Below are 57,671 nucleotides of genomic sequence, written 5' to 3' on the forward strand. Positions count from 1 at the left end.
TAGGATAGTTGGGACGCTATGAAGCGTGGTCGCCAGGCCATGTGGAGCGGTCGTTGAAATACCAACCTTCGTTTGTTTAGAGTCTAATCCCCACAAGGGAAACAGTGCATGGTGGGTAGTTTGACTGGGGTGGTCGCCTCCTAAAAAGTAACGGAGGCTTGCAAAGGTTCCCTCAGTACGGTTGGTAATCGTACGTAGAGCGCATCAGTATAAGGGAGCTTGACTGTGAGACAGACAAGTCGAGCAGGGGCGAAAGCCGGCTGAAGTGATCCGGTGGTTCTGTATGGAAGGGCCATCGCTCAAAGGATAAAAGGTACTCCGGGGATAACAGGCTGATCTCCCCCAAGAGCTCATATCGACGGGGAGGTTTGGCACCTCGATGTCGGTTCGTCACATCCTGGGGCTGGAGAAGGTCCCAAGGGTTCGGCTGTTCGCCGATTAAAGTGGCACGTGAACTGGGTTCAGAACGTCGCAAGACAGTTCGGTCCCTATCTGTGGTGGGCGCAAGTAAATTGAGAGGACATGACCTTAGTACGAGAGGACCGGGTCGTACGTACCGCTGGTGTATCAGTTGTGCCGCCAGGTGCAGTGCTGAGTAGCTATGTACGGACAGGATAAACGCTGAAAGCATCTAAGCGTGAAACCTTCCTCAAGATGAGTTTACTTTTAAGAGCCGTCAAAGACGATGACGTTGATAGGCTACAGGTGTAAAGCTGGCGACAGCAAAGCCGAGTAGTACTAATTGCTCGTACGCTTTAATTTTTATTTTATAGTACTCCGGCTACCAACTTTTTTTCCAATATGTTACCTTATTGTCTCGAAACAGACTGACCTTTTTATGGTGGTTTTGCCGAGGGTGTTCACCTCTTCCCATACCGAACAGAGAAGTTAAGCCCCTCATGGCCGATGGTACTGCACCACAATGCGGGAGAGTAGGTAGCTGCCATATTTCTTTTAAAAGCCTTCGTGCCTCCGCACGGAGGCTTTTTTCGTTTACCCCCCCTTCCCCCCGACTGCCAAAGGGGCTTTTCCCCCCGCAGCGCGCCGGAGACGTTACTTCCCCCAAAATCCCCTACCTTGCCGGCATGGTTTTCATTCACGAATTGGTAAACAGCCTGGAGGGCGTGGTATGGCAAGTAATTTCCTTCATCAGTATGCCTGATCTCGGTAGGTCTAACGATTTGTTTTATCGAAGGTTAAAGGAAAATATTTCCAAACACTTACTTAGGCGACAATGCCTGTTGCAACTCAGCTAGCGGTGATTCTTCCAATATAATACGCTCCATCTTTTCATCTTTCATCTTCCATTCAATTAACCGTAGCACACCTTCTGAAATCTCAAGTCCAGTAATACCGCCATCATCAAAACAGCAGCAACCGCTGTTGAAATAACAAGGTTGCATCTTCAGGTAATCATCTGAAATCGAATTATAAGAAAACTTGCGATCGGCAATCTCTTTTTCCAATGTAGTAGCCATGCTTTTATCCTCTTGCTTGCGGGCAAAGAGCAGTTGGCGGTATAGGCGCTCTATATGTGTAAGCGATTCAAAAACCGGTTGGTGTGTGTGACCAGTGATCAGTAGTAAATCACCTTGTTGTGCAGACCATTCATACATCATGGTATTATGCGCTGTTTTCAGTGTGGCATCATACGCTGGTGTGTTGGGATTGATGCGTAAAAAGGCCTGTAGGGGCGCCCATATTTTAGCAATAAAGAATTTACTAAACCAGTTACCATCACTCACCTTGTCGCCCTGGTGACCGTGAGTACAAAAAATACGCATGCGTTTATTGCCAACAGTAGTTTCTAATACCACCCCTTCATAAATAGGTACATCTATCCCATAGATTTCTTTTAGTTGAAAAGGAGCTAAGGGGTCATTGGCCCAGTTTAAGTCGTGATTGCCAAAGATCTTAATAAAGGCATTACGAGAAATGAACTGCTTTTCTTTTTCAAATGTGAGCCGGTGTTGCTTTTTAATTGATGCTAATGAGTTCTCCCATAACTCCTCACAATCGCCCAAAGCAATATAATGATACCCGTTTTGGTTGTAATAATCTAAAGCCATTAAATAATCTGGCTCACAAAGGGCAAAGTCGTCAGCCCCATTTCGGTTGCCTTTGTGTTGATCAGAGAAGATGATAAACTTGCCGGTATTAATATTAAATGGTACAATTAGTCCCTTCTTCTTTTCGCCATTTAAGATGCGCGATAGCAAGTCAGATAAAGCCGCAAACACACGTCCCCGGTCCGGCCGGGAGGAGAACCGGTTGCTCAGCCATAAAACGGGACGCTTTAATAACCGCGTTAATAGTTTGCGCATGGGCTTATCCGTTATTCCACTATTGATCCGTACTGTTGTAGTAATGCAAGCAGCACGCCATTGGTCCAGCCAAAGCCATCCTGGTTAGGATATTCACCTCCACCTGCTTCCAGTGTGGTGTCAACAACGTTGTACTTTTCAAATAGTCGGCCAGTTCTTTTATAGACAGCCGTATTCAGATCAATCCAGCTTGTGGCGGCTGTCTTAGCCAGGTTGTCAAAGCCATACTTCTTTAATGAATGATGGGCTATCCATTGCAGAGGTGCCCATCCATTGGGGGCGTCCCACTGCTGAACAGTAGTGGCTAATGTGGTTAGTAATCCGCCTTTTTGCAAGAAAGAAGCTTCTATTTTTTGTGCCACACTTTGTGCTTGTTCTTTTTTGGCGTAAGAAAAGAACAATGGAAACAGACCTGCTAGTGATAAGCGATCGGTTGGTTGTTTATCTGTGAAATGATAATCGGTGAAGAAGTTAAGATCGGGGTGCCAGAAATATTTTTCTAAAGCAGCCAATCGCTTGCTGGCATTTTCTGTAACAGCCTGGCGTAATATGTCATTACTGGTATATTTACCAATCATGTTTTCATAATACAGCAGTAAACAGTTTAAGTCGATAGGAATAATGTCTGTTGTTTCAATAGAAGTCAGGTTACAACCATCTTTAAACCAGCGACTACTAAAATCCCAACCGCTGGCGGCAGCGGCCCGCAGATCAGCATAGGCTTTCTGGCATCGTTGGATAGTGGCATGCTCTTGCTCAGTTATTGATGAAAAGGTATGAGCTGTCAGAAAATTTTCTACAATAGCTTCAGCCGTTACCACATCTTCACGATAGCTTTCTTGCCGCGGAGTTGTTCCTGTATCCCAATAGCGATTCAGCAAGGTGCCGTCTTCCATCCGCACCACGCGCTTGGTGGCTACACCTGGTTTTAAAAGAAAAGCATCCTCCATCCAGTATAGATATTCTTTTTCCAGAGCCTGATAATAAGGAGTAAGGTCTTTACCTTGTTCGTTCAACAGCTCTAACATCAATCCAAAGAAGGGAGGCTGGGAGCGGCTGGTATAATAGGTGCGATTTCCATTGGGAATGTGGCCATAGGTAGTAATTAAGTGCGCAAAGTTTTTTACCATACTTTCAATCATCTCGTATTGGCCGCTAGCCTTTAAACCTAACATGGTAAAGTAGGAGTCCCAATAATACACTTCACGGAAACGACCCCCAGGTACTATATACGGAAAGGGTAAAGGCAATAAGGAACTTCCCGTTTGTGGTGTGTCTGCTTTACGCTCCAACACGCTCCATAGCTTTTGGATATGAGTAACGATGTCGTAAGCAGTATTAGACTGGTATACTATTTCTTCTTCTTGGGGCACTGTAAAATGAGCTGCAACAAAGAAGGCCAGATTGAATGCTGCATCATCTTTAGTAGCTATATAGGCATCTACAATAGCTGCAGGATCTTTAAAGGGAATACAGTCTACAAAAGTTTTACTATCAGCAAACAGACCTTCAGATTGAATAGCTGTAAAGAGCTCGCCATAGAGTAGATCTGGTGTAGCTGATGGCTTTTGGACTGCCAGTTCAATAGGTGTATCAGTTAGCAATGGAAATAATTTAGATAGGGTAGAACAGGTACATGCCATTAAAGCATCTACCTGTAAGGTGTTGTTCTATTATTTTACAGCGATCATGCTGATTTCGACGTTCACAAATTTGGGTAGTGCAGATACTTGAACCGTTTCGCGGGCAGGGAAATTACCTTCAAAGTATTTTCCATACACTTCATTGATCTCGCTAAACTGGTTCATATCCGTAATGAAGATGGTGGTCTTTACTACATTGTTAAAGCTCAAACCAGCTTCAGTCAGAATGCTTTTCAGGTTTTGCATTACCTGATGCGTTTCATCCTGAATGTCTTTGTTTTTCAAATTGCCGGTGGCTGGATCAATACAGACCTGTCCTGAAATAAAAACTAGGTTGCCTGCTATTACAGCCTGGTTATAAGGACCGATAGGGGCAGGGGCATTGGTAGTATTAATGATTTCTTTCGTCATAAGTACAATTGTAAACAGCGAATTTATTGGTAACCCTTTTCTTTGCAAAAAATAGAATATGCATCTGGTTGTATTAAGTAACGCAGATTTAAGAAAAGAATTGTTGGCACAGGCCCCTGATTCAGCTTTGGAGATCACATGGGCTACTGATGTACAACAACTTATGCATCAGGCAGGTGCCGATGCATACCTGGATCTGTTATTTGAAAACACGCCAGAAAGAATTCAGCAGCTGAGGAGTTTAGGTACTCCGGTTATTATTAATAGCGTAATGGACACGCTTGCTGAAACAGACGCTGCCTTTATCCGTATCAATGGGTGGTTGGGCTTTTTACATACACCGATAGTAGAGGCTAGTGGTACTAATGAAGCTGCCAAGGCGGTTGCGGCACAAATCTTCCAGCAACTGGGTAAAACTATTTGCTGGGTACCCGACCAAGCGGGCTTTGTTACACCACGCGTGGTGAGTGCCATTATTAATGAGGCTTACTTTGCTTTAGAAGAAGGTGTTTCTACAAAAGAGGAGATCAATACAGCCATGAAGCTCGGTACTAACTATCCCTATGGACCGTTGGAGTGGGCGGCGAAAGCTGGCCTTCGCAATGTTTACCAGTTACTTCAAAAGTTACAGAAAGAGCACAGCCGCTATGTGCCCAGTGAGTGGTTATGGAAGGAGGCTGGTTTGTAATTGAGGAGAGCCATGACTAACTCTATGGTTCAACTTTTATAGCTGTATGGCATTATAAATAAAGCATGCAGTAGGCATTTTTAAAATGTTTAAGACTGCTGTGCCATCTATTCGAAAATTAAACTGTTCGTGGTTTAGTAGTTGAAGGAACGAAAGCTTTGGCTCCTATTAGCCCTTAATATGTCTCTATTAGTTGTATAATTAGGTACAGCTACGTATTTACTAGTCTGTGACTTCGGAGATATTTGCAGGAATTACCAATCCTAATGAAAACGTCTGTTTTAAAAACTTTTCAGACAGGGCATTTATTAACGCACTGTTACAAATACTCCTTACTGACCGTTTTAATTCTTTTTAGTTGTGCAAGCCGGGCGCAGACCTGGCAGGAAATGTTATCAAGAAAAGATGCCAATTTGTTTAAAGTACAGGACGCTTTTAACAAAGCCGCTCAAAGTTTGCGTGTGGACCCTTCTAAAGTAAAAGGGTATAAGCAATTTCGCCGCTGGGAACGGTTTTGGAAAAGTCGGGTAGATGCCAATGGTAACTTACCAGATATCAATAAGCAAGTGCAGGTAGCACGTGCGTATAGAAGTGTTTCTTCTAAAGCAAAAATGTTAACAGAAAGTGACTGGCAGCTGGTTGGTCCAGCTACTTCAGATGGCGGTAGTGGCGGTATCGGCCGCATTCTTACCTTAGGATTTCATCCTGCTGATGCGGATGTTTTTTATGTAGGAACAGCTGCCGGTGGTGTTTGGAAAACAGTAGATGCAGGGAAAAGATATGTTCCGCTTATGGATGCAATCGGCCCCTTTTCTGCGTCGAGTATTGCTGTAAGCAAAAGTAACCCTAGCCTGGTTTTAGCTGGTGGCTCTGGGCCTGATAATTTGTATAAAAGCACCGATGGTGGTCAAACTTGGCAGCCTGTTAAAGGGCTACCCGCTGTAACCAGCATTTTTATTCATCCATCAAATCCCGACATTATTGTAGTTAGTACCTATAAAGGCATTTACCGTTCTGTCAACCAAGGGATTAGTTTTTCAGTTGTCCTGAATGTAGAGGTGACGAAAATTATTCAGAAGCCCGATAATCCCAATACATTGTACACTTGTCGAACAGATGGTAGCACGGGCACGCTGGAGTTTTACCGGTCACTGGATGCGGGTGTCAGTTGGGTGAAAACCCAAAGCATAGCTAACGGCGGCAGCAATCCGAAAATGGCAGTGGCTAAAGCCAGCCCTGATTTAGTGGAAGTGGCTACCGTAAATGGCTCGGCGCTAAAGGGAATCTATCGATCACTAGATGCGGGTCAGTCCTATACGCAATATTTTATAGCTACAAATACGACTAACTTTTTAAGCTATTCTTTTACGCCAAATGACAATGGGGGAATGGGGAGTTTTGCTTTTGCTTTTACTGTAAACCCAAACAATCCTGCTCATAAGTATATAGGTAGCGTCAATACTTGGCGTACGCTGGATAATGGATCTAACTGGAGCCTTGCCAACAGATGGTGCTGTTCGGTAAAAGAGAATACGGTACATGCCGATAAACATTTCTTAGGCTTTAGCCCCGTAGTACCTAACCGGCTGTATGAGACGAACGATGGAGGGATTTATGTTACTGAAGATGGCAACAATTGGACGGATATCACTAATACCATGGCCATAAGCCAAGTGTATCATGTGTCGCCGCCACCACCTACTCATAAAAATGTTCTTTCAACTTATTTTCTTTTGGGTTTACAGGATAATGGCAGTAAGAAAAATCTGCAACCCAGTAACCTGTGGAGTGATGTAGAAGGGGGCGATGGCTTTATGTCTGCGATCGATTATGGAGACCCTAATACCTTTTATACTTCATTACAAGGGGGTATTATTAATCGTCGCTCAACGACTGTGGGCGATGCTGCAATTTCCGCCAAAATACCAGGACGCCCGGCTACTATTTTCGATACGCGCTTTTGCATCAACCCGCGGAACTCCAAGAGCTTGATTGCCTGTTATAATGATTTATACCGCACCTATGACCAAGGCAACTCTTGGCAAAAGATTACCAATAACTTGTTTTTCGGATTAGAAGTTGAAAAAGTAGAAATCGCAACAGCCGATACCAATGTCAATGTGGCCATGCATTCAGGAATCAATCTGATGCGTAGTACCGATGGCGGTCTTACATGGAAAGGGTTGGTAAATAATATCGGGGGTTGGATTGGGGCGCAGGGACTCGTTGACGTAGCTATTCATCCTAGAGATGCTAATAAAATGTATGTAATACTAAAGCAGGCTGTAGCTGGGAAGGCGGTTTGGAAAACAACAGACGGCGGTAGCACTTGGAGTAATATTACCTCTAATCTTCCCCTTTTAAATTATACCTCTATCGCAGTAGTAGATGGAACAGATGACGATCTCTACTTGGCTGCTGACTTTGGTGTTTTCTATCGGAATAATTCCATGAGTCAATGGGAATCGTTTAGCCAGGGGCTGCCCGTTACTTTTTTAAATGAACTAAAGGTTAACTATACTAAAAATGAGTTGCTTGTAGCAACATATGGGCGAGGCCTTTGGAAAACGCCTTTAAAAGTAATACCTAATGAATATAAGTCGGGAAGTGTGCAGCTGCTCAATGGTGCTTCCTTTGCACCTGGTGCAGAAGTGCAGGTAAAGTTTAAGTTTAACCGGCTTTATTTTAATTATGATAATCAATTCGCACTAGAGATTAGCGATGCAGCGGGTGATTTTTCTAAGTCTACGGTTATTGGAACAATAGCCTCCTTTAATAATGAAGGGTTCTTTAAAGTTTCCCTACCTGCTAATATTGGTTGTGGATCTTCTTTTCGAATGCGTGTAGTAGCTAGCGCAGTAAGGATACAACAGGCGCGTCGGGTAGTGTTGCCGTAACAACCGATCTTACTGTCCCTACGATTACGGCGAATGGCAGTACTATTTTTTGTGCTGGCGGTACAGTTTGGTTGCAATCGTCAGCCGCAACAGACAACCAGTGGTATAAGAACGGCATTCTACTAACAGGCGCTACTGCACACGAGTATCAAGCCTCAGAACCAGGAAGCTACGTCGTAAATCTAACCAGGAATGGTTGCTCCGTTCGTTCCACTCCCAAGGTACTGACTGTTCAATCAGCAACAGCTATTACCATGCAGCCTAGTTCACAGTCTGTATGTGCAGGCACACCTGTTACATTCACAGTAGGTGCTACAGGTACTGGTTTACAATACCAATGGCGTAAAAATGGAATAAATATCGTTGGTGCTACCACCGCTTCATATAATATTAGCAGCGTTTCAGCATCAGATGCCGCCGATTATGATGTCATGGTAACAGGGGAATGCGGTATACAAACATCTTCAACGGCGACACTTTCCTTAAACGGTGTCTTACTTATAACAGAACATCCTGCATCGAAAACGGTGTGTGCGGGCAGTGCCGTTACTTTCAGTGTGGCTGTTTCCGCAAGCGGCCTTACTTACCAGTGGCGGAAAGAAGGTATAGCCATTGCAGGAGCAACTGCTTCTGCATATACAATCAAAGGGGCTACAGTTGCACACCAAGGGAATTATGATGTTGTGGTAACGTCTACCTGTTCACCAATAGCCACTTCTAATAATGCTGTTTTAACAATAAAGCCTCCGGTTGAAATAACGGATCAGCCAATTGAAAAGGTAGTATGTGCTGGTGACCAGGTAACACTTAGTGTAACAACTACAAACGGAAGTAATCCATCATATCAGTGGCGTAAGGATGGGGCTATAATTAATGGAGCTATCGGGACTACTTTTACTATTCCTTCGGCGTCAACTATGGATGCTGGAAATTATGATGTAGTAATTACCACTACTTGTAATACAGTTACATCTTCTATTGCTCCTGTTACAGTAAAGGCAGTCCCTGCTACGCCCATAATTACAGCCACAACGCCTACTGTGTTTTGTGATGGCAATAAGGTGGAGTTACACTCATCTACTGCCAATGGTAATCAGTGGTTTAAAAATGGTGTTGGTATTGAGGGCGCCACAGAGCCTATTTTAACAGTAAAAGCTGCAGGAGATTATACAGTTATTGCTAAGCAGGAGGGATGTACATCTCTTGCTGCTGCAATACAAAGAGTGGAGGTTCGATCAATTCCCTTAAAGCCTGTTATCATATTTAATGCTGATCAACTTTTTTCTTCAGCGACCGCAGGCAATCAATGGTATTTCAACGGTACGGCTATTGCCGGAGCTATTGCAAATACATTCAAGCCTTTATTGTCAGGTGTATACAGTGTTAAGGTCAATGTAGATGGTTGTGAAAGTGAGATGTCAGATGTTTTTAATTATGTATCCACAGCAGTCAACTCTCCTGAATTGGAGCCATACCTTATAATAGCGCCGAACCCAGTGAAAGAGACACTTCTGATTAAATATCAAGGTGCGCCTGCAAAGCTTACTGCTACTTTATTAGATATTTCTGGTAGAAAGATGTCCGCAACTTCTATTTTTACCAATAAGTACAACTTATCAATGATGCATTTGGCCAAAGGCATTTATATAGTTGTGATCACCAATGAAAGAACTGGCTACCGAACGCAAAAAAGTATTATTAAACAATAGCAGTCTCATTAACAATGAATAGGGGTTTGGGGGATGCCTTATATGTTGAAAAAGTTACTGCGTGAGGTTATATGTATGTAAATTGTACAGTCTCTTGATGAGATAATAAGTGAATGAAATAAAAGGTAACAGACATGAACTCGCCTTTTATTTCATTCACTCTTTTATTGGTTATTTAACTTCACATAATTCCTCCCAGCGCATGGTATAACGAGGAGAGAGTTGCTGCTGGCGCATTTTCCAGTTGCGCGTTACGCCGCTGGCGGCAAACTTTACCACATCGCCGCGCATGCTGAAGTTGATATTGTCTACCATGTCCATTAAAAAGCGGCCAATGCTTTTGCCTTCTTCAAACAGGTTGGCTTGGATCGCATTGTCGGGCACCAGGCCACTGACAATTACGCCTGCTTTCTTATACTTTTTACCCTCTTGAAAAATAGATACAGCCATGGTCACTGCCGCTTTGATCAGTTCATGTGTCAGGGAGGTGGGCTGTGGTAAAATCGTGTATGTGCTTACGGTTGGTCCATGTTGAAAGTGCGGACTTTCTATCTTCTCTTGTGGCACCAGGAAAATACTCGCCACACTAGCCGCACTTTTTTGGCGGCGCAACTTTTCAGCGGTTCGGCCGGCATAAGTAGCAATAGCTTCTTTAATATCTGCTAGCTGTGTTACCGCCTCGCCAAACATGCGGCTGGTAGCAATCATTTTTTTCTTGGTCAGCGCTTCCTGCATAAACAGGGCAGGCTCACCCCTTAGTTCCTTTACCATACGAACCCCCACTACACCGCCTAAGTGTTGCCGTGCCCATGCTTCTGACAGGTTGCGTACATCCCAGGCTGTTTCTACGCCTAATGTCAGTAGTTTATCGGCATAGCGTCTTCCTATACCCCAGATATCGCCAACAGGTGTTTGTTGTAGAGCAGCAATTACTTTTTCCTGCGTATCAAGAATCACAATTTTATTTGCTATCTCATGATGTTTCTTGGCCAGCCGGTTGGCTACTTTAGACAACGTTTTAGTAGGACCTATACCAATGGATGTTTGAATGCCTGTCCATTGTTTTATGGTATGAAGTATTTCTTCAGACAGTATATGAAGTTGTTGAAGCGGAAATTCATCGACATCTAAAAATGCTTCATCTACCGAATACACTTCTACGTTATCCTCTCCTACAAAGAGTTTAAGTACCTCCATCACCCGCCGGCTCATATCACCATATAGGTTATAGTTAGAGGAAAACAGCGTAACGTTATGTTCTTCTATGATTGGCCGCTCTTTAAAGAATGGTCCTGCCTGACCAATACCCAAACGCTTAGCCTCAGGGTTACGGGAAATAATACAGCCATCGTTGTTACTGAGTACAACAATAGGCTTCCCTTTCAGGTCAGGCCGGAACACCTGCTCGCACGAGCAGTAAAAGCTGTTGCAATCCACTATGGCTTTCATCAGTTACAGTAATTTATGACGAGCCTTCTGGCACTTCAGACACTGTGAATTACATATGTTACCACACCCCATACTTCAAACTGGGCAAACGGATCAATTTCTATAGGCGCTAGTTTACGGGTAGCCGGCAAGAGGCGTTCTTTTTTGTTGTGTATTTCATAATACCGAATGAGCATTTCTCCATTAAGCGCAGCTATCACCACTTTACCATTGGTGGGTTTAATAGAGCGGTCTACAATTACTACGTCGCCATCGTGAATGCCAGCACCAATCATGGCATTGCTATGCACTCGCATAAAAAAAGTAGCTGGTTTGTTGCGTATCAATTGCTCATTCAGATCAATACCACGTTCTGCAAAATCATCCGATGCTGCGCAAAAACCCGTGGCATTGGCGTTAGGTACATCGGTTTGGGAGAAATCTTTTGATCCTTTATAAGAGGGGAGAAAGTAAGGGTTAGTATCCATAACAAAAAATTTGAAATGCTAAAATACTTGGTAAATTTATACTAAATATTTTATCAAATACTAAACCAGCCTTTATGAATAACGCTTCTAGTATGCCGGGCTACCAGATAAATGAATACCGGCTTGTGATTCCGCTGACGGAAGCCTTGCAAGGAAAAATAAATGCAGTACGCACTTCCTTGCATGAACGTTATCGTGTAAAGACCAGTTTTGAATTGCAGCCTTCTTTAACCATTTTGAAGTTTCATGCATTTGAAAACATAGAGCCACGTCTGCTGGAACGATTACACCAAGTGGCTATAGGACATAATCCCTTCAAAGTGGAATTGGAAAACTTTTCTGCCTATCCTTCTCATACTATTTATATAGATGTTCTCACCAAGTCGCCCTTTAACGAGCTAACCAAGAGTTTGAAAAAGATGAAATGGCTGATGAACATTCCTCAATATGAACCACATTTCATTAATGAGCCCCATTTAATTATTGCACAACGCTTAAAGCCTATGCAATTCATTAGTATGTGGATGGAATGTGAGCATACAGAATTCTCAGGCCGCTTTATAGCCAATGGAATGACACTGCTAAAAAGAAACGAGACCTCCCAACACTACGAAACGTTGCGGCACATGGAGTTTGTAAGTCTACCGCTAAGCGTCAAACAGGGAGAACTGTTCGCCTGAATGTAGCTCTGGGTAATCAAACTGATGATGGAGTTCGGGCACATTGGTATCTACGCCGCGCGTAGTAATGAGTTTGGATATCGTATGTGCCTGCATGGCTTCATCGCTACAGGGCGTGAGCATGTGTTGCATTTGTTCTTTGCTTAAAGAAGGGTTCAGCCATTTCGACCATTGGTCGCGGTTAAGGATCACCGGCATACGCTTTTTGATGTTGTGAATGCGTGACATAAAAGGATTGGCTTCTGTAGTAATTACTGTGAAAGTGCGCATCAGTTCGCCAGTCTCTTTATCGGTCCAGTGAGCATACAATCCGGCAAAGCCAAAGAGCTCGCCACCTTTTAGTTGTACATAGTGCGGGTACTTTTTCTTTTTGAACTCCATCCATTCAAAAAAGCCATCGGCCAGCACTATGCAACGGTTATTCACATAAGAGCGAAAGGCAGGTTTTTCAAACAGCGTCTCCGCCTTGGCGTTTAAAGTTTGTGTGCGAATCTGATCGGCCTCTGAAACTGACTTTACCCAATGCGGCATCAGACCCCATTGGTAACGCTGTACACGACCCGGATATTCAAATGTAATAACGGGCATGGTGGGATAGTTAAAACCAACGCTATGATAGATCGGCTCAAAGGGAGCTTCCCATTCAGCCTGTATCATGCGCATGATCTCTTCCTGCTTCTTGCTTAGTGAGTAATGATAACACATAGTATTCGTACAAATTAAAAATACAAAATAACAAGTTAACCAACTATTGCTCAGCTGCCAAAGTAGTTGTGGCAAACAATAAACCAGAAACCAATTGTATATATGTCGTCCAATAAGATATTAAAGACGAAAAAGGATATAGGAAGTATTACTAATAATGAACAACAGGATGATTACAAGAAGGGGCGTGGTGCCCAGTTCAATACGCCCAATAAATTTTTAAAGACCACGCAGGTAAAGGACTATGTAGAAGGCATTGATGAATGGACAGAACCAAACGTGCAAACACAGTTCATTGAAGTAGACGCCAAAAGCCTGGTGAATAAAGTGGAGAGTCCGGATGTAGGCATGTTCTATAGCATGAATCCTTATATGGGATGCGAGCATGGCTGTATTTATTGCTATGCGCGCAACTCCTTTGAATACTGGGGTTATAGCGCCGGTTTGGATTTTGAAAGTAAGATACTCATCAAGAAAAATGCACCCAGGCTGTTGCGTCAATTTCTCATGCATCCCAAGTGGCAATGTGTTCCTATCAGTATGAGCGGCAACACCGATTGTTATCAACCTGCCGAAAAGGAATACCGGCTCACGCGCCAACTGCTGGAAGTCTGTAGCGAGTTCAATCAACCCATTGGTCTTATCACAAAGAACGCGGGTGTGCTGCGCGATAAAGACTTGTTGCAGGACATGGCGTCACGTCGATTGGTATCTATACTAATGTCTATTACATCTTTCAATGAAGACCTGCGCCGCGTGATGGAGCCGCGCACGACTACCAATAAACAACGCTTGCGGGTGATAGAAGAATTAAGCAAAGTGGGTGTGCAAACAGGGCTTATGTTAGGACCAATGATTCCTGGCCTCAATGAACATGAAATGCCCGCTATTATCAAAGCGGCCAGCGAAGCAGGTGCTACGTTTTCAGCTTACACCTTCATTCGCCTGAATGGTTCCGTCAAGTTCTTGTTTCACGATTGGCTCTATAAAAACTTTCCCGACCGAGCGGATAAGGTATGGCACCTCATAGAAGAGGCACATGGAGGCAAAGTAAACGATAGTGAGTTTGGCCGGCGCATGCGCGGTGAAGGAAACGTTGCTAAGCTAATCGCTGACCAATATAAAACCTACACCAAAAAGTATGGTTTGCAACACGAGCGTTTAGGTTTGGATTGCTCACAATTCAAGCGGCCGGGTGAACAAATGAAATTATTTTAACACCTTTTATGTAATCATTACTTTTTCTGCATCAAGCGGTTAAACCAATCGTTTATGCAGAAAGTAGTAGTCCTTCTATTGTGCTTATGCATTCACTTTAGTAAAGCAGTTGCTCAGACCAACCGGCCTTGGGATAAACTTGCACATTTAAAGCGTTGTTCAATACTCATCACAGCCGACCTGTTTACCGCCACGACATTTATTGAAATGGAGTTTTACAACTCTGGTGACAGCGAAATAGAAGGCTTGTATACCTTTTGCTTGCATCCGGACCAGGTAATCACTGCTTTACAGTTAGATCTGAATGGTAAGTACCGCGATGGCTCTATTGAAGAACGATGGAAAGCTCAAAACGCCTATAACCGTATTGTAGGCAAGCGCATCGATCCCGCTTTGCTGCAAATGAATGGTTTGAATGAGTATAGTTTACGGGTGTATCCTATCCCTGCTAAAAGCAGCCGCAAAATCACTATGACCATTCAGCAGCTACTCAAACCAACAGCTTCTACCCTTACATATAGTCTTCCACTAAATCGTAAGGATACCACCAGTCAATTCAATATTGCCATAAAAGTTTACAATACAGAAAATAGACCTTTTGTAAATAATGGCTTATTACAGGGTTTATTTTTGCCTCAAGGAACTAGTTTCTATTTAAACCAGCAAGAGCAAAACTTCCGTCTGGATGGTAACATCGCATTTAATATTCCCCTCAGTCAAACAGCTCCTTTTTTATGTACAAAGCAGATGGGGAATGAAACCTACTTCGCCCTACGCTCAAAGCCTAAACAAGAATATCAAAACACGATTACTCCTGAGCATATCGTAGTGTATTGGGATGCCTCTGCCAGTAGTGAAAAACGAAATATTGAAAAAGAGATCACCTTCTTAAAGCAATATATCGGCTATTATAAGGTTAAAGACCTGACGCTGATTCCATTCAGCTATAAGCCCCTTGATACTGCGTCCTTTACAATGAATGGCGCCAACTCAAATCGTTGGATAAGCTACTTGCGCTCGCTGGAATACGATGGTGGTACACAACTGGGGAGCCTTGATATGAGTACGATAAAGGCCGATGCTGTCCTGTTGTTTAGCGATGGTATTAATACATATGGGAAGTCCTTGCCTAAAACTGGTAAGGCCAGAATATATAGTGTACATGCTGCCCATAATGCGAATATGACAGTATTAAATACAATAGTTGGGAGCAGTGGTGGAAGCCTGATCGACCTAACAAAGCTCAGTATGAGTGAGGCTATACAGGTGGCAGGTAAAGAACAAATTCAATTGCTGGATATTCAGTCTGTCAGTGGTAAGACAATCATCAATCAGCAATGGGTAGATACAGCCTTACAGCAGCTTACAGTGGCAGGTGTAGCTTACGGTGGTATTGATACGTTATTGCTTGCATACGGCAATAACAGTCGTGAAGCAACAATTGAACGTGTACAAGTCAATACTCAGCAGCATTGCGAAAGTAGCGCTATAGATCGCATTCCATTATTGTATGAGTTTGATAAAATGATTCGCTCTCTCGACTGGTATAAGATGGTAGGTTATGGTAAGAAACACAAGGTGGTAACACCCAATACCTCTTTCATTGTGTTAGAAAGGGTGGAAGACTATGTGAACTACGATATTGAACCACCGGCAGAACTAAAAGAGGAATGTGAAAAGTTGATCTACGTAAAACAGAACCGCATAGATCGCTGGAAGCTTTACCAGGAGTGGAACGCTTTCAATATGCTGCAAGGTGTGGTGGCATCGTATAACCAGCGTATCCAATGGTGGGATAAAACTGCATCACCCATCCGATTATTATCGCCCAATACAACAGTTGCAGGCAATAAAGAAAAAAGTGATGCAGACGCATCCAACTCATTGTCCAATGCATTGAGTGGAAAAGTGTCAGGTCTTTCGATTACAAATGGCAATGCTTTAGAGGAGGTAGTGGTTACAAGCTATGGAATGTCAAGAAGGCGGGATGTTTCCTATTCGGTTACAACCATCCGGCAGCAGGATATTTTCAGTTCAGTCACTTCAGTTGAGCAGGCATTAGCAGGACGAGTTGCCGGTCTGGAGGTTACAAATTCAAATAATGGTTTAGCCGGTGATGCTGCAACAATTCGCATTAGGGGAGCCGCTTCTATAACGAATAATCGACAACCCCTTTTTGTATTAGACGGGATACCAATAGCTGGAAATATTAATCATTTGGTAAACGTGCATGATATCGAGCGCATTGAGGTGCTAAAAGATGCTGCTGCCACAGCATTGTATGGTAGCCAAGGTGCCAACGGTGTTATTGTAATTGTTACAAAGAAAGGAAAAGACACCCGGTATCAGTATAATGCCACTCCATATAAGTTGAAAAATAGGGAAGATTTAGAGTATTTGCAAGAGTTGAAGGCAGCAAGAAAAAATGAAAAGCTCCAGACATATCATCAGCTACAACAGTATTATGGTAATGGCGTTGGCTTTTATTTCGATGTAGCGCAGCACTTTTTCGAAATAGGAATGCATCACGATGCGATTCACGTTTTGACGAATGCAGCAGAATACGCGGACGGAGATGTACAAGTGTTAACGGCTATAGAGTATACATTGGAAGCATGGAAAGAATATGCGGCTGCTGTCACGATCTATGAAGAGGTGATGAAGCAAAGTGAAAATGATATCCAGGCTTATCGCAATCTGGCCTGGGCCTACTACCAGCAGGGTAGCTATCAAAAAGCAGTAAATCTTTTATACGAAACCATCATGAAGAGTTGGGAGCAGCAAGAGTATGCTGTAAAAGAAACAAAAGCCACCTTGTTGAATGAGATGAATGCCATTATTGCTATACACAAAGAGCGGTTAGATATTTCTAAAATCGATACTTCCCTGATCAAACCGTTGCCTGTTGATTTACGTATTGTAGTCAATGGTAATAAAACATACTACTACCATAATGTTTCTGTAGTAGAACCGGGTGGTGCTATAGCCTATGGTTACTATTATGATGGGAACTCAAAAAGCAGGGGTAGCATATTACAGAGCGGTTATTATGCCTATTATCCCACTGAGTATAATAGTAAAACTGCAGCGAAAGGAAAGTACACAGTTAGGGTGCAGTATTATGACTACTATGGGCAAAGAAAAGATATACCTGCAATCATACGGGTTATGGCGTTTAAGAACTTTGGAAAGGAAGGACAGACAATTCAAATTGAGAATGTTATTATGGATAATCAAAACGGCGTGGTGGATATAGCAGAAATAAAATACTAAATCGTAATCGCTAGAATCGTTGATTTTACTAGTGTTTCAGCGCCTTTGCATAAACGCTGCAAAAATATTTATTCCATAATACTTGTTTATTCGCCATAGTCTTTTCTATTTTTGCGCAACAATTTTAAATATCATGCTACGCAATTATACACATATCGATAATAAAGGGTTTGCTCCTCTGGGAGTAGATACCTTTAGCGGGGCATATAAGCATCTACGTTAGTCTTCTAACCAAAATCAACATAGCTTAAGCCCCGCTCTTCCAGCGGGGCTTTTTCATTATCACAAGTCAGGCTGGGGAAATAATTATAAATCAATAATCAGAATGTTAATCAGGCAAAATGAAATAAAATATACCATACCCTTTTCAGGCATGTATCATCAGCCAATGGCAGCTGCAAATAGCATTCGTACAAGTGATGCTGATAGCTGCATGGGCGAGCTATGTGCATACCGGCGACCGGCCTTTACTTTTATATAACAGTGATTGTTGTATAGAGAGACCCGGTCCCGTTACTAAGGACCGGGTTTTTTTATAGGCATATAAAAGCGAAAGACAATGAAATTTTTAATTATAGTACTGGTCATCCATGCATTGTTTATGTGGTTGGACCAACGGTTACAGAAAAGAGAAATAGATTAACAATGGGCAACGCAAGATCGTGCGGTAGTTGCCTGAGTCAATAAGAATAGTAAAACAAAAGGAGGCTTTATGCTTTGGAAATGGTTAAGTCGGAAAGTATTAGATACTGTTGCTTTGTTCAACGGACACTTCATTGAAGTAAAGGCATTCTATGCTATGCAGTTCGATGCAGTGCCTTGCGTTACATTCATCGGTGAGTTGGATGTAACAAAAGCCTATGCCTTTATCAATGAACAAATGAAAGGAAGTATTGTACAGGTATACCAGCATTCTTACTTCGATCACCAGGAACAACAAATGTTCTTCAACAATACCATCTTGGTATTACGTGATAATAGAATGATTGAAATCGGTAACAACTACTGCCAGGTATTGCACACAACCAGTCAGTATGCGTGGGCCAACCAGTTGGTAAAAGAATTAGCGGCATTCAGAATCGTGAATAATGAGCCAGCTATTGGTTTCACACGTCATACAACGATGAATTAATAAACCATGGGAGCGTACTAACAACTCCCATGGCCTTATCAATGTATTTGTTAGTAACAATTTATAGCAGTTATGAACACGTTAGATAACCAGAAAATGATTGATGCCAATGCGGTATTTGATAAACATTTTCTGAATAGTAAATCATTATACTTATATCGCTTCAATCAGTTGCCGAATTTGCATTTCATAAACGGCATTGAGGGCGAGAAGGCGTATAAAGCTTTTAAAGAAACATTTGCTGATCTCATTGTATCGGAATACAAATACCGGAGCTATCAGGAGAAAAAGAAGCGCTTTCGATTTGATGAAACATTCTTTATTCTTAAGAATAACTGTATAGTAGAGTTGGATAGTTATTGTGAGATCCTTCATGATGGTAATCAAGACAGATTCATAGATCAATGCACAGCATTAATGAATCAATTCCGGGAACGAAAGAAAAGAGATCCATTTGAAATCAATCTCATAGTAAAAGGTAGCTATGGATTGGAACTGAAATCGATGGAAATTAAGCGTACTAAGTTGGATTTGGATCTATTCTATGAAGATGATTTTAAGGAAATAGATAACATTATCCAAAAGCGCTTGAATCAGAAAAACGACAAAGGCATTGTGTTACTACACGGACTGCCAGGTACTGGTAAAACCACCTACCTGCGTTATCTGGTTGGAAAGGTCAAAAAGCGCGTACTCTTTTTATCGCCCAACGTAGCCAGTAATCTTATGGATCCTGATTTTATTGATCTGTTGATTGATAATCCCAATACAGTAGTGATTGTTGAGGATGCCGAGAATATTATCATGGATAGAAGGGCAAGCGGAAGTTCAGCGGTGTCTAATCTCTTGAATATTTCTGATGGCTTACTGGCTGATTTTTTGAATGTACAATTGATATGTACGTTTAATAGTGCGGTCACCATGGTTGATAGTGCTTTAATGCGAAAAGGAAGATTAATTGCCAAGTATGAGTTTGGAAAGTTATGCGCTGAAAAAGCACAGCGCTTAAGTGATCACTTAAAATTCGACACTATTATAAACCGAGCAATGACCGTAGCTGAGATCAGCAATCAGAATGAGAAAGAAGCAAAAGCAAAACAAGTAGAAGTGATTGGATTCAGAACAGCAGTCATGCAGAATTGAAAAAGGCAAGCTAAAAACAAATGAAAAGAAGGTGGTGATACATTTGAATGGTGTAGTCACACTATGTAGGAAAACATATTTAATTAAGGAAACAAAAAGCCCTTCAGGGGTTGGGGTATGGCAAAATTAAAATTAACTGGAAAGCAATTACGGAACATTGGGTACCCGGAAGGACCTGTGATCAGTATTGCAATGAATATCATGGAAAAAAGCTTCAGGCATCTGCCGGAAGCCGATGCCTTGGAAATATTAAGTAGTATTTTACAAAGTCCCAATCAATATGCCCATGATGGGGTATTGGGAAAAATAGCAGAGGCTTTATTGCCAAAGCCGAAAGTGGGTGGCGATGAGATTCCATTAATGCCAAAAGGTATAGAATTTAATGTCTTTGGTGCTAGCGGAATTGAGCAGGGCGCAATGCAGCAGATGAATACGGCAGTCAAGGTACCGATAGCGGTTGCCGGTGCGCTTATGCCCGATGCTCACCAAGGTTATGGACTACCGATTGGGGGAGTTTTAGCTACAGACAATGCAGTAATACCCTATGGAGTAGGAGTAGACATTGGCTGTCGTATGTGCCTGAGCGTTTTTGATATCGATCCAAAAGAGCTGACCGCGCGTGAACAGTATTTTACCCGGGAATTGAATGAGGCTACACTCTTTGGTAGTGGTTCAATGTTCGATAAGCCATTCGATCATGAAATAATGGAGCGAAAAGAGTTTGATGAGTTAGGCTTGCTAAAAGGCTTGCAAACCCGGGCTTGGAAACAATTGGGTTCATCAGGTTCGGGCAACCACTTCGTTGAGTTTGGTATTGTTGAAATAAGTGAACAGGATCAGGTGTTGAATATACCTGCTGGTAAATATGTTGGATTGTTGTCACACTCTGGATCCAGAGCCTTAGGCGCCAATATTGCCAATCATTTTACAAAGGTGGCTAAAGAAAAACGGCGACTTCCTAGCGAGGCTAGCAATTTAGCCTGGTTGGATCTAAACGAACAGGAAGGTATGGAATATTGGCTAGCCATGAACCTGGCCGGCGACTATGCCTCTGCCTGTCACCATGTAATACATGATAAGATCGCCCGGCAGTTGGGAAGACGGCCACTGAAGATGGTAGAGAACCACCACAACTTTGCTTGGAAGGAGCAATGGGAGGGGAAAGAAGTGATCGTGCACCGTAAAGGCGCTACGCCTGCTGGTAAAGATGTGCTGGGTATCATTCCCGGTTCTATGACAGCCCCTGGCTTTATTGTAAAAGGGAAAGGAGAAATGGCATCGGTCAATTCTGCCGCCCATGGAGCAGGTCGTCAAATGAGTCGTACGGTAGCACTGAAATCTATTACCCACAATGCGCTAAATGACATGTTAGCCAAACACGGTGTTAAGCTTTTAGGCGGAGGTCTGGATGAAGCACCTTTTGCTTATAAAAACATTTTTGAAGTCATGAATGCACAGAAGCAGCTGGTTGACACAGTAGGCCTTTTCTATCCCAAAATCGTAAAAATGGACGGCGCCATGCCTAAGCAATGGAAAAAGAAAAACCGTGATTTCCAGGAGTCTGGAGACTTAATGGGTGAATGATTGAAGAAGGGAGGAATTGGCATTCAAAATTGCTTTATGTATAAAAAAGAGGCCTCATGCGAAGGCCTCTTTTTTAATTTTATAATCTGCTTTGGCAGAAAGCTGCTTACGACTTCTAATATCCTCCTAATCCCGGTTCAGTCCTCCCTTCTTCCTTCATCATTCCTTGTTCCTTGTTCATTATTCCTCTGCTACTTCATTGCTCCTCCTCTGTCCCTTCATGGTTACTCCGTATGGAAGCCATAGTAACTCCGTATCAAGGCCCTTCCTCGTCCGGTCTACCAGCCATCCTACCACCGTACTCAGGTAGACAACCTGCCTTCAACCTGCTACATATAGTAGAGAAAGGAATATAAAAAGCTTATATCTTTTTTCAGAGGGAGTAAGCAAGATAAAAAAACTAAAGACGAGGCCCCTATTCTCCAGTTCAGTTCCCCGACTTAAACGTGTAAGAAGTAACCAATAGAAGCACAATAACAAGTACCCACAGGATAATAAAAACTAATTTGACTCCAAACCGAATATTGGTCTTGTTTTCTGCGTCATATACGTAATACCAGGAAACTGGTAGTAGGTAGCGCTTTAATTTTTCTACTGGTTTATAAGCTTCCTGTAAGGAGGTGTGGTGGTAATATAAATCAGTAGAATTGGTAGGTTTATAATAATGATTTAAATAGTGCTCATTCAAATGAAGAGGCTCAAATGCTAATTTCCCATTCGCACTTTTTAAAACATATATTGTTTTATTATTTCTCAACTCGTTCCTGAATGACTGCAAATCAAGCCATACGCCTTGTTCATTTTTAAGAGCTAACATGCCAAAGGTGGGGTCTACTACTATCCATTTTTTTAATTCAGGTATGTAGCATTCACTCACTACATGAGAGTCATCTGAATATTTCATTTCAATATTCCTGGTAATAATATTTTGGGCCCAGGCAAAATAAGAGAACATACCCGCATAGATACCGCACCAAAGGCTGTCGCCAGTGTTCGTGTTAAGTGCTTTATACTGATTGAATGGTGAGAGTTGTAACAAATAGGCTTTGGGATGCCCATATCGCTTCCCAAAATCATCATAGATCTGCTTACTGATCTGATTGGCCTTAACTAAAGTTGAATTAGAGGAGTCAAGAAGCCAAGACGCAACACTACGCTTGGCTTCTATTTGCTCTTTATAATGACTTGTCTTAAAATCTGTTTTCCATAGCGCCTCGCAATCTTCATTACATTCCTTGTAAAGGAAGGAATGGTCACGGTAAGGTTGGTAATGAAAGTAATCCCTATAGTAGTAGATAATTAGATTAATAGCCGTTAATGCAACAAATAATACAATTAAATTTCTACGCTTCATTTCTAATGCTACAAATACAATAAGGGCAGGGTTAAATCAGACTGCAGCTAAAAGTGAAAATACTTCTATTGAGGCAAAGCCTATTAAGGTATAGAAGGTTATACCTTAATATAAATCCGTTTCTTATCCATCCAATAACAAATAGCCCACATGAAAAAGATAACGGTTAGGGCAAAGGCTAGCGACCCAATTTCCGGATCACCGGGTATAAACTTATATACCTTGTCATACATCCAGCTCCAGGGGCTGGTATAAATAGGTTGGCCAGCGTCGTTAGTTCCATTCGGGATTCGAATCAGTCGTAAGCCCTTGGGTAAGAAGGCACTTAAGGCAAATACAAAAAGGGCATTTTTACCAAATACATCAAAAAAGCGCGTCCACCAGCCACGGATACCTTTTACTTCAATAGCATAGATAAGCGTTGCCAATATGGCCATTGCCATTCCCGTAGTTAACACTACGTACGAGCTGGTCCATATCTTTTTATTGACCGGGAAGCTTAATCCCCATGCGTAGCCTGTAAAAAGTAAGGCCATGGCAGCTACAAACAAACCAGTAAGCGTTACATATAAGGATACACGATGAAAGTTAATGCTTGAAGGATAGTTTTTGAAATGGTCATCGGAGTTAGGCACTTGTTCCAGTTGATGGTCAATAACAGCAGCTTCTTTTCCTTTTTTGAGAATATAATCGCCTACCAAATAACCGAAGATAACTTGAACAATAGCAGGTATGGTACTCATCAATCCTTCCGGATCAAAAATATAGGGCTTGCCCTGGAATTGCTCACCGCGGTACATGTGTACATCACCCAAAATGGCTTTGTCGATATTGGTGCCGAACCAGCCTGTCAGACTATAAGGGTCTGCCGGATTGCCTAATACACATAACAGCCAATAAACCAGTAAAAGGATCAATCCAGCCAAGAAAGCACCTCTCGCCTTTAAGTAATAAATAATTACAGAAGCAAAGAAGTAGCAGACAGCAATGCGTTGCAATACACCAAAAATTCGTACACCGGAAAGGTTACCCGATCCGTTGATCCATGTCCATCCGCTAAAAAGGAACTGACCGTCCTGGAAACGGGAAAAAGGCCACCAGTTCAAAAACAAGCCAATCAAAAAGATAAGCAGCGTTCGTTTGATCACTTTTTTCCAAAAGATAGCATCACCAGCTGCTTCCAGTCGGGGCATCACAAAGGCCATAGCATTACCTACCGCAAACAGGAAAAAGGGGAAGACCAGGTCGGTAGGAGTTAATCCATGCCAGGGTGCGTGCTCCAGTGGACTGTAAATATGGCCCCAACTGCCCGGGTTATTTACCAGAATCATTAGGGCTACGGTGGCGCCTCTAAAAACATCTAAGGAGTAATAGCGTTGTTTCAAAGCTGAAATTTGGATAAATGTAATAATTTGAAGGCTTTGAATGCGCTTTTATGTATAAGATTAAGAATGTATTTATTCATCCTTCTGCTATTATTGATGAAGGTGCTATTATAGGGGCAGGAACCAGGATCTGGCATTTTAGCCATTTAATGCCGGGTTGCCACGTTGGGACAAATTGCAATATTGGCCAGAATGTTTTCATAGATAATAACGTCAGTATTGGTAATGGGGTAAAAATCCAGAACAATGTATCTCTATATAATGGTGTAATACTAGAAGACGATGTTTTCTTAGGCCCATCCATGGTATTTACAAACGTGATTAATCCTCGGAGTTTTATAGAAAGGAAAAATGAATTCAAGACTACCTTGGTGCAAAAAGGTGCCACTATAGGTGCAAATGCGACAATTGTTTGCGGTGTAAGTATCGGTAAATACGCATTAGTGGGGGCCGGCAGCGTTGTAACAACCAATGTTAAGGACTTTGCTTTAGTCTACGGAAACCCTGCCCGACAGCAGGGCTGGGTTAGTAAAAATGCTTATCCATTGGTTTTCAATGACAAAGGAGAAGCATGGTGTGAGCAAGGTCAGGAAAAGTACATTTTGGAAGCCGATCAGGTCCGTATGAGTTAATTATTTAATAATTTAACTGGCTCAAAATCTGCTCATTTTAATTGGCTGTCACTCCCAGCCATAACCTATATTTGCAGCCGCATCTACTCAACCATAGCCGGATTTTTTTAAATATGTGCTGTGACTGAGGAGGCGAAGCTTTGCCAAACTAGCATCGATGAGTACAAAATGGTATGCAATCTATACGCGTCCACGCTGGGAGAAAAAAGTACACGGGCTGCTTTCTCAAAAAGGTATTGAGAGTTATTGCCCGTTGAACAAAATTCGACGCAAGTGGAGCGACCGGATCAAACTCATAGAAGAACCTTTATTCAAGTCCTATGTATTCGTTAAGGTAACTGACGAAGATCGTACTGCTGTACGCATGACCAATGGTGTCGTCAACTTTGTATACTGGAATGGGAAACCAGGTGTTATTAAAGACAAGGAAATCCAAAGTATACAAAAGTTCCTGGGTGAATATGAGAATGTGAGCTTGATAAAAATGGATCTCCAAAAAGATGACCGGGTTGTAGTGGCTGCAGGACCACTGATGGATCAGGAAGGAAAAGTAATCGAAGTAAAAAATAAGGTGGCCAAGGTGGTGATTGAAAGTTTGGGCTATATATTAGTGGCCGATATCGATAAAAACAATCTAATTTCCATATAAACGAACCAACTTCACTAGAATGCGTTTTTCCTCCCTCGCAATAATCCTATTTAGCCTTTTCTTTATCTCTTGCGGTACCCAACGTGCTGTTTATAATTACTTAGAAGATGTAAATGATAGCACCTTCCGTAAAAGCGTATATATAGCAGAGCCTAGCATTCAAAAGAATGACCTGCTCTCCATTCAGGTATACAGCGCAGCACTGGACCCCCAAATAGATGCATTATACAATATGCAAGGTGTTCAGGGAGGTGGCGGATCAGCACAAGGCGGGCAGTTAGGAGGTTATTTGGTTGATGTGCACGGTAATATTGAGCTGCCCCGAATAGGAAGCGTTAAGGCTGAAGGGTTAAAAAAAGGCGAGTTGGAAGCTGCCATCAAAGAACGGCTGAAAACCCAGTTGACAAATCCCAACGTAATTGTTCGTTTTCTAAACTTCCGCATTACAATGTTAGGAGAAGTAGGGAATCCTGGCGTTTTAAATATTCCAACAGAGCGTTTGACTGTGTTGGAAGCCATTGGCATGGCAGGTGGAGTTACACAGTTTGGCACAATCAAGCAGGTACGGATATTGCGAGAAGTGAATGGCGAAAGACAACTAGGTATATTAGATTTAACGTCAAAAGAGATCTTTGCATCACCTTATTACCAATTACAACAGAATGATGTGGTGGTGGTGAACCAAACTCGTTATAAACTGCGTCAAACAGAGCAGCAACGCGTCATTCAGCAGGTTGGCTTTTTCACCGGTATTATTTCTGCCGCAGCCCTGATCATTGCCATATTTAACCGATAACTGACCTTATTAATTAGCCACCTTCATGGAGGACCAATTTCAATTTACCCCGATAACTAAAAAAGAGACCCCTGGTTTAACCTTTAAGGATCTCTATTTTAAATACATCCGCTTTCTGCCGTTTTTTGTGCTTTCAGTAGCCTTAGCGCTCCTGAGTGCCTACTTGTATTTGCGGTATACAGATCCTACCTACAAATCCGCCGGGGCCTTATTGGTGAAGCAAGACCAGGGAGCAGGAGGTGGAGGAGGAGCAAACGATCGCTTCCAGCAATTATTTGTTTTAGATAATTCCATTAATATTAATAATGAGATCGAGCTATTGAAATCTCGCCAGTTAATGGAGCGGGTGGTGAAGCGGCTCAACCTCAATTTCAGCGTAACCGCTAAAGGAAATATCAGAAACTCCCATCTCTATACACAGATTCCCTTTGATATTGAGGTACTACAACTGAACGACTCCGCTGCCTTTACATGGAACATCGTTTTTCAAAAAGACGGCCGCTTTCAAATCAATAATGGTGAACTCATTGCTCCTGATCATGACTTCAAAAATGCACAGGGTTCCTTTCGCCTGATCCGTAAGCCAGAACAGTCTATCAATGAAGAGTTTAATGAGTATATCATCAATTGGCAGCCTACAGAGGCGGTAGCAGCATACTATGCCGGTGCTGTTGAAGTGTTCCCTAAAGGTGCTACAGGTATTTTATTATTGTCACTGGAGTCCAACCATCCCCAATTGGCCGCCGATGTCATCAATACCTTAATGGCCGAATACAGAGTGGCCACTATTGAAGACAAGAACGAAACCCGGCGAAAGATCATTGAGTTTGTAGACGGTCGGCTTAAAGTAGTGTCTCACGAATTAGATAGTGTTACCGCCCAGTTATTGGCCTATCAGCAAGCCAATAATCTGATTGACCCAGAGGGACAGACCACAGGATACTTTTCTCGTTTAGAAGAAGTAGACCGGCAGGTTAACGAGGGACGGGTGCAATTGAGCGTGATGCAGATGATCGATGAGTATTTAAGCGATAGCAAGAATAAATACAACTTAGTTCCATCTACATTGGGTGTTCAAGACGGTACACTAAGCAATCTGATTTCAGCGTATAATGTAACGCAGATGGAGCGGAAGGGATTGGTAGATGCCAATGTACCGGTAACAAATCCTAAAGTGCAGCAGCTGGAGGAACGCCTGGACCGGGTGCGGGAGAATGTAAAAGAAAACTTACGGAATATCAAAAACGCACAAACGGCAGCTATTGGTCGTTTACAGCAGCAGGCGGCTACTTACCGGTCAGAAATTCAACGCATCCCCTCCAAAGAGCAAAACCTGGCCGAGATCAGGCGGCAGCTGGAAACCAAACAGGAAGTTTACAACTTATTAATGGGTAAGCGGGAAGAATCAGCTATATCACTAGCCGCAACCATTTCCAATATCAAAGTGCTGGAAAAAGCCAACCCTAACCGAACGCCGGTAAAACCTAACCGCCGTACAGTACAACTTATTGCTTTACTGGCTGGCCTGGCGCTTCCAACCCTGATCATTTTCTTGATAGAAGTATTGAACGATAAGATTACTTCGCGAACAGAAATTGAGCGGATCACCGATGTGACCATACTGGGCGAGGTTGGCCATTCTTTTGGCAAGGACGCCTTAGTGGTAAAACCAAATACCCGCGGCATTATCGCCGAGCAATTCCGCATCATTCGCTCCAACTTGCAGTATGTGATCAATAATATAGAGAAGCCGGTCATTATGGTCACTTCATCCTTTAGCGGAGAAGGTAAATCCTTTATCAGTACCAATATGGGAGCGGTGATGGCCTTGGCAGGCAAGCGTACCATCATTTTGGAGTTTGATATCCGTAAGCCGAAAGTGTTGGCGCATTTGAATATGCCCAAAAAGCCAGGTCTTACCAATTACCTGTTAGGAAAAGCAGAATTGGAGTCCTTGCCTATTCCTGTTCCAGGATATGAGCACTTATTTGTCTTGTCGTGTGGCCCAGTGCCGCCCAACCCGGCAGAGATCTTATTGGATCAAAAAATAGAAACCTTATTCAACTACCTGAAGCAGGAGTTTGATGTAGTTATAATGGATACAGCACCGGTAGGTATGGTAAGCGATGCCTTAACATTGAGTAAATACTCAGATGCTACCCTCTACCTGGTGCGTCAAGGCCATACCTTTAAGAAACAAATTGCCTTAATTGACCAATTTTATAAGGAAGGCAAGTTGCCCAAGCTTTCTATCATACTCAATGATGTAAAAAATAGAAGAGGTTATGGTTATGGTTATGGTTATGGCTATGGCTATGGAAGTGGCTATTTTGAAGAGGAGGACCAGCCGAGTCCAACCCTAAGCCGCTGGCTGGGCTGGATGGATATGAAAAAATGGCAAAACAAAAAACACAAGCGTAAGGAGAAAGTATAATGCGAATACTCGTTACTGGTGGAGCCGGATTTATAGGTTCCAACCTCGTTGAACATTTATTAGGCAGGCCAGAGGTAACTTTTGTTCGTGTTTTGGACAATTTGGCAACCGGTAGCTTAAAAAACATTGAAGCGTTTCAGAATAACCCCAGGTTTGAGTTTGTGGAAGGAGACATCCGCGACTACGCTACATGCTTAGCCGCTTGCGAAGGCATCGATCGGATATCACACCAGGCAGCGCTGGGTTCGGTCCCCAGATCAATTCAAGACCCATTAACGAGCAATGAGGTTAATGTAACAGGCACTTTAAACATTTTTACCGCAGCAAAAGAACTAGGTATTCAACGTGTGGTGTATGCAGCCAGTTCCAGTACCTATGGCGATCATCCCGGCTTACCTAAGGTAGAAGACAAGATTGGCAACCCTTTATCACCTTATGCCGTTACCAAATTTGTTAATGAGCTTTATGCACGGGTGTATGCCAATGTATATGGCTTGAACCTGATTGGACTACGATACTTTAATGTATTTGGGCCAAAGCAAAATCCGCAAGGTCCATATGCAGCGGTGATTCCGCTCTTTATCAAGTCCATCCTAAACAATGAGCCACCTACTATAAATGGTAAAGGCGAGCATAGCCGCGATTTTACCTTTGTGGAGAATGCGGTACAGGCCAATGTATGTGCTTTATTTACCCAAAATACAGAAGCCGTAAACCAAGTATATAACATTGCCTGTGGTGAACAAACCTCGCTCAGTGAGCTTTTTGAAAATTTAAAGAGCCTGGCAGGTAGCGATCTGGCACCAGTGTATGGCCCAGAACGAGCAGGTGATGTTAAACACAGCCTGGCCGATATTTCCAAAGCAAAAAACTTATTAAATTATAATCCCCCGGTACCTGTGCGTGATGGACTAAAGAAGACACTGGAGTGGTACCGCCAACAACACCATTTTTCGTATTCATTATGAATCCAACAATTCTGATTACAGGTGGCGCCGGCTTTATTGGCTCGCATGTCGTTCGTCTGTTTGTTACCAAGTATCCGGCCTATCGTATTGTAAACCTCGATGCGCTGACCTACGCTGGTAACTTGGAAAACCTGCGCGATATCGAGCAGGCGGCTAACTATGTATTTGAAAAAGTAGACTTACTGGATGCTGCAGAGTTGGAGCGGGTATTTCAAACTTATCAGCCAGATGGCGTTATTCATTTAGCCGCTGAATCACACGTAGACCGCTCTATACTTTCTCCGCTGGATTTCGTTTATACCAATGTGGTAGGAACGGTGAACTTATTGAATGCAGCTAAAAAACAATGGGCGAATAGTTTTGAAGGCAAACGCTTTTACCATGTATCTACCGATGAAGTGTATGGCGCTTTGGGCGAAACAGGATTGTTTACAGAAGAGACACCCTATGACCCCAATTCGCCCTATTCAGCATCTAAGGCAGCTTCAGATCATTTTGTAAGGGCCTATGGTGAAACTTATCACATGCCCTTTGTATTGACCAATTGTTCCAATAACTACGGGCCTTATCACTTCCCAGAAAAGCTGATTCCCCTCTTTATCAATAATATTATCAATAACAAGCCGCTACCAGTCTATGGAGATGGGCTATATACACGCGATTGGTTGTTTGTAAAAGATCATGCAGTTGCTATTGACATGGTATACCATAAAGGGAAAAATGGCGAAACCTACAATATTGGTGGTTTTAATGAGTGGAAAAACATTGACTTAGTAAAATTGCTTTGTAAATTAATGGATGAAAAGCTGGGTCGTACTACTGGTACAAGTTTACAACTGATCACATACGTAAAGGATCGTCCAGGCCATGACCGCCGTTATGCCATTGATGCCACCAAGATCAACCGGGAGTTAGGATGGACGCCTAGTGTCACCTTTGAAGAGGGCCTAAGCCAAACCATCGATTGGTACTTACAAAACACAGAATGGTTGGAGCATGTCACCAGCGGTGCTTACCAACAATATTACGAAAAGCAATACGCCAGCTAGGGAGGTGAAAAGTGAAACGTGAAAACGGAGCACAGCTTTCTCTGCCTGGAGCAGACTAGGTGCTGTAGGGTGTCGCCCTGAGTCTGGCGAAGGATATTCGCACTACAAACTGTTAGTTATCTGTAACGCCTCTTCCCTGTCATCCTGAACTTGTTTCAGGATCTGATGTTGGCACTAAATACTAACGGTTCACTTTAACGCTACTTAGACTTAATCACTCTTTGTTTGGCAAAGTGGAAAAGTTTGAATAAGCTTAATGGGGCGAACCCCTAGTTTTAAAAAGAACAAATAAATTATCATCACCAATAACCAATTGTTTTAAGAAATGAAAATTACAGTAGTAGGTACTGGCTACGTAGGACTGGTTTCGGGTACTTGTTTTGCCGAAACGGGCAATAAAGTAACCTGTGTAGACATCGATGAAAAGAAAGTACAAAAGCTGGCCAACGGAACCATCACCATTTATGAGCCCGGTTTGGAAAAACTCTTTCAGCGCAACCTGAAAGAGGAGCGTCTCATTTTTACAACCGATCTAGCAGAAGGCATTAAAGAGGCTGATATCATTTTCCTGGCCTTACCGACGCCACCAGGCGAAGATGGGTCCGCCGACTTAAAGTATGTATTGGGCGTAGCCGAGCAAATTGGAAAACTACTGGTTGGTTATAAGGTCATTGTCAATAAAAGCACCGTGCCGGTTGGTACAGCGCAAAAAGTACATAATGCTATTCGCAAGAATTATAATGGGGAGTTTGATGTAGTAAGCAATCCAGAGTTTTTACGCGAAGGGGTAGCCGTAGATGATTTTATGAAACCCGACCGTGTGGTGGTAGGCACTTCTTCTGAGCGTGCTAAGAAATTAATGAGCGAATTATATGCTCCTTATGTTCGCCAGGGTAATCCTGTGATCTTTATGGATGAACCGTCTGCAGAATTGACGAAATATGCCGCTAACTCTTTTCTGGCTACCAAGATCACCTTTATGAACGAGATTGCCCGCTTGTGCGAACTCTTGGGTGCCGACGTAGATATGGTGCGCAAAGGAATTGGCACAGACGAACGTATTGGTAAACGCTTCCTGTTCCCGGGCATCGGATACGGCGGTAGCTGTTTTCCTAAAGATGTTCAGGCATTAGTTCGCTCCTCACACGAAGTGGATTATGATTTTAAGATCTTAGAATCAGTGATGCAGGTGAATGAAGACCAGAAGCTGCACCTGCTTCCTAAGATCAAAAAATACTTCAATGGTAATTTGGTAGGAAAGCATTTTGCTTTATGGGGATTGGCCTTTAAACCTAATACCGATGACATTCGGGAAGCACCCGCTTTATATATCATCAAAGCATTAGTTGGTGAAGGGGCTACGGTAACGGCTTATGATCCAGAGGCCATGCCCAATGTAAAAGCCCAGGTAAATGATATTATCAATTATGCTGAAACACAATATGATGCATTAAAAGAGGCTGATGCCTTGATTATTGCTACAGAGTGGAATGAGTTCCGTACACCGGAGTTCGAAAAGATCGCTGCTGGCTTAAAGAGCAAAGTCATCTTTGATGGTCGTAATGTATTTGATCTGCAACATATGGAGTCTCTAGGCTTCCATTATGAAAGCGTAGGCCGTAAACCAATAACTAAATAAGCGATGGAACAAAAAAGAGTTTTAATTACAGGTGCAGCCGGCTTTTTAGGGTCACACCTTTGCGATCGTTTTGTAAAAGAGGGATACTATGTTATTGGGATGGACAACCTGATCACTGGCGATTTGAAAAACATCGAGCACCTGTTCTCCTCACCCAGCTTTGAGTTCTATCACCACGACGTAACTAAGTTCATTCACATTTCGGGTGGCCTGGATTACATCCTTCATTTTGCTTCGCCGGCCTCTCCGATCGACTACCTGAAAATCCCCATTCAAACCTTGAAGGTGGGAGCTATGGGAACGCATAACTGTTTAGGTTTGGCTAAAGCTAAAGGAGCACGAATTCTGGTTGCCTCTACCAGTGAAGTTTATGGCGATCCATTGGTGCACCCACAAACCGAGGAGTACTGGGGCAATGTAAATCCAGTGGGTCCAAGGGGGGTATACGATGAGGCCAAGCGATATATGGAGTCCATCACCATGGCATACCATACCTTTCATGGTGTAGACACTCGCATTGTCCGCATCTTTAATACCTATGGCCCTCGCATGCGCCTCAACGATGGTCGCGCTTTGCCAGCCTTTATAGGACAGGCTTTAAGAGGAGAGGACTTAACCGTATTTGGTGATGGTTCTCAAACCCGTTCCTTCTGTTATGTAGACGACCTGATTGAAGGGATCTATCGCTTATTGCTAAGCGATTATACAAAGCCAGTGAATATCGGCAACCCGGTAGAGATCTCGCTGAAAGACTTTGCAGAAGAAGTACTAGCCTTAACGGGTAGCAGCGTAAAGATCACCTACAAACCATTACCAGTAGATGATCCAAAACAACGCCAGCCAGATATCACAAAAGCAAAGTCACTTTTAGGTTGGGAACCAAAAGTCGATCGTAAAGAAGGTTTGAAACGAACCTATGAATACTTCAAGTCCTTACCAAAAGAAGAGCTCACAAAACAACCCAAAGAGTTTGTGAGTTTGAAATAGGTATCTTGTCTTTGAGGTTATATCCTGTATCCAATTGAGGTTATCTGAATCCAATAAGTTGCCAGGGTTAAATGGCTTAAGAGCCATTGCCGCTTTGATTGTATTAATAGGGCATGTTTATCAAGTGGCAGGCTTTTATGGTGTTAAAGAAGCAACTGTGGTCTTTAGCAGGTATGATGTAGGTATGGATATGGTCAACTTGTTCTTTGTAATAAGTGGATTCATAATCACCTACACGTTGCTACATGAAAAAGACAAGTTCCAAAATATTAGCCTCAGGCATTTTTATATTAAAAGAACATTGCGAATATGGCCAGTATACTTTCTAGTAATGGCCATTGTTTTTATCATTACCAATTTTACTAACGTTTACGATGAGTATAACATCGGAATGTATGGGCAAAAACATCTTTTTGATGCAAATGTTATTGTCATCCTTTCTTTTTTTGTAACCAATTTTTATATTGTTTTTCACCAACCGGTCTCTATACTTCCTCATTACTGGTCTTTATCTGTAGAAGAACAATTTTATATTTTATGGCCCATAATGTTCAAGTTTATATCACCTTTTAAGGCTGCTGTGTTTGTGTTGTTAGCTCCGGTGTGCTTAAAGATACTTACCGACTACATGATCTTTCACAGTGGAAGTACGCAGTTCTGGGCTATGGTATGGAATGTAATGCACTATACTGGTTACGGATCAATGGGTATTGGTGCATTAGGGGCTGTTCTAGCATATAAGCGAAAGGAGAGTCTGAAATTAATATTCCATCCTTTTGTGCAGTTCAGCTGCTGGCTCTTGTTTGCATTATCAATTATTTTCAGAGACCAAATACCATACATCCCATATATACGAAATGAAGTAATGGCAGTAGTGTATTTGGTCATTATTCTAAATGTTACTTTAAATAAAAAGGTATTTATTTCTCTGGAGAATAAGGTTTTTGATAAGATAGGTACGGTATCGTATGGAATTTACATGTATCATTATCCTTTACTTCCGCTTTTAATTTTAGCATTAAAATATTTAGGTATTTGGCCCCATTTTACAATGTTCCATCAAGTGCCTTTAGTGGTTTTAACGATTCTTACTACCTATTGTTTGGCTTCTGTATCTTTTGCTTATTTTGAACAGCCTTTTTTAAACCTAAAGCCAAAAAGATACAGTAGGCTTACAAATAGGGGCATTAAATATGTCAAAACAACGACTTTATGAAAGGAATTATTTTAGCAGGAGGTAGTGGTACCCGCCTGTATCCAATTACGAAGGCTATCTCCAAGCAGTTGATGCCCATCTATGATAAGCCAATGATTTATTACCCGCTTTCTATTTTGATGATGGCAGGTATTAAAGAGATTCTGATCATCACCACGCCAGAAGACAATCCTCAATTCAAACGCTTACTGGGCGATGGTAGTCAGGTAGGCTGCCGCTTTGAATATGCTATTCAGGAAGTGCCCAATGGATTGGCTCAAGCTTTTGTAATTGGGGCCGAATTCATAGGCAACGATAAAGTGGCGTTGGTTTTAGGCGATAATATCTTTTATGGTTCGGGTTTGGGGCGACAATTACAGGCACTGAATGATATTGAAGGTGGTTATGTGTTTGCCTATGAAGTGTCTGACCCAGAGCGCTATGGTGTTGTTGAATTCGATAAAGGAAATAAAGTCATTTCTATAGAAGAAAAGCCACAACAGCCAAAATCCAACTTCGCTGTCCCTGGCTTATATTTTTATGATAACCAAGTGGTAGAAATAGCTAAAAACTTACAACCTTCTACTCGTGGTGAATACGAGATCACCGATGTGAACAAAGAGTATCTAAAGCGTGGACAATTAAAAGTAGCCATTCTGGACAGAGGTACGGCTTGGCTTGACACGGGTACTTTTGACTCATTGAGTGATGCTTCAGAGTTCGTACGTGTAATTGAAAAACGCCAGGGAACAAAGATCGGCTGTATTGAGGAAATAGCTTATCGCATGGGGTATATTACAAAAGAGTACCTTTTAAAACATGCAGAAGCATTAGCCAAAAGTGGATATGGAGTTTATTTGAAAAGTTTAAGCGATGACATTAGTTCTAAACCTTTTTAAGGGAGATGCTAAAAATAAGTTTCAGTGATATGAACAGGCTATTCAGCCTATCAATATGAACGTTTATTTTTTGTTTGGCTTGTGTATTTTAATCTTTAGGTAATAGGAGTAAATGAAAAAAGTTCTTATTGTTGGTGCTAATGGCTTTTTAGGAAGAACCTTATTGCTACAATGCCTATCTGAAGGTTGGACTGTACATAGTTTAGTAAGTAGTTTAACTAACTCAAATTGTTCAAAAGCTGATAAGGTCTTTTCTATTGAAACAATACAAGAAAGTAAGGAAGATAACTACGATTATATTTTTAATGTGGCGGCTTACATACCTTATCTAATAGGTAGTGAAAAAAATGAAAAACTAATTGACTCTAATATTGACTTAGTATTAAAACTGCATAAATGGTTTCCTGATTCTAAAATCATCTTTGCATCAAGCATCTCTGTCTATGGGAGTAATAAATGTGTACTTACCGAGAACTCGGAATGTTTTCACCTTGCAGAATATGGATTATCAAAATTGGCTGGAGAGCTGATCACGTCATATCATCAACAATTTTCCATAGTTCGCTTTCCTTCATTGTACGGTAAAGGGATGTATGCGGAAACATTTATCCCACGGGTCATAAATGATGCTAAAGCTAAAGGGGAAATTACCCTGTTTGGCGATGGAAGTAGAATGCAAAACTATCTTTCAGTTTACGATGCTGCCAGGTATTGTATCAATGCCGCTTTGTATGGTGAAAATGAAGTATACCTTGGTATATATCCAAAGTCGTATTCAAATTGGCAAGTGGCTGAGTTAATTGCCATCCAGTTTGAGCCATGTAAAATCAAATTCGCAGGTGCAGACCTGAGCAAATCTGTTTGTTTTGATAACAGTTATACTCTTAACAAGTTAATGTATACTCCGGAAATAAGCTTAGAAGTTGGCTTAAAAGAACTGATCAATGGGTAAAAAAGTCTTAGTAACAGGTATTGGAGGTAATGTCGGATATGGTATATTAAGAAATATACTCCGTTACCATCAGAATATAGAAATAATAGGTACTAATACAGAAAGGATTTCTGCAGGCAATCATCTTTGCCATGTAGTATATGAAGTGCCTTTCTCTACAAACGAAAATTATATTCCGGAGATACAAACGATTTGTAAGAAGCATGATGTTGATCTAATTATTCCAAGTACAGATTATGAATCTTTTATTTTAGCTTCTAATAAAGAAAAGCTGACCGCTGCAGTCGCTGTATCTCCTGCAAATACCTGTCATATATTTTTGGATAAGTATATTACCTATAAAACACTTTCAGGATTCAATCTCCCTTTTGCTCAAAGTATACTACCCTCTGAATACAAGGATAATTATGAGGAAGTAATCGTAAAGCCAAGAGAGGGTAGGGGGTCTAGAGGTATTCATATTAATCCTTCTCAACCCAAAAGCTTTTCTGATGAATATTTGGTCCAGCCTTTTTTTAAGGGTAAGGAAATTACAACCGCTTTTTACGTAACAAAGGAGGGGCTGCTTCATGGATTAATTACACTTGAACGAAGCTTATCGTCTGGAGCAACTAACATGTGTGAAGTGAATACAGATTTCGATGAGCGTTTAAAAGCTTATATAGTTGAACTAATTTCAAAAATAGAGATTAGAGGCGCTTGTAATTTGCAAAGCATAATTGTCGGTGATGACTTTATACCTTTTGAAGTGAATTGCCGGATATCCGGAACAAATTCAATTCGCTCTCAGTTTGGCTTTAAAGATGTTTCGTACACACTGGATGAATATTTATTCAATACGTTGCCAGAACCCGTACAGCTAAAGCGTGGAGCAGCTATACGTATAATGCATGATATTATCTATCCGGAAGTAAGTTTAAGTAATATCAATAATCAATCTGACAACTTCTATATTTATGAATAGGATCAAGTATATTTTATTTGATGCAGCAAATACGCTTATTCATAAACCCACAATTTGGGAATGCTTTGACAAAGCCTTAAAAAGCAATAACATTGAAATGCCTATTGATTTATTAAAAAGGAATCATAAGCTGATTAGCGAGATCATACATTTCCCGGACGCTACTTCGTCTGAATTCTATCAAAAGTTTAATGCTGAGCTATTATATTCTTTAGGAATTATACCAAATGAAAAATTGCTAGAGGATATTTTTCAAGCCTGCACGTATCAACCTTGGCAACCATTTAATGATACAGTTGCATTAAATGGGTTAGACTTTCCAAAAGGTATACTGTCTAACTTTAATGCATCGCTTTCAAAGAAGATTAATGAGATGTTCCCTGACACCTTTTCAGACTTCTTTATTTCTGAAGTAATACAATTTGCAAAACCTGATTTAAGATTTTATAGAAAAGCAATTGAATTATTGAGAATAGAGCCTAATGAAGTTCTATATATTGGTGATTCAATTAAGTTAGATATGGAGCCTGCACGGGTCATTGGGATGAACTCTATTTTAATAGATAGAGATGGCGTTTTCCCAAATTTTAATGCTCGCATCAGTTCATTGTCGGAGTTAAACCAAATAATAGGTTAAGAACATACTCATGGAGAAGAAAGATATACTGTCACTAGTAGTTCCAGTCTATTATGAAGAGGATTGTATTTTACAATTTCTAAAAGAAACATCAGAAGTCCTTAACCAGCAAGATATAGAGTATGAGTATATTTTTGTAGATGATGGTAGTAAGGACAAAACAGTAGATATAATAAAAGCAGAAGCTCAGAAAAACGCTCGGATTAAGCTTGTTGAACTGTCATACAATCATGGTAAGAAAGGTGCAGTAACGGCCGGCATTAATTACGCAACTGGCGATTATTTGCTTTATATGGATCCTGATTTACAGGACCCACCATTAGAAATCCCCAATTTTTTACAAGAAATCCGGAGAGGATACGATGTGGTTTATGGCATTAGAAAGGAAAAGGTAGACACATTTGTAAATAAAATCTATTCTACCATCTTTTGGGGTACTTTGAGAAAGTTCACTGGTCTTGATATACCAAAGGGGTTAGCCGTAATGCGGATCTTTAATAGGCGTTTTGCAGATACCTTTTTACAGTATAAAGAGCAAAATAGATTCATTGAAGGTCTTTTCTTTCATATAGGCTTAAACCGATCGACACTGCATATAGAACAACGGGAACGATTTGCTGGAAAAACTAAATATAATTTTAAGAAAAAGATGCAACTGGCTTTTGATGCTATTTTTGATTTTTCTGAGATCCCGTTGAAGATGGCAGTTCGATTTGGAACTTTATTGATACTATTAGGGTTATTAGCTGTAATTGTGCTGGTTTTCAGCAAAATATTTATAGTCGATTTCCAGGCTGGTTGGCCCTCATTAATAACAGCTATAATGCTGGGTACCGGCTTGCAACTTTTTTTGTGGGTATAGCTGCAATCTATATTGGAAGAACCTATAAAGAAAGTAAAGCAAGACCGTTATTTTCTGTGAAGAATACAACTAATATAAATCTCAAGAATGTATAAACTGGCAATAATTGGTTCCGGTGATTTAGGCCAATTAATAGCACATCATGCTATTAATGATAGACATTATGAGGTTGTTGGCTTCTTTGATGATTTTAAAAATGCTGGTGAAAAAGTGGGACTGTCTAAAGTGATAGGGAGCACTCGTGAGATTTTTGAAAAGTTTAGTGAAGGTGTTTTTGATAAAATAATGATTGGAATTGGTTATAATCATTTCCAATATAGAAAAGACTGGTACAATAAATTAAAAGCCAGAATACCCTTAGGGACCATAATTCATAGTAGTACGTATATCGATACAACATGCAAAGTTGGTGAAGGCGTTTTTATTTTGCCAGGATGTGTTTTAGATACGAATGTAATTATAGGAGATAATGTTTTGTTGAATACAGGTACAACTATAGCACATGATAGTATGGTAAAGGCAAATTCATTTCTATCACCAAGAGTAGCCGTCGCAGGCTTTGTTTCAATAGGCGAATGCTGCAATATTGGAATTAATACAACAATTATAGATAATATATCTATTACTGACTTTGTTCAAACAGGAGGAGGGGCCGTTGTTGTAAAAAATCTACAACAGCCAGGTTTATATATTGGGGTCCCTGCAAGGCTGAAGAGTAAAAACTAACCTCACTATTGATTATTCGATGTAATCCTAAAACTATGATTCCTTTCAATAAACCATTCCTAACTGGAAAAGAAACACAATATATTCAGGAAGCAGTAGCTTCTGGTAAGATCTCGGGTGATGGAGTTTTCACTAAAAAATGCCATAATTTTTTTGAAACAAAATATGGCTTTAAGAAGTGCCTGCTTACTACTTCATGTACTGATGCACTGGAAATGGCTGCAATTCTCATTAATATCCAGCCAGGCGATGAGGTTATAGCTCCATCATATACATTCGTTTCTACGGTCAATGCTTTTGTATTAAGGGGGGCAAAGATTGTCTTTGCTGATAGCAGGGCGGATCATCCCGGCATTGATGAGGATGGTATTGAAGCTTTAATAACTCCTAAAACGAAAGCCATTGTTCCTGTACATTATGCAGGTGTAGCCTGTGACATGCATAAAATCATGTCACTAGCAAATAAGTATAATTTATTTGTCATTGAGGATGCCGCCCAGGCAATTGATAGTTTCTATAAATTCCCGGACGGAACAGTAAAACCCTTAGGCAGTATTGGGCATTTAGCGGCTTTTTCCTTCCACGAAACGAAGAATATTATCGCTGGTGAAGGAGGGATGTTGGTAATCAACGATGAACGTTTCATTCAGCGGGCTGAAATAATTCGTGAAAAAGGTACGAACCGTTCGGCTTTTTTCAGAGGCGAAGTAGATAAATACGGTTGGGTTGATGTTGGATCCTCCTTCTTACCTAGTGAAATCATTGCGGCTTTTCTTTGGGCGCAGTTAGAAAATCTAGAAAAAATTCAGGAGAAAAGGCAAAGTATATGGTCTTATTATGGTAAACGTTTAAGTAAATGTTTTGCAGCATCTTTTCAGTTACCTGATGTTCCAGATTATGCTACTAATAATGCTCATATGTTCTATCTAGTTTTTAACAACTTGGAGGATAGATCATTGGCAATTGAGAAGTGTAAAAAGGAAGGTATCCACCCTGTTTTTCACTATCTCTCTTTACATAAAAGTGAATATTATAAAAACAAACATGATGGTAGGCAGCTAAATAACAGTGATCACTATAGTAATTGCTTATTACGCCTACCATTTTACTACGAACTGGAAGAAAGTAATATACTCTCAATTTGCAAAAACTTTGAATAGCGATAGAATGAAAAGAACTGTGCTCTGGATGAGCTTCTTTATTGTGCTTTCAGTCAAGCTAATCACAGTTAATTATCTTGCAGGACTTACTTTTTGTGAAAATCCTGAAATTAAAGGCGGGATATGGGCCAACACTTCTGGAGACTACTTTTCTTATATCGGTGCGATGGAAAATTATATCAGCCAGGGTTTATATTATTTCAACAATAATAATGGCGACAAGGTATTTGCTGGACGTATGCCGCATTATTCAATACCGTATTATTTGCTTAGACAAATATTTTCTATTTCAACCTCTCTAGATTTATTTGTATTATACCAAGTAATTATTGAATCATTTGCAATCATTTGTCTTGCATTATTAATATTTGATATAACGAAAAGAAATTGGACTTTTTATATTAGTCTTTTATTGTCTCTGATAAGTTTGTATAATACTACTTGGTCATTTGCGATGATAACTGATGGCTTAAGTGCAAATTATTTATTTATTTCAGTTTTTTTCTTTTGGCGATTTTTTACCCTAAAGTCTAGGCTCAGTTTCTATCTATTTTCCATATTTCTAGCTCTTGCAACTTGTTTAAGGCCGTATCTTATACTGTTTTACCCTGTTTCAGGCTTGTTCTTATTTTACCATTTTAGACATTCACTAAGGAAGTTATTCCCTATTGCCTTTGCTTTAGCCTTGCCAATTACACTATTGTTAAGTCCTTGGGTTATTCGAAATTATTTTCTCTTTAATAGAGTTATCCTTTTTCAACAAGATGTTTATGCTGGTTATGGATATGGAGAGGATGAATTAGCTATCAGAAGACTTCTATCTATATTAGGAGAAGATGCTACAACTTTCTGGGATAAGAATACAGCAGCAAGCTTTTTTCATAAACAGAATTACAAAAGTTCTGACTATAAGTACCCTTCGTATCTCCAAAGAGATACTACTCTTTATAGAGCAATTGAAGACATTAGGCTTTCTTATATAAATGGCTTTGATAGTAAAAATTTAACTGTGCAGAAAGCTAATGAAATAATTGGGACATATAGAAGTAAACATCCATTTAGATTTTATCTATTAAATAATATACAACTAGTTAAAAGCTTTATTATTAATAGCGGCTCATATTATTTACCTATTTCTAAAAGTTTTACTTGCTACCAGCCTGTACAATGGGTTATAAAATTGTCTCAGTCATTACTTTACTATATATATTTAATACCTGGATTCTTAGGTTTAATCTTCGGAACTAAATATAACAGAAATGTTCGATTACTTCTGTTCCCTACAATTTTTTTAATCGCACTATTCCCTGTTTTTTTTAAGGCTATTGAATGGAGGTTCTTTCTGCCATTTTATTATTTTCATCAAGTTGGCTTAATTCTTCTTTTTTGTTTGTGGCTATCTAAATGGCCTAACTATAAAGTGAAATATGCTTAGAATTTCAGGACAATTTTAAATGAACTGTTTTGTAAAGAGTTTAATACAATTTATATATTCTACAGGGGCTGATGTGGACCATATTATTAACAGACCCTTTAACTTTATTTGACAATCAATTCCTAAGATTGTACTTAAAACCGGCGTTTTTAAGTGCAAGACTGATCATATGTAAAGGAGCTCTGGGACGACTTGCTCGTAGTGACAAATGGGCGTCTTTTTATAAATAACAAAACCTTTTAACTAAATGAACACCACAGATATAGCAAATTCATCTGTTCTACAACATACAATGGAGCAGGAGCAATGGACTGAAATCATTGAGCCTCGTACGCACTTATTGGATCTGCGACTACGGGAACTTTGGCGTTATCGCGACTTAGTGATGATGTTTGTTCGCCGGGACTTTGTATCAAATTACAAGCAGACTATTTTAGGGCCTCTTTGGTTCTTTTTACAGCCCTTACTGACCACGCTCACCTTTGTGCTGATCTTTGGGCAAATCGCCCAGCTTTCAACCGATGGCCTCCCTATGATCCTTTTTTACTTAGCTGGGGTAACAGTATGGAATTATTTTTCTGAAACCTTAAATAAGACAGCTACCGTTTTTAAAGACAATGCCCAGATGTTTGGCAAAGTATATTTTCCCCGCCTGACCATGCCCTTTTCCATTGTGGTTTCTAACCTGGTGCGATTCCTCATTCAGTTTACCTTATTCTTGATCGTATGGGTTTATTATCTGATTAAAAAAGATGCGGTTCATCCTAATTATTTAGTGGTTCTAACACCTTTTCTGGTGATCATGATGGGCTTATTGGCCTTAGGATTAGGAATGATCATTAGTGCTATGACCACTAAGTATAAAGACCTGATCTTTTTACTCACCTTTGGCGTACAGCTATTAATGTATGCCACGCCGGTAATTTATCCTTTAAGTAGTCTATCTGATAAATACAAATGGCTAATTCTAGCTAACCCTATGTCTTCCATTGTAGAAACATTCCGCTATGCTTTTTTGGGCTCTGGCACGTTTAACTGGGGGTATTTAGGATATAGCTTTATTGCCACAATAATTATTCTCTTAGTAGGGACTATAGTTTTCAATAAAGTAGAAAAAAGTTTTACAGATACTGTTTAAATACTAAGAGAAATAGAGCGAACGGAGGATAAATAAAGAGCATGCTTTTACTCTCTATCTAAACCCTAAGTAAATTATTATGAGCGATACTGTTATCAAAGTAGAGGAAGTGGGTAAGCTTTACAAGCTAGGTGAGATTGGTACCGGCACCCTCAGTCATGACCTGAACCGCTGGTTGGCTAGAATTAGAGGCAAGGAAGACCCTTTCGCTAAGGTGGGGGAAGTCAACGACCGTACTTCAAAAGGAGAAAGTGAATATGTATGGGCGCTCAAAGACGTCAGCTTTGAAGTGAAACAGGGCGAAGTATTGGGGATCATAGGTAGAAATGGAGCAGGCAAAAGCACACTCCTTAAGATATTATCCAAGGTTACCACTCCTTCTACGGGTAGAATAAAAGTAAAGGGCCGTATCGCCTCACTTTTGGAAGTAGGCACTGGTTTTCATCCTGAACTCACCGGCCGGGAAAACATCTTTCTCAATGGCGCCATTCTGGGCATGACCAAAACGGAAATCAAAAAGAAATTTGACGAGATCGTGGATTTTGCCGGCGTAGAGCGTTATATCGATACCCCGGTGAAGCGCTACTCTTCAGGTATGTACGTGCGCCTGGCCTTTGCTGTGGCCGCCTTCCTGGAGCCAGAGATCCTCATCGTGGATGAGGTACTGGCTGTTGGCGATGCCGAGTTCCAAAGGAAATGCCTGGGGCGCATGAAAGACGTAAGTACCAATGACGGGCGCACCGTGCTGTTCGTGAGCCACAATATGGCGTCGTTGCAAGCTATATGTAAATCAGGTCTATTAATGCGGAATGGAGCCGTGCAAATGAGCGGCAGTATCAACGAAGTCATTAGCCACTATACACATGCAGCCTTAAAGGGCATGCGCATGTGCGATCACATACGGTATTTTACGGAACAATTACGATTTACACATTTTTCCATAAATGAAACAGAAACCAGTAGTATTTCATTAGTAGGGAATAAGCTGAAAGTGAAAGCAGAGTTTATGACTACAGAGAAGATGCAGTTTGATATGGATATTCATATTAAGCAGGAAGATGTAGTAATTGCCAGCTTTGGAGGTTTTTTGCAAAAAGAATTGCCTGTTTTAACTGCTGGTGCGCATTCATTTACTTATGATATTGAATTACCTCCGCTACGCACTGGTATGTACCAGATTGACGTGGTATTTACACAGCCCTATACTCGCTGGTGGGCTATCCTGGAGAACCTGATTGAAATGGAAGTATTCAATACAGAAGCTGATACCTTTTTGAATAATCCCAATTTGAAATGGGGTAAAGTGCTGCTAAATGGCAATCCTTTAATCAAGGACTCAAATAAGTTGTCTTAAAGCATCTATATATATAATTATTACACGTAAGTATAATCGTTAGCTAAGCATTGATCTCTAGAAGTAAAGGTTTTATCAATCTTGATAATTTGGAGTGATTCAAACGTATGAAAACATTTGTTGATAGTATTCACCTGGCAATAGCTTTTGACCAAAACTATTTAACCCCTTTTTATGCTTTGATAGCATCCGTTTTTGAAAACAATAAGGGAAATCGAATTGTTATCCATTGTATTGCAACGGGATTGCAAGAAGAACAGCTAGATCAGATTAAGCAATATGTTGATAATAAAAAGGGAGAGATCTGTTTTTATACGATCGATGAGCAGGCTGCTTCGAAATTTGTTCTGGTTAGCAAATGGACTTCTGCCGTTTATTATCGCTTGTACTTTCCTTTGCTGGTATCTGCAGAAGTAAAAAAGTTATTATACCTGGATACGGATATTTTGGTGCTGCAAGATTTAACTAAGTTATTTAAAACAGATTTAGAACAATATCCGGTTGCTGCCGTCTATGATAATTATGTAAAACTGGCGCCACAGCTAGGCATTCATAAAGAAGGGGGTTATTTCAATTCAGGTGTTTTATTGATGAATATTGAGCAATGGAAAAAGCAACAAATATCTGAGAAGGCCTTTCAATTTCTGATGGATCATCCTGAGAAAATTAATTTTGTTGATCAGGATGCACTTAATGCAGTATTGATAAACAACTGGAAGCCTCTAGACAGCCGCTATAATACCATGTATTCTTCTATACCTGAGAATAGTAGCAGGAAACAATTAAGCCTTCTGACTCATAAAATTGCCGTGTTGCACTTCACGTTGCAGCGCCCTTGGCAGCTGCTTTGTCGGAATCGATACAGGCATCTTTATTTTTTTTATTTAAAGAAGTCGCCTTTAAAAAGATATAAAAAATATACAGACTTTCAATGGAAGAAGATTCCAGGTCTGGTGCAGTTGCGATTACTGGAATGGTACTATGATAGTCCATTTATTAGTAAGATCTGGCGAAAAGTAAAAACTAATCTGAATTAAAACAAATAGTATAAATAACGGAAATGACAAATTTGGTTGTCCAATCTTTTGGAAGAGAAAGTGAGTACAAACGAGCCATTTTAACGATTTTGAGCTTCTATGCTTATACCAGTGAGTCAATCGAAAATACCCAGGTTTTACTGTTCTCCGATAAACCAGATTATTTTTCTACTTATCTGGCAGGTCTACCTGTTAAACATGTAATCCTTACGCCAGAGAAGATCAAAAATATGCGGGGTAACATTGATTTCTTGCACCGCATGAAGATTGCTTTGATCGACGAATCATTTCAGTTTACTGACGGTAACCTTTTGTATGCAGATTCTGACACTTTCTTCATTAATGACCCTACGCCATTTGTTCAGCAAGTTAATGAAGATAAAAGCTTTATGCATTTGCATGAGTATGAGTTTGAATCTTTAAGAAATATGGCACTTCCTGCTGGAAAAACGTTTCGGGCTTTCCTGGAGCTAATCGAATCACAAAGTATTTTCTTAGCAGATGGAAATCAAGTTACTATAACAGCGAAACATTCTTCATGGAATGCTGGAGTAATGATTTTCCATAGATCTCACGTTAAATTTATTCCAGATGTTTATACTATAACAGACCAGTTCTATCCTTTAACGCATAATCATGCCAGTGAGCAATATGCATTTTCTATTGTTTTACAGGAAAAAACCAATCTAAAACCATGCGATAGCATGATTTATCATTATTGGCATAGAATTAAAAAGTCAATTGTAGATGAGTTTTTAGATATCCGGCTTTCTGTTGAATGGGCTGAGTTGAGCTTTAGTTCAAAGTTGGAACAGGTGAAACAATGGACAGAGCTATTGCCTGTTTTATTTACTAATCATGTCCTAACATTAAAAGACAATAGTGTACAGGCTCTCAATGAGAATAACTTTCCCACTGGTTATAAATGGGCATTTAAGGCATTTAAGAAAGGGGCTATTAATGATAAACAGTTTATTAGGGACGTTCTGTATCATGCTAAAAGACAATTAATAAAAAAATGAGTATGCCATTGATTAAAGTAGGCTTTTGTGTTGCTTATGACTGGTATTTACTGGAGTATTCCCTACCATTGATTTATCAGGAGGCTGATATTATATGCTTATCTATCGATAAGGATAGAACCAGTTGGGCGGGGACGCCATTTGCCTTTGATGAGCAAAAATTCAAACAGCTAGTGGCTTCCATCGATAATGACAAAAAAATCCGATTATATGAGGATGACTTTCATTTAGCAAACCTTAGCCCTATGCAAAATGAAGTTCGGCAACGGAATAAATTGGCTGCATTCTTGGGAGATGGCGGTTGGCACATACAATTAGATGCCGATGAGTATTTTGTTGATTTTTCAGGGTTTATAAAAGTCCTTCAAAATTATAAGGGTGCTTCTAAAGTTAATATCTGCGTTCCTTGGGTAACATTGTTTAAACGAGCTTCTAATAATTGGCTTTATGTAAATACTAGTGATGTTAACCTGATAGAATATATTCCTGTGGCAACAATGTGCCCTAAGTATGAATATGGAAGAAGGAATGGTAACTTCAACTATAAGCTCAATTACATTTTAATGCATCAATCATGGGCGCGTACAATAGAAGAAATAGAGCAAAAGGTAAGTAATTGGGGACATAAAAATGATTTTGATACGCAAAAGTTTTTGGAGTTCTGGAAATCTTTAGATGACAAAAACTATCTTGAGGTATCTAATTTTCATCCAATAGCTCCTCACATATGGCCATCTTTAAAATTGATACCTGGTACTTTAGTTGAGGACGCTATCAGCTATTTAAAAAAGCATCCACCATTTTTATTCTCTGATAAAGAGTTAAAACGGCAAAATGCTCTTTTTCGTAGTCGCATAAATGCTTTTCTAAAGAAAGTAGGAGTACGCTGATGGACGTTTCTATAATCATAATAAATTATAATACTTATCAATTGACACGTAACTGTATCAGCTCTGTAATACAGTATACTAGCGGTGTCAATTATGAGATTGTATTAGTGGACAATGCATCAATTGAGCCTGAACCTGTTACTTTTGAAGCTCTTTTCCCTGGTATAAAAGTTATCCGGTCTACTGAAAACGTTGGCTTTGCAAAAGGCAATAATTTAGGTATATCGGACGCTAAGGGGAAATATATTTTGCTTCTAAACAGCGATACCGTTCTTAAAGAGAATTCTGTTAAGATTACATACGATTACTTGGAAGCGAATCCTAAAGTTGGTGTTTTATCCGCGAGGCTAATTTTTCCCGATGGAAAACATCAATCAGTTGCTCAACGGTTTCCTTCCATCCGTTACCAGCTAATAGAACTATTTCGAATCCAGAAATTGATGTCAAAGAAACTTAGTGAACAACTTTTATTGGGAGCTTTCTTCAATAATTCGAGGAGCGTAAAAGCCGATTGGGTATGGGGGGCATATTTTATGTTGCCACGTGATATCCTTTCCAAGCTACCTGCTCATAAGTTGGACGACACTTATTTTATGTATGCAGAAGATATGCAATGGTGTAAGGATATCAGAAAATTGGGATATGAAGTACATTTTTATGCTGGCACAGAGGTTATTCATTTTATGGGAGGGAGCTCTGGGGCTAAACAAAACCTGATGCAGAAGAACAATGATCTTTTTTTAAAGCGTAACTATTCTTTTTTGCATCGATCAATGATCAAGATCTTAACTAAAATAATAACCCAATGACCGTTTCGGTTATTATACCAACTTATAATGGTGGACATAAATTGCCTAAGCTTTTAAAAGCGCTGGAGCACCAAACATTTAAAGGGTTCGAATTACTTATTGTAGTGGACGGATCTACCGATAGTACTATAGAAGTACTCAAAAATCTCCAATCAACATTACCTTTTACAGTCATTGAACAAACGAACAAAGGAAGGGCGGCTGTTCGAAACAATGGAGCAAAAGCGGCAAAAGGGCAACTACTTATTTTTTTTGATGATGATATGATGCCCTTGGATGACTGTGTAGAGAAACATTTCTATCATCATCAACAGCATCCCGTCTCTATTCTTACCGGTGGTTTGCAGGAGCCAATAGATAAAAACACACCAGACTTTTCTATTTACAAATCTTTCTTAAGTAAGAAGTGGACGGATCAGTTAGAAAGTATTAAAGACGGATTATTAAAACCGGAGAGCATATTTCTTACTGCAGCTAACTTTTCAATCAGTCGACAAACTTTTCTTGCTATAGGCGGGTTTGATGAACAGCTTTTCGATGCGGAAGATTTTGACTTGGCTGTACGAGCTGCAAAAGCCGGCGTTTACTTATATTTCAAACCAAACGTTTTTGCTTGGCATCATGATATCATCAATTGCAGTACCTATATACGTAGGCAACGGCAGTATACTATGTCCCATCAGAAACTGGTTGAGCTAAAGCCTTGGCTGAAAAAGGAAGACTTTATAAGGCCTCTACAAAAGCCTGAAGGCTTTAAAAGATGGGTATTTCTTTTATTTTGCTTTCGCTCTTGGATTAAAGCATCTGACAAAGGCCTTTTGCGATTTTTGCCCAAAAAGGTACGATACAGAGTATATGATCTTATTGTAACAGCTAATGGCGTTTTCTTTCCGGAAAAAGTACCCTTGTGATTAAAGTAACCTATATAATTTCAGATATAAATAAGGCATTAGCCTTTGAATGGACCGCACAGTATATTGATAAAAAAAGATTTCATCTCTCCTTTATCCTATTAAATCCTGGTCAATCAGATTTATTTGAGCATCTTTTAACTAGTGGATTTGAGGTAATATCTATACCGTGTAACGGTAAAAAAGATTGGCCGTTGGTACTATGGAGAGTATTTAAAATATTTAAACAACTGAAGCCTGATATTGTTCATTGTCATCTCATACAGGCTAATATTATCGGGCTTTTTGCTTCTAGGTTAGCAGGGATTAAAAAGCGAATTTACACAAGACACCATTCTTCGTTGCATCACAAATATTTTCCCAAAGGAGTATGGTGGGACAAACTTTCAAATAAGCTGGCTACCCATATTGTTGCTGTATCTAAGACGGTTCAAAACATTTTAATTGATTGGGAAAAGGCTGATGCTCATAAGGTTAAGTTAATCCCACACGGGTTTTTATTAGAATCGTTTGCAGAAGTTAATAGAGAGCGAGTTCTAGCCTTTAAAAGACGAAATGATATCAATGAATCACAATTTGTAATTGGGGTTATTTCTAGGCTCACAGAATGGAAAGGTGTTCAATATATCGTACCTGCATTTAAAACCTTTTTCCAGCGACATCCGAATACTATTTTGGTGCTATTGAACGCTCAAGGTGACTATGAAAAAGAAATAAAGCAGTTGTTAAAAGCAATTCCTGAAGCCAATTATCGTTTGATTACATTTGAAGATGACATTGCTGCTGCATACAAGGCAATGAATGTATTCATTCACGTTCCAATCGATGAACACTCAGAAGCATTTGGTCAAATTTATGTTGAAGCATTAGCCGCCAGCATACCATCTATATTTACATTGTCTGGCATTGCCGCTGACTTTATTAGGGAGGGGTGTAATGCATTTGTAGTTCCGTTCAGAGATTCTGCAGCTATTTACAAGCAATTAAAAAAGATTTCAACAGATTACGAAAACGCCAAATCTGTAGCTTATCAAGGTACTAAAGATGTACAACAACGCTTTTCTTTAGATAAAATGATCAAGTCCCTCGAAAATTTATATGACAGCTAACAAACCGTATTTCACTGTTGTGATACCAACCTACAACCGGGCCCATTTAATTGGAATGACATTGAAATCTGTACTCACCCAAACATTCACTGATTTTGAAGTCATCGTAGTGGATGATGGTGGGAAGGATGATACTGAAGCTGTGGTGAAGGCGTTGGGGAGTAACAAAGTCCAATATTTTAGAAAGGAGAATGGAGAGAGGGGGGCGGCCCGAAATTATGGCTGGCAAATAGCTAATGGTGAGTATGTCACTTTCTTAGATTCAGATGACCTTTTTTACGCTGATCACTTACAACTTGCCTATGAGTTCATGACTCAACTCCAAGAAAAGCCAAAGTGTTTTGCGCAAGCATATGAGATCAAAGATGCTCATACAGATAAAGTCATCGTCAGTGCTTATCAAACTACACAGCCCACTATTAATAACGTTCTTGTTAAAGGAAACATATTAAGTTGCTTTGGTGTATTCTTAAAGACAGAATTATTTGAAGAAGTCAAGTTTGAAGAAGATAGGCACTTTGCAGGCTCAGAAGATTGGCTGTTATGGCTACAATTAGCAGCTCGCTATCCATTCTTTTACAATAATGCTGTTTCGGGTGCTTTGCTTGAACATGATGATCGCAGTGTGCTGTCCTTTAATGAGCAAAGTTTGCTATTTAGAACAGAACATTTAAAACAAAAATTGGGGCAGGATACCGCTTTTTTAAAAACCTTTGGCCCAAGACTTCTTAAAAAGATTCATGCTCATATGTTAACTTATAGTTCCTTACATCTAGCAATGAGTAGGGAGAAACGTAAAGCTATTTATTACCTACAACAGGCACTGAAAACGGATTACAAAGAAATTTTTAATAGAAGGTGTCTAGCAATTATTAAGCATATTTTGTTTTCATGAGGTCCGAGCTGATCAAGTTATTACAATAGTATACATGTTGTAATTTATTATTAAACAGTATCAAGCATATAGTGTGACCTCCTCATTTTAAGGAACATTATCCTTCTTCAAACTAAGGCTGTTTTATCTGTAAAACTAAACCTCGATTACAGCTTCAAAAACATTAGCCTATAATATTCTTATAACGAATAACTCAAAAGCATGCTGAGAAACAAACAGCTTATGCTGAAAATAAATAGGAACTTGCGTTAATGACTAACTAAATAAACGCTCAATTGATGTAGGGTTTCTATATTTGGTGACAACGAAAATATATGAAACACCTACTTTTTTTATTACTCCTTGTCCCCTTTTTTGGGTTTAGAACTGTTACGAATAATAAACCCACAGTAGATGAACTCCCCACTTCTTTTACCGAAAAAGCCAAATATTCTAATAAGCAGGTTACTTGGTATGAATATGCTTATTGGCTGGATGGTACCTTACTAAGTGATCCTAAAAACAAAGACAAGTTCAATGACATCCTGTTTAAAAAGGTAGGTAATAAAAATTACAAGGCTCAGCTACAGGGTGCCTATGATATTACAGACTGGGGGGTAAAACGAGACTACGAGAAAGGTAGTAGTCCTAAAGAAAACTCGGCACTAATACAGGCTATGTTTGACTATTTTCCTTTAGGCTATACAGCAGCAATTTATATTCCAACTGGAAACTTCTATTTCAGTGAAAGCTTGGTATTAGATGCTAAACCGTTTCATGTATTCGGTGATAATGGCAGTATTTTCTCTCCCTACTCGTCTAAGTTGCATTTCCCAGACGGGAAAACAGGGTTATACATTAAAAGAAGTGCAAGTAATTACCAGGAAGCCATTGTGGAGAATATATGTTTAATTGCCCTAGGGAACAAAATTGAATGGGCCAGCGGAATCAATGCAAATGGGCGTGTGACCATACGTGGGTGCTATGTAAAGGGGTTTTCGCATAATGGGTTTGATATCTGGGCCAATATGGAAGGCACAAAAACAGACGCCTCAGGTAGCTATATTGAAAAATGCTTTGCCGTAGAAAATTTACATGATGGTTTTTTTGCAGGGCGCGCCGATGCTAATGCCATAACTTTTATAGGTTGTGACGCCAGAGATAATGGACGGTATGGATTTAATGATGATAGTTTTTTAGGCAACAACTTTATTTCCTGTATGGCACATTACAATAAAAAGGGAGATTACTTTGTTAGGGATTGGGGAAACGCCCGCTCTTTATTCATGGGCTGTTATTCCGAGGGCGGAAATGCAATTTCACAACTAGGGCCTAAGTCTGTAGTTACCGGAGGTATTTGGGGTACGGCTTATAGATTAGGAGACGGGAAACAACCCAAGTAGATGTGTGTCTACAAATTTAAGTTTTTGAAAGGTACTTTTAGTTCAAACAATGTTTCAGCTAATAGTAATCTAAGCAAAAGTTGGTGCAGGCTTTTGTTTAATTTCTTCCTGGTTAATCTTAGTCTTCGGAGCTCTTAATCTGCCTTGCCTGTATTTTTCAAATGGTTGTAAAAAGTATTTGTTCACTGCAATAGAAAATAAGATTGTCAATAAGACCAGCGGTAGCCCAGTTCCAAAAGGCTTTGGAAAGCTATTTACATTAACAATAATTGATAAAAGAGCATGCCCTAAATACATGGGGTAACATAGGTCTCCTAAGAACTTGTCAACTTTATTCTTTGAAAACCTGTAGAAAATAGCAGGTGAGAATGCAAAAATAGAACTAAAAACAAGTATATCATTGATTCCAGAGGGAAGGTATCTATAAGAAAATAGGAGGGAAATAACAAACAAAAGCAAGATAGCTCCATTGGAAGCACCAGGCAGTCTATTTTGTTTTACCAACTTATAAGACAACACTCCTAACAAAAACCAAAAAAATTCGGTTGGCGCAAAGCGGTAAATTGTAAACCCCTTATTCGCACCTGCAAACTCAAACAAAAGGAGTCTTATTCCTAATATCAAAATTATGGAAGCGACTACTGTTTTTATTCTTTTTGCTAACACTAAAGGAGATAAAAAGTAGAAGATCAATTCAACGGCAACTGTCCAGGCAATAGGTATAAATAATAGTTCTTGTAGTTGAATATTTTCTTGTAAGCCTAAAAAATGAAAGTTGCCGTCACTTTTATTTATGCTAAAAAATGTAACAATATCTTGACCTATCAGTGTAAGGTTAGAGAGAAATACTGTAACAAGCGCTACTATGCTTTGCGGTGATTGGGTATATAATTCATAGTAAAAACGAAACTTGCCCCAATCTCCTAATGTCAACCCAAAAGTAATACTAAGTAGCGCTACCAATAGCACCACTAAAAAGTAAAGAGGATATAATTTTAAAAATCGGTTAGAAAGAAACAAATAGTTTGGCCTTGTTGAATAGATATATTTCTCATTGTAAACAAAGGCCATTAAGAATCCAGATATTATATAAAATGACTGAACAGCTAAGTAACCTGGTACTAATTCTATCCCAAAGAGTGGGCTAGAATGGACAATAACAACAGCTAGTGCTAATAAAAAACGAATTGTTCCCATAAGGGATATCTAATTTAGGCACAAATATATTCCAACCATAAGCATATATCCTATTCCCATTTATGATAATATTTTATCAAGAAACACATAAATGCATATAGCTTCAATGTGAGTCGTTACAATCAAATTCGGATATTTTACCGCTAGTAAAAAAAGCCGAATTTGAGTAATAGCGACATTCGCATTTCATAATAAAAGTACAGCCTAACTCAGTAACTTTAATTATGGCAGTAAGTTATACAGCCTGTGTTTGTTCCCGTATCTCAATCAGATGTAGTTTACTACTTGTAATTTCCCTATATTTTTTGTTGCGGATGTTTTGATAACAGAATGCTTGTGTTTTAATTGCAAAAACCATTTTTCTAAGCACTCATATGGCAATTAAGAAAGTAAAGTTGTAGTATGATTTAGTCTTATTGATTAAAATAGTAGACAATTAAATAAATTAAGGTGGAAAGGTAAAATTATAAGTACATGTTTACTATTAATAAAAAAAACTTCCAATTGTCCTGCTTAAAATCTTCAATTATTCGCAAAACTGAGAATTGGAACTATTTAATTACTTCTACAAATAGCACGATAGCCTTTTGCAAGCTCAAAATGGCAGTTAATAATTACTAGGAGCGGTAAAGTGCTTATAATTATTGATTTAAAGAGGAATAGCTTTTTTTACGGTCGGGTATAAATTGACTCATTTCAGCTTTCTTTGTGTCTTGTCCCTTGCTTTTTTTTAAAAGAGCTTTTCCAAGATCAATCACAACAAAAATTAATAAGGCAATTGCAATCAAGATAGAAAGTGGAAATGTTGTCTTGTGAAATAAAGTGGCATTTGGTGCTAAAGCCACATTAGGTTTACTATATTGAATTTCTGAAAATACATCTCTGAATTTTTCCTTAGTTATATGGCCTTCGTAACCTGTATATAGCTCATTATTTTTAATTAGCTCCTCCAACGACTTCCTGCCTTTGGGAAAATGCGGCTCTAAGTTCGGATCAAAGTAATACCACTTCCCATTTAGATTTGCTTCCAAAGCAAAATGTCCCTTTAAACCTACTTTACGATAAGGTACGCCAATTTTTTTTAAAGCGTCAGCTAACACAATCGATACCTGGGAGCAGGCAGCGTTCGGGAATTTTAAAATGTCATTGGGTATGACAACTGCGTCTAAATCGTCCCAAACAAGATTCCCCGCTAAGTAGCTTATCCAATTGTGCCGAAACGAATATGAACTGTAACCATGAAAAAAGCGATAAGAAACAGTCCTGCTTAAAAGGCGTACATAATCCAGTGTATGACGGTTCTCTTTACCTAATGAGTCATCTGCATAGGCAACAAAGTCGCCAATGCTTTGCAGTTTATAGAAAAGTGAAGGGTCATAATTTTCCCATTCATGCCCAAATTTTATATTGATGTTCTGGTTGGGGGGAGGAAATAGCCAATATCCTGCCACCAGGAAGATAAAAAGAGTATAAGCAATAAGCCTAAAGATTTTTTTCATAAGTACTGGCAGCATAAAGCAGTAAATACAGTTTTTATTCTTAGTTATTGGTGTTAGGATTTTCTAACGTAAAAAATCAACTACAAATTTAAGTATATATATATACTTCAACGTTAAAAAATCAGCGCATAGGCGCTTGCTTATTGAATATGTCAAGATTCAGTTTAAAAAAGTTATGGCGTAAGATAATTTTAATCTCAACCCCGTTTATTGGCTAAAATAGGCACAATACAGCTGTTAAAGTGGAAGGTTGGAAAAATACAAATAAGTAGAGATCAACAGAAACGTCAAGGCCGCACTCGGATAATCATGGCTAAACGTAAAAATACAGCCTTCGGCAGTCATCAACTTACAAACAACTTTTATTTTCAAATATTTAATCTGATTGATTTACCTTTTTTAACTGTTGTTAAGGTATTTCTTTTATGGAAAATAAATTGAGACAGATCTACAAGAATATAAATGACTAAAGCAAAAGGTAACAATATAGAAGCAAGGAAAGTTACTCTATGAAATATGGTGGCATTCGGAGCTAAGGCCTCATTGGGTTTTCCATAGTCAATTGTCGAAAATACATTATTGTATAGCTGCAGAGAAATGTGGCCTTCATATCCCAGGTACAATTCCTTATTTCTAATTAACTCATCCAATGACTTAATACCTTTGGGAAAATGAGGCTCCAGGTTCGCATCAAAAAAATACCACTTCCCATCCACGTTGGCCTCTAAAGCAAAATGCCCCTTTAAACCAACTTTCCGGTAAGGAACGCCAATCTTTTTCAAGGCAGCGGCTAATACAATCGATACCTGGGAGCAGGCAGCGTACGGGTACTTCATAATATCATCCGGTATTACTACGGCATTCAAATTAGACCAAATAAATTGGCCGGATAAGTAAGAAATCCAGTTCTGTTGAAAAGTGTACGTGCTGTAACTATGATAGAACCGAAAGGAGATGGTTTTGCTTAAAAATTGCACATAATCCAGTGTCTGTCGGTTATCCTTTCCCAAGGAAGCGTCAGCATAATTGATTAGGTCATTTACACTACGCAGTTGGTAAAGAAGTGTGGAGTCGTAGTTCTCCCATGCATGTCCTTGGCTTCTATCAATCGTTTCATTTTTAAGTCCATACTTAAAATAACTTAGTATTAGACATAGGAGAGCTATGTAAACAATCAATCGAAGCACTTTCTTCATACAGACTGGTGTTAATAGGTTGATACATGTTAAATCAAAAGGGGTAGGGGCTGCAGTATTGATAAGGCCAGAAAGCTTACAGGCTTAAGGAGGGATTATTGTCGGTAAGATGATGTGATCGTTTTTCCTTACTTGATCCAAAACATTTTTCACAGAGGTAGTTCGCAGCTTTGGCTTAGCTGCTGGTAAAGTGAATTCACAAGGCGAGGTCTAAATAAAAGGTTGGCGCTATAGCCCTATTAATTTTTAAATTTAAAATTAATATATTTAATTACCTCTGGTAAGCGATAGGACAATTAAAATGAGAATAGTATAGAAGTAAAGGTAGAAAAGATCTAAGGAATGGTGTTAGCGTATGATCTCTTGACAGAATAAGGTAATTCCGATCTCTATGTAGGCCGTAAGTACTACATCATGAGCGATACAGTTATCAAGGTAGAAGAAGTGGGCAAGCTCTACAAGCTGGGCGAGATTGGCACCGGCACACTGAGCCATGATTTGAACCGTTGGTTTGCCAGGATAAGAGGCAAAGATGACCCCTTTGCCAAAGTAGGCGAGACCAATGACCGCACCTCAAAAGGCTCCAGCGACTATGTGTGGGCGCTCAAAGATGTGAGCTTTGAAGTCAAACAAGGAGAGGTAATGGGCATTATTGGTCGCAACGGGGCGGGTAAATCCACCCTCTTAAAAATCCTTTCTAAAGTTACTACCCCTTCACTTGGTAGAGTCAAAATCAAAGGCCGCATAGCCTCACTGCTGGAGGTTGGCACCGGTTTTCACCCTGAACTTACGGGGCGGGAAAACATCTTTCTTAATGGCGCCATCCTGGGGATGACCAAAGCGGAAATCAAAAAGAAGTTTGATGCCATCGTGGATTTTGCCGGTGTGGAGCGCTACATCGATACTCCAGTAAAACGCTATTCTTCGGGGATGTATGTGCGCCTGGCCTTTGCCGTAGCTGCCTTCCTGGAGCCCGAGATCCTCATTGTAGATGAGGTGCTGGCTGTGGGTGATTATGAATTTCAAAAGAAGTGCATCGGCCGAATGAAAGAAGTCAGTACGAATGACGGCCGCACTGTACTCTTCGTCAGCCATGATATGCAGGCTGTTTCTACTTTAACGGCTAACTCTATTTACCTGAAAAACGGTACTATATCTTCAATCGGCCCCACAATGAAGGTCATCA

General features: G+C 40.1%; 48 protein-coding genes and 2 rRNA genes (2 of these 50 running past the window's edge). 39 read left to right on the forward strand and 11 right to left on the reverse strand.

Annotated features, from left to right (window positions below):
- Positions 1–762: ribosomal RNA gene (locus SY85_RS19985) — 23S ribosomal RNA — on the forward strand; it begins 2,120 nt to the left of the window's first position.
- A 75-nt stretch (positions 763–837) separates the two neighbouring features.
- Positions 838–949 (forward strand): 5S ribosomal RNA (gene rrf / locus SY85_RS19990).
- A gap of 271 nt (positions 950–1,220) precedes the next feature.
- Here rrf and SY85_RS19995 read toward each other — a convergent pair.
- The 3 genes from SY85_RS19995 to SY85_RS20005 all read right to left on the reverse strand — a co-directional run bounded on the left by SY85_RS19995 (position 1,221) and on the right by SY85_RS20005 (position 4,378).
- A complete protein-coding gene (locus SY85_RS19995) occupies positions 1,221–2,324 on the reverse strand; it encodes a metallophosphoesterase (protein WP_066406851.1) in 1,104 nt (367 codons plus the stop codon).
- A gap of 11 nt (positions 2,325–2,335) precedes the next feature.
- Positions 2,336–3,928, reverse strand: a complete 1,593-nt coding sequence (gene treF / locus SY85_RS20000; protein WP_226998913.1) for an alpha,alpha-trehalase TreF — start codon at positions 3,926–3,928, stop codon at positions 2,336–2,338.
- Between the two features lie 69 nt (positions 3,929–3,997).
- A complete protein-coding gene (locus tag SY85_RS20005; protein ID WP_066406854.1) occupies positions 3,998–4,378 on the reverse strand; it encodes a RidA family protein in 381 nt (126 codons plus the stop codon).
- 58 nt (positions 4,379–4,436) lie between these two features.
- On the opposite strand from SY85_RS20005, the gene SY85_RS20010 reads away from it, so the two are divergent.
- The 3 genes from SY85_RS20010 (at position 4,437) to SY85_RS20020 (ending at position 9,672) form a co-directional block, all read left to right on the forward strand.
- On the forward strand, positions 4,437–5,066 hold the full coding sequence (locus SY85_RS20010) for a 3-hydroxyacyl-CoA dehydrogenase family protein (RefSeq protein ID WP_066406855.1): 630 nt from the start codon (positions 4,437–4,439) through the stop codon (positions 5,064–5,066).
- Between the two features lie 266 nt (positions 5,067–5,332).
- A complete protein-coding gene (locus SY85_RS20015) occupies positions 5,333–7,963 on the forward strand; it encodes a beta propeller repeat protein (RefSeq protein ID WP_148661247.1) in 2,631 nt (876 codons plus the stop codon).
- A gap of 71 nt (positions 7,964–8,034) precedes the next feature.
- Entirely contained in the window at positions 8,035–9,672 is a 1,638-nt protein-coding gene (locus SY85_RS20020) for an immunoglobulin domain-containing protein (protein ID WP_148661248.1), read from the forward strand.
- A 171-nt stretch (positions 9,673–9,843) separates the two neighbouring features.
- Here SY85_RS20020 and SY85_RS20025 read toward each other — a convergent pair whose 3' ends face one another.
- Positions 9,844–11,121: a Y-family DNA polymerase gene (locus tag SY85_RS20025; protein WP_066406860.1), complete on the reverse strand. Its 1,278-nt coding sequence runs from the start codon at positions 11,119–11,121 to the stop codon at positions 9,844–9,846.
- Between the two features lie 35 nt (positions 11,122–11,156).
- Entirely contained in the window at positions 11,157–11,588 is a 432-nt protein-coding gene (locus tag SY85_RS20030; RefSeq protein WP_066406862.1) for a LexA family protein, read from the reverse strand.
- A gap of 74 nt (positions 11,589–11,662) precedes the next feature.
- Between SY85_RS20030 and SY85_RS20035 the strand changes: the two genes are divergently transcribed.
- Positions 11,663–12,268, forward strand: a complete 606-nt coding sequence (locus tag SY85_RS20035) for a 2'-5' RNA ligase family protein (RefSeq protein WP_066406863.1) — start codon at positions 11,663–11,665, stop codon at positions 12,266–12,268.
- On the opposite strand, the gene SY85_RS20040 is transcribed toward SY85_RS20035, so the two are convergent.
- Positions 12,236–12,973 (reverse strand): SOS response-associated peptidase, encoded by a 738-nt coding sequence (locus SY85_RS20040; RefSeq protein ID WP_066406865.1) that lies wholly within the window; start codon positions 12,971–12,973, stop codon positions 12,236–12,238. The two genes, SY85_RS20035 and SY85_RS20040, sit on opposite strands and share 33 nt — an antisense overlap.
- Positions 12,974–13,075: 102 nt before the next feature.
- Here SY85_RS20040 and SY85_RS20045 point away from each other — a divergent pair, with 102 nt between their 5' ends.
- From SY85_RS20045 to SY85_RS20065, 5 genes are all read left to right on the forward strand, one after another.
- The gene (locus SY85_RS20045) at positions 13,076–14,191 is read left to right on the forward strand and encodes a PA0069 family radical SAM protein (protein ID WP_082886625.1); all 1,116 of its coding nucleotides are present in this window, start codon (positions 13,076–13,078) and stop codon (positions 14,189–14,191) included.
- Between the two features lie 54 nt (positions 14,192–14,245).
- Positions 14,246–17,464, forward strand: coding sequence for a TonB-dependent receptor plug domain-containing protein (locus tag SY85_RS20050; protein ID WP_066406867.1), 3,219 nt, complete (start codon positions 14,246–14,248; stop codon positions 17,462–17,464).
- 712 nt (positions 17,465–18,176) lie between these two features.
- The gene (locus tag SY85_RS20055) at positions 18,177–18,596 is read left to right on the forward strand and encodes a hypothetical protein (RefSeq protein ID WP_066406871.1); all 420 of its coding nucleotides are present in this window, start codon (positions 18,177–18,179) and stop codon (positions 18,594–18,596) included.
- Positions 18,597–18,668: 72 nt separating this feature from the next.
- Positions 18,669–19,739, forward strand: coding sequence for an AAA family ATPase (locus SY85_RS20060; protein ID WP_066406872.1), 1,071 nt, complete (start codon positions 18,669–18,671; stop codon positions 19,737–19,739).
- Positions 19,740–19,856: 117 nt separating this feature from the next.
- Positions 19,857–21,323: an RtcB family protein gene (locus SY85_RS20065; RefSeq protein ID WP_066406873.1), complete on the forward strand. Its 1,467-nt coding sequence runs from the start codon at positions 19,857–19,859 to the stop codon at positions 21,321–21,323.
- A gap of 427 nt (positions 21,324–21,750) precedes the next feature.
- On the opposite strand, the gene SY85_RS20070 is transcribed toward SY85_RS20065, so the two are convergent.
- Together SY85_RS20070 and SY85_RS20075 are read right to left on the reverse strand one after the other, a co-directional pair.
- On the reverse strand, positions 21,751–22,677 hold the full coding sequence (locus SY85_RS20070) for a hypothetical protein (RefSeq protein ID WP_066406875.1): 927 nt from the start codon (positions 22,675–22,677) through the stop codon (positions 21,751–21,753).
- Between the two features lie 98 nt (positions 22,678–22,775).
- Complete coding sequence (locus tag SY85_RS20075) at positions 22,776–24,062, reverse strand: acyltransferase family protein (RefSeq protein WP_066406877.1); 1,287 nt, start codon at positions 24,060–24,062, stop codon at positions 22,776–22,778.
- A 50-nt stretch (positions 24,063–24,112) separates the two neighbouring features.
- Between SY85_RS20075 and SY85_RS20080 the strand changes: the two genes are divergently transcribed.
- From SY85_RS20080 to SY85_RS20210, 27 genes are all read left to right on the forward strand, one after another.
- Entirely contained in the window at positions 24,113–24,694 is a 582-nt protein-coding gene (locus SY85_RS20080) for an acyltransferase (RefSeq protein WP_066406878.1), read from the forward strand.
- A gap of 157 nt (positions 24,695–24,851) precedes the next feature.
- On the forward strand, positions 24,852–25,343 hold the full coding sequence (locus tag SY85_RS20085; RefSeq protein WP_066406879.1) for a UpxY family transcription antiterminator: 492 nt from the start codon (positions 24,852–24,854) through the stop codon (positions 25,341–25,343).
- A 19-nt stretch (positions 25,344–25,362) separates the two neighbouring features.
- Positions 25,363–26,139: a polysaccharide biosynthesis/export family protein gene (locus tag SY85_RS20090; RefSeq protein ID WP_066406880.1), complete on the forward strand. Its 777-nt coding sequence runs from the start codon at positions 25,363–25,365 to the stop codon at positions 26,137–26,139.
- Positions 26,140–26,164: 25 nt separating this feature from the next.
- Positions 26,165–28,573, forward strand: coding sequence for a GumC family protein (locus SY85_RS20095; protein ID WP_066406881.1), 2,409 nt, complete (start codon positions 26,165–26,167; stop codon positions 28,571–28,573).
- The gene (locus tag SY85_RS20100) at positions 28,573–29,541 is read left to right on the forward strand and encodes an SDR family oxidoreductase (protein ID WP_066406882.1); all 969 of its coding nucleotides are present in this window, start codon (positions 28,573–28,575) and stop codon (positions 29,539–29,541) included. Before SY85_RS20095 ends, SY85_RS20100 begins: the two co-directional genes overlap by 1 nt.
- Positions 29,538–30,590, forward strand: coding sequence for a dTDP-glucose 4,6-dehydratase (rfbB, locus tag SY85_RS20105; protein WP_066406883.1), 1,053 nt, complete (start codon positions 29,538–29,540; stop codon positions 30,588–30,590). The genes SY85_RS20100 and rfbB overlap by 4 nt, the downstream gene beginning before the upstream one ends.
- 325 nt (positions 30,591–30,915) lie before the next feature.
- On the forward strand, positions 30,916–32,229 hold the full coding sequence (locus tag SY85_RS20110) for a UDP-glucose dehydrogenase family protein (RefSeq protein ID WP_066406885.1): 1,314 nt from the start codon (positions 30,916–30,918) through the stop codon (positions 32,227–32,229).
- A 3-nt stretch (positions 32,230–32,232) separates the two neighbouring features.
- Positions 32,233–33,216, forward strand: coding sequence for a UDP-glucuronic acid decarboxylase family protein (locus SY85_RS20115; RefSeq protein ID WP_066406886.1), 984 nt, complete (start codon positions 32,233–32,235; stop codon positions 33,214–33,216).
- Positions 33,217–33,250: 34 nt separating this feature from the next.
- The gene (locus tag SY85_RS20120) at positions 33,251–34,432 is read left to right on the forward strand and encodes an acyltransferase family protein (protein WP_158513010.1); all 1,182 of its coding nucleotides are present in this window, start codon (positions 33,251–33,253) and stop codon (positions 34,430–34,432) included.
- Positions 34,429–35,310 (forward strand): glucose-1-phosphate thymidylyltransferase RfbA, encoded by an 882-nt coding sequence (gene rfbA / locus SY85_RS20125; RefSeq protein WP_066406891.1) that lies wholly within the window; start codon positions 34,429–34,431, stop codon positions 35,308–35,310. The genes SY85_RS20120 and rfbA overlap by 4 nt, the downstream gene beginning before the upstream one ends.
- 112 nt (positions 35,311–35,422) lie before the next feature.
- Positions 35,423–36,262: an NAD-dependent epimerase/dehydratase family protein gene (locus tag SY85_RS20130; protein WP_066406892.1), complete on the forward strand. Its 840-nt coding sequence runs from the start codon at positions 35,423–35,425 to the stop codon at positions 36,260–36,262.
- Entirely contained in the window at positions 36,255–37,226 is a 972-nt protein-coding gene (locus SY85_RS20135) for an ATP-grasp domain-containing protein (protein ID WP_066406893.1), read from the forward strand. The genes SY85_RS20130 and SY85_RS20135 overlap by 8 nt, the downstream gene beginning before the upstream one ends.
- Positions 37,219–37,863 carry an HAD family hydrolase gene (locus tag SY85_RS20140; RefSeq protein WP_066406895.1) on the forward strand — a complete coding sequence of 215 codons (645 nt, stop codon included), beginning with the start codon at positions 37,219–37,221 and terminating at the stop codon, positions 37,861–37,863. The genes SY85_RS20135 and SY85_RS20140 overlap by 8 nt, the downstream gene beginning before the upstream one ends.
- Positions 37,864–37,873: 10 nt before the next feature.
- Positions 37,874–38,725, forward strand: coding sequence for a glycosyltransferase family 2 protein (locus SY85_RS20145; protein WP_082886627.1), 852 nt, complete (start codon positions 37,874–37,876; stop codon positions 38,723–38,725).
- Positions 38,726–38,812: 87 nt separating this feature from the next.
- Positions 38,813–39,451 carry an acetyltransferase gene (locus SY85_RS20150; RefSeq protein ID WP_066406900.1) on the forward strand — a complete coding sequence of 213 codons (639 nt, stop codon included), beginning with the start codon at positions 38,813–38,815 and terminating at the stop codon, positions 39,449–39,451.
- 35 nt (positions 39,452–39,486) lie between these two features.
- Complete coding sequence (rffA, locus tag SY85_RS20155; protein WP_066406901.1) at positions 39,487–40,611, forward strand: dTDP-4-amino-4,6-dideoxygalactose transaminase; 1,125 nt, start codon at positions 39,487–39,489, stop codon at positions 40,609–40,611.
- Positions 40,612–40,618: 7 nt separating this feature from the next.
- Complete coding sequence (locus SY85_RS20160) at positions 40,619–42,046, forward strand: hypothetical protein (RefSeq protein ID WP_066406902.1); 1,428 nt, start codon at positions 40,619–40,621, stop codon at positions 42,044–42,046.
- A gap of 247 nt (positions 42,047–42,293) precedes the next feature.
- Positions 42,294–43,184 (forward strand): ABC transporter permease, encoded by an 891-nt coding sequence (locus tag SY85_RS20165; RefSeq protein WP_226998914.1) that lies wholly within the window; start codon positions 42,294–42,296, stop codon positions 43,182–43,184.
- A 79-nt stretch (positions 43,185–43,263) separates the two neighbouring features.
- The gene (locus tag SY85_RS25195) at positions 43,264–44,538 is read left to right on the forward strand and encodes an ABC transporter ATP-binding protein (protein WP_082886628.1); all 1,275 of its coding nucleotides are present in this window, start codon (positions 43,264–43,266) and stop codon (positions 44,536–44,538) included.
- Between the two features lie 107 nt (positions 44,539–44,645).
- Entirely contained in the window at positions 44,646–45,575 is a 930-nt protein-coding gene (locus tag SY85_RS20175; protein ID WP_066406903.1) for a glycosyltransferase family 8 protein, read from the forward strand.
- A 23-nt stretch (positions 45,576–45,598) separates the two neighbouring features.
- The gene (locus SY85_RS20180; RefSeq protein WP_066406905.1) at positions 45,599–46,597 is read left to right on the forward strand and encodes a hypothetical protein; all 999 of its coding nucleotides are present in this window, start codon (positions 45,599–45,601) and stop codon (positions 46,595–46,597) included.
- A gap of 2 nt (positions 46,598–46,599) precedes the next feature.
- Positions 46,600–47,487: a hypothetical protein gene (locus SY85_RS20185; RefSeq protein WP_066406906.1), complete on the forward strand. Its 888-nt coding sequence runs from the start codon at positions 46,600–46,602 to the stop codon at positions 47,485–47,487.
- On the forward strand, positions 47,487–48,296 hold the full coding sequence (locus SY85_RS20190; protein ID WP_066406911.1) for a glycosyltransferase family 2 protein: 810 nt from the start codon (positions 47,487–47,489) through the stop codon (positions 48,294–48,296). Before SY85_RS20185 ends, SY85_RS20190 begins: the two co-directional genes overlap by 1 nt.
- Positions 48,293–49,207 carry a glycosyltransferase family 2 protein gene (locus SY85_RS20195; RefSeq protein WP_066406912.1) on the forward strand — a complete coding sequence of 305 codons (915 nt, stop codon included), beginning with the start codon at positions 48,293–48,295 and terminating at the stop codon, positions 49,205–49,207. The genes SY85_RS20190 and SY85_RS20195 overlap by 4 nt, the downstream gene beginning before the upstream one ends.
- Positions 49,204–50,316 (forward strand): glycosyltransferase, encoded by a 1,113-nt coding sequence (locus SY85_RS20200; protein WP_066406913.1) that lies wholly within the window; start codon positions 49,204–49,206, stop codon positions 50,314–50,316. The genes SY85_RS20195 and SY85_RS20200 overlap by 4 nt, the downstream gene beginning before the upstream one ends.
- The gene (locus SY85_RS20205; protein WP_066406915.1) at positions 50,306–51,211 is read left to right on the forward strand and encodes a glycosyltransferase family 2 protein; all 906 of its coding nucleotides are present in this window, start codon (positions 50,306–50,308) and stop codon (positions 51,209–51,211) included. The genes SY85_RS20200 and SY85_RS20205 overlap by 11 nt, the downstream gene beginning before the upstream one ends.
- A gap of 314 nt (positions 51,212–51,525) precedes the next feature.
- A complete protein-coding gene (locus SY85_RS20210) occupies positions 51,526–52,593 on the forward strand; it encodes a right-handed parallel beta-helix repeat-containing protein (protein WP_066406921.1) in 1,068 nt (355 codons plus the stop codon).
- A 69-nt stretch (positions 52,594–52,662) separates the two neighbouring features.
- Here the strand turns inward: SY85_RS20210 and SY85_RS20215 are convergent, their stop codons facing one another.
- The 3 genes from SY85_RS20215 to SY85_RS20225 all read right to left on the reverse strand — a co-directional run bounded on the left by SY85_RS20215 (position 52,663) and on the right by SY85_RS20225 (position 56,485).
- The gene (locus tag SY85_RS20215; protein WP_066406923.1) at positions 52,663–53,790 is read right to left on the reverse strand and encodes an acyltransferase family protein; all 1,128 of its coding nucleotides are present in this window, start codon (positions 53,788–53,790) and stop codon (positions 52,663–52,665) included.
- Positions 53,791–54,431: 641 nt separating this feature from the next.
- On the reverse strand, positions 54,432–55,289 hold the full coding sequence (locus SY85_RS20220) for a hypothetical protein (protein ID WP_148661249.1): 858 nt from the start codon (positions 55,287–55,289) through the stop codon (positions 54,432–54,434).
- 368 nt (positions 55,290–55,657) lie between these two features.
- Entirely contained in the window at positions 55,658–56,485 is an 828-nt protein-coding gene (locus SY85_RS20225; RefSeq protein WP_066406933.1) for a hypothetical protein, read from the reverse strand.
- 414 nt (positions 56,486–56,899) lie between these two features.
- On the opposite strand from SY85_RS20225, the gene SY85_RS20230 reads away from it, so the two are divergent.
- A protein-coding gene (locus tag SY85_RS20230; RefSeq protein ID WP_066406937.1) for an ABC transporter ATP-binding protein crosses the window boundary here: on the forward strand, positions 56,900–57,671 show its 5' portion. The gene runs 500 nt beyond the window's last position; 772 of the gene's 1,272 nt are visible here — the first part of the coding sequence; the start codon lies at positions 56,900–56,902; its stop codon lies beyond the right edge, outside the window.

Origin of the sequence: Flavisolibacter tropicus (assembly GCF_001644645.1) — a bacterium.
GTDB classification, from domain to species: Bacteria; Bacteroidota; Bacteroidia; order Chitinophagales; family Chitinophagaceae; genus Flavisolibacter; species Flavisolibacter tropicus.

Excerpts from the sequence above, each read along its gene's own strand:
- SY85_RS19995 (WP_066406851.1), bottom strand. The coding sequence starts at position 2,324 with ATGCGCAAACTATTAACGCGGTTATTAAAGCGTCCCGTTTTATGGCTG.
- SY85_RS20005 (WP_066406854.1), bottom strand. The coding sequence starts at position 4,378 with ATGACGAAAGAAATCATTAATACTACCAATGCCCCTGCCCCTATCGGT.
- SY85_RS20010 (WP_066406855.1), top strand. The coding sequence starts at position 4,437 with ATGCATCTGGTTGTATTAAGTAACGCAGATTTAAGAAAAGAATTGTTG.
- SY85_RS20015 (WP_148661247.1), top strand. The coding sequence starts at position 5,333 with ATGAAAACGTCTGTTTTAAAAACTTTTCAGACAGGGCATTTATTAACG.
- SY85_RS20025 (WP_066406860.1), bottom strand. The coding sequence starts at position 11,121 with ATGAAAGCCATAGTGGATTGCAACAGCTTTTACTGCTCGTGCGAGCAG.
- SY85_RS20030 (WP_066406862.1), bottom strand. The coding sequence starts at position 11,588 with ATGGATACTAACCCTTACTTTCTCCCCTCTTATAAAGGATCAAAAGAT.
- SY85_RS20035 (WP_066406863.1), top strand. The coding sequence starts at position 11,663 with ATGAATAACGCTTCTAGTATGCCGGGCTACCAGATAAATGAATACCGG.
- SY85_RS20040 (WP_066406865.1), bottom strand. The coding sequence starts at position 12,973 with ATGTGTTATCATTACTCACTAAGCAAGAAGCAGGAAGAGATCATGCGC.
- SY85_RS20045 (WP_082886625.1), top strand. The coding sequence starts at position 13,076 with ATGTCGTCCAATAAGATATTAAAGACGAAAAAGGATATAGGAAGTATT.
- SY85_RS20050 (WP_066406867.1), top strand. The coding sequence starts at position 14,246 with ATGCAGAAAGTAGTAGTCCTTCTATTGTGCTTATGCATTCACTTTAGT.
- SY85_RS20055 (WP_066406871.1), top strand. The coding sequence starts at position 18,177 with ATGCTTTGGAAATGGTTAAGTCGGAAAGTATTAGATACTGTTGCTTTG.
- SY85_RS20060 (WP_066406872.1), top strand. The coding sequence starts at position 18,669 with ATGAACACGTTAGATAACCAGAAAATGATTGATGCCAATGCGGTATTT.
- SY85_RS20065 (WP_066406873.1), top strand. The coding sequence starts at position 19,857 with ATGGCAAAATTAAAATTAACTGGAAAGCAATTACGGAACATTGGGTAC.
- SY85_RS20070 (WP_066406875.1), bottom strand. The coding sequence starts at position 22,677 with ATGAAGCGTAGAAATTTAATTGTATTATTTGTTGCATTAACGGCTATT.
- SY85_RS20080 (WP_066406878.1), top strand. The coding sequence starts at position 24,113 with ATGTATAAGATTAAGAATGTATTTATTCATCCTTCTGCTATTATTGAT.
- SY85_RS20085 (WP_066406879.1), top strand. The coding sequence starts at position 24,852 with ATGAGTACAAAATGGTATGCAATCTATACGCGTCCACGCTGGGAGAAA.
- SY85_RS20090 (WP_066406880.1), top strand. The coding sequence starts at position 25,363 with ATGCGTTTTTCCTCCCTCGCAATAATCCTATTTAGCCTTTTCTTTATC.
- SY85_RS20095 (WP_066406881.1), top strand. The coding sequence starts at position 26,165 with ATGGAGGACCAATTTCAATTTACCCCGATAACTAAAAAAGAGACCCCT.
- SY85_RS20100 (WP_066406882.1), top strand. The coding sequence starts at position 28,573 with ATGCGAATACTCGTTACTGGTGGAGCCGGATTTATAGGTTCCAACCTC.
- rfbB (WP_066406883.1), top strand. The coding sequence starts at position 29,538 with ATGAATCCAACAATTCTGATTACAGGTGGCGCCGGCTTTATTGGCTCG.
- SY85_RS20110 (WP_066406885.1), top strand. The coding sequence starts at position 30,916 with ATGAAAATTACAGTAGTAGGTACTGGCTACGTAGGACTGGTTTCGGGT.
- SY85_RS20115 (WP_066406886.1), top strand. The coding sequence starts at position 32,233 with ATGGAACAAAAAAGAGTTTTAATTACAGGTGCAGCCGGCTTTTTAGGG.
- rfbA (WP_066406891.1), top strand. The coding sequence starts at position 34,429 with ATGAAAGGAATTATTTTAGCAGGAGGTAGTGGTACCCGCCTGTATCCA.
- SY85_RS20130 (WP_066406892.1), top strand. The coding sequence starts at position 35,423 with ATGAAAAAAGTTCTTATTGTTGGTGCTAATGGCTTTTTAGGAAGAACC.
- SY85_RS20135 (WP_066406893.1), top strand. The coding sequence starts at position 36,255 with ATGGGTAAAAAAGTCTTAGTAACAGGTATTGGAGGTAATGTCGGATAT.
- SY85_RS20140 (WP_066406895.1), top strand. The coding sequence starts at position 37,219 with ATGAATAGGATCAAGTATATTTTATTTGATGCAGCAAATACGCTTATT.
- SY85_RS20145 (WP_082886627.1), top strand. The coding sequence starts at position 37,874 with ATGGAGAAGAAAGATATACTGTCACTAGTAGTTCCAGTCTATTATGAA.
- SY85_RS20150 (WP_066406900.1), top strand. The coding sequence starts at position 38,813 with ATGTATAAACTGGCAATAATTGGTTCCGGTGATTTAGGCCAATTAATA.
- rffA (WP_066406901.1), top strand. The coding sequence starts at position 39,487 with ATGATTCCTTTCAATAAACCATTCCTAACTGGAAAAGAAACACAATAT.
- SY85_RS20160 (WP_066406902.1), top strand. The coding sequence starts at position 40,619 with ATGAAAAGAACTGTGCTCTGGATGAGCTTCTTTATTGTGCTTTCAGTC.
- SY85_RS20165 (WP_226998914.1), top strand. The coding sequence starts at position 42,294 with ATGAACACCACAGATATAGCAAATTCATCTGTTCTACAACATACAATG.
- SY85_RS25195 (WP_082886628.1), top strand. The coding sequence starts at position 43,264 with ATGAGCGATACTGTTATCAAAGTAGAGGAAGTGGGTAAGCTTTACAAG.
- SY85_RS20175 (WP_066406903.1), top strand. The coding sequence starts at position 44,646 with ATGAAAACATTTGTTGATAGTATTCACCTGGCAATAGCTTTTGACCAA.
- SY85_RS20180 (WP_066406905.1), top strand. The coding sequence starts at position 45,599 with ATGACAAATTTGGTTGTCCAATCTTTTGGAAGAGAAAGTGAGTACAAA.
- SY85_RS20185 (WP_066406906.1), top strand. The coding sequence starts at position 46,600 with ATGCCATTGATTAAAGTAGGCTTTTGTGTTGCTTATGACTGGTATTTA.
- SY85_RS20190 (WP_066406911.1), top strand. The coding sequence starts at position 47,487 with ATGGACGTTTCTATAATCATAATAAATTATAATACTTATCAATTGACA.
- SY85_RS20195 (WP_066406912.1), top strand. The coding sequence starts at position 48,293 with ATGACCGTTTCGGTTATTATACCAACTTATAATGGTGGACATAAATTG.
- SY85_RS20205 (WP_066406915.1), top strand. The coding sequence starts at position 50,306 with ATGACAGCTAACAAACCGTATTTCACTGTTGTGATACCAACCTACAAC.
- SY85_RS20210 (WP_066406921.1), top strand. The coding sequence starts at position 51,526 with ATGAAACACCTACTTTTTTTATTACTCCTTGTCCCCTTTTTTGGGTTT.
- SY85_RS20215 (WP_066406923.1), bottom strand. The coding sequence starts at position 53,790 with ATGGGAACAATTCGTTTTTTATTAGCACTAGCTGTTGTTATTGTCCAT.
- SY85_RS20220 (WP_148661249.1), bottom strand. The coding sequence starts at position 55,289 with ATGAAAAAAATCTTTAGGCTTATTGCTTATACTCTTTTTATCTTCCTG.
- SY85_RS20225 (WP_066406933.1), bottom strand. The coding sequence starts at position 56,485 with ATGAAGAAAGTGCTTCGATTGATTGTTTACATAGCTCTCCTATGTCTA.